Source organism: Paenibacillus sp. LS-5, from assembly GCF_056121505.1.
Genome location: NZ_JBWAVA010000009.1, coordinates 115,344 through 173,014, shown reverse-complemented (window position 1 = coordinate 173,014; position 57,671 = coordinate 115,344). Strand labels below are relative to the sequence as shown.

Below are 57,671 nucleotides of genomic sequence, written 5' to 3'. Positions count from 1 at the left end.
GCGGGAAGTGATCGTAGCCCCAGCCTCCGGTCGGGAGCGATTCCAGTTCGAGATGGCTGTTGACATGGACGAGATCACGGCGGCCCCGCTGCTGATGACCGTTGTTGTGATAGACCGGAAGACCAGGCTTCACATCGTCGATAGTCTCCCGTACGCGGCGCGCATAGTTCAGATAAGTCGCTTCGCCCAAGGCAATTATAGATGTTTCGTCGCGAGGGTCTTGGCCGGCTGCCCGCAGCGCGGCCACACAATACTGGCAGCGGCATTTGCGGGCGCCGACGATATCGAGAAAGATCCCGTCTGCATCGTACCGGGAGACGACTTCATGGATTTGCGCCAGTAAAATGTCCAGGTAAGGCGTATTAAGGCAAAACTCGTGGTAACCCGGAGTCATAAAGTCCTTTACCCAGCGTGTCCGGTCCTCTGCATCACGGATCAGCCACTCGGGATGGCGGCGCGCCAGCTTCTCATCAAGACCAGCTGACAAATATACCGGTGTCCGGACCCCGATCTCATGAGCCGCCGTGATCATTTCCCCCAGCAGGTCAAAGGAGAGATGCGGATGCATTTCATTGGCTTCACTGGGATGGTAGGCCCAGCCGTGATGGCATTTGGAGAACACAGTGATTGAATCTACATGCCCGGTACGCAGCATGGCTTGAAACTGGGCTTTGGAAAATTCCTGTCCTATGCCGGGAATGGCTTCGGAAGTATGGAAGTCGAGGTGAACCTGACGAAAACGCATCGATAAACAGCCCCTTATATGGTTGGATGTAAAGCGGATTCCCAGTCAATGTACCTCTTTTCCGCCGAAGCAGCCAGTGATAATATAGACTTTGAATAGCACAAAATCGACTTTGACAGGAGAGATATACGGTGCTGTGCCTTGAATTTTCCATCCCGCCGCTGCCGCAGTTCGTCACGGTAGGACATGCCGTATGGTCGCCGGGAGACCGGCATTTCGCCCGCACCTTCGCAGTGTATGATCTGCTGCTGGTGAAGCGGGGAACGCTCTATATGACAGAACAGGATAAGGAATACGAGGTTGGCCCGGGCAAGCTGTTGGTGCTGGAGGCGGGGCTGCCGCATGCCGGGCATAGGGCCTGTGCAGAGGATACGGAGATTTACTGGGTGCACTTTATCCATGCGTGTAAGCCGGCTTATATCCGCCAGGGGGATATTCCCTGGCCATCGCTGCTGGCTAAAGGAACGGTAGAGGATGAGGAGCCTTCTGCACAGCAGCGTTTATACATGCCGAAATTCGCCGCAGTCGATGTAGAGGTACTGGAACCGATTTTGCATGAGATGAACGAGATTCACAGCCGGCTGAACGCAGAAAATGCACTCCGGCTTCACTTGCTGCTCGCCGGGCTGATGGCTCTGCTTCAGGCGGAATGCGCGCGGACTGCTCTGCCGGAGCCTACGGAACGGCTGGCCCGGGCAGCAGCAAGCTATCTGGACGTTCACTGGAGGCATCCGTTTAATCTTGCAGGACTCGAGGAGGAGCTGCATTTTCAGGCAGATTATATTACGAGGTGCATGAAACAGCATATCGGCACAACACCGCTGCAGTACGTGCTGCACCTGCGCCTGGAGGAAGCCAAAAAACTGCTCAGCGGTACGGTGCTAGGCATTTCCGAAATTGCCGAACGGGTAGGCATTCAAGATCCCAACTACCTGACGCGTCTGTTCCGTGCGAGGTTTGGCGTAACCCCCGGAGCGTACCGGCGGCGGCTGCGTCAGAAGGATGAGGCAGCTGCCGCCGGTACGGAGAGGTTCAGGGATTGAACGGGGATGCTTGTCCGGAATCCCGTATTTTCTCGCGGTATTCGCTTGGCGTGCAGTTAAATACTTTGCGGAACTGGCGGGAGTAATAGCTCTGGTCGTGGAAGCCGCTGTCCATGGCGACCTGGAATATGGTGAGGTCCAGGCTCCGCAGCAGTGTGCATGAATAATCCAGGCGCTTGCGGATGATATAATCCATCGGGGTGGTCTGATAGTTGCGGGTGAAGACCCTCAGAAACTGGCGTGTTGACATGTAGGCCATATCTGCCATGGATTGTAGGGTGATCGGCTGCAGAAAATGCTCTTCGATATAGGTAACCGTCTCACCGATCCGCAGCGCTTTGTTATCCTCCCGTCCGCTGCTGTTCTGATAATACCGTGACAGCATGCCAACGAGTGCGGTGAAATAGGTACGGATCATTAGCCTGTACCCTTCCTGCTGTTGTTCATGCTCTCCCAGAATACAGTCCAGCAGCCGGGTAGCCTCCCGGATCTGCCCGGCGTCAAGGGTTAGCATGCCTTTGAAGTGCATCTCCTTCCGGTAGAAAGGCTCGATATAGAACAGCGCCTGAAAGCCCGGCATCAGCCTGAGCTCGGACTGCTGCAGCAGCTGCTCGGGCTGGAACATCACGTTAACATACTCGATGCCGTCGACATTCTTGTAACCGTGGGAAACATTGCTGTGGATTAAAAAAACCTGGCCGGCGCTAACCGGATACTCCCTCCCCTCGATAATATGTACCGCATTTCCTGACAAAATGACGACGAGCTCGGAGAAGTCATGGCTATGGACGTAGTATTCATGGGTCAGCGGACACTTCTGGATTCTAAAGGTGAAGCCGGGTTCAAGTCCGATGTCCCGCGCAAACAGTTTGGTTGTCATGGCCATATTATGCTAAAGATGGTCGATATCGTCAAGGCGAAAAAAGGCAGGCGGGGCTACCATTAGGTTGCAGGTACACCGCCCGATTTCAGCCGGGCAAGGGACCAGCGCGATCGACAGGAGGGAGAAGTATGCTGCATTTATTTACTGATAACATAACAAAAAATTCCATCAGGCCGCTCATTCTGTTTCTCGGGGACAGCATTACAGCTGACGGCCTATATATCCGTTTGGCTGGGGAATGGCTGCAGAAGCACCGTCCGGATCTGGCAGTGGAACTGGCTGCACGCGGTGTTCCCAGCGAGACGTCCTCGGGTCTCAGCGAAGCGGCCCATCTGTTCCCGCGGCCCTGTGTGCATGAACGCCTGGCAAAAGAACTCGCGGAAGCAGCTCCCGGTGTGGTCGTAGCATGCTACGGTATGAATGACGGGATCTACCATCCCTTCTCGGGCGAACGGTTCGCCGCCTATAGGACAGGAATGCTGCGGCTGAGTGCGCAGATCCGCGAAGCCGGGGCCAAGGTCGTACTGATGACCCCGCCGCCGTTCGACGCCGCATCAATGAACGGCCAGCTTCTGCCTGCGGAGGCGTCCGGTTTCAGCTATCTGGCGCCTTACAGGGATTATGACCGTGTACTTGAGCGTTATGCGGACTGGCTGTTATCGGGGAGCTGCCCCGCCGACGGCATCATCGATCTGCGCACACCGCTGCTGGAGCATATCCGGCAGGAACGCTCGCTTAACGCCTCGTATACCTACGGTGACGGTATCCATCCGGATGCATCAGGTCACAGGGTGATGGCGCGGACACTACTGCGGGAGCTGTTCCACGCAGAGCCGGGTACATGGCCAGATGAGGAAGACTCCCGGAGGACGTTTCAGGATAACGAGGATTGACAAGCAAAATCGCGCAGGATTATATTAAGGTCACCCTAAGAGCAGGGAGAGAGGACCCATGAATGTATTGCAGACGATCCGCTCGCGCAAATATTTACAGCGGATTTTGCTCAGCTTTATGCTTGTTGTCGCCATACTGGCCATTACTTCGTTTGTATTGAACACCAGTGCCCGCGGCAAGGTACTTAGCCTGCAAAATGAAGCTGACCGCAAGCTGCTGACCCAAATGAATTACAACATTGAGAACATGAATGGCATTGTGAAGGATCTGGCAGTTTCCCTGTACAATGACGAAGAACTGATTGCGCTGAAGTCCGGTGCGGATTACAGGGATAGCATTCTTAAGATCGAACGCCTCAATCATACGGTGGCATCTTCCCCGTATCTGCACGCTGCAGTCTTTTATAACGGTGCGCAGCACCGGTTCTTCTCATCGCTGAACCATGACATTGATAACAGCCTCTTCTACAATGCCTTAGAGGATTACATGGCCTCCCGGGCCGATTTGCCGAAGCTGCAGCTGATTCCCCTGGATCTTGACGGCAAGGACGAAGGGATCGATGTATTTGCCTTTTTCATGTATGACGGAGATTCGCTGGGTTCAATCAATGACAATGTGCTGATTTTAACGGTGAAGCCGGGATGGATGCTGGATAATATGAAAGCGCTTAATCATGCGGCTGAGCGGGAAAAGGATGTCCTTTTCGTCACCGACAGCGAGGGTGAAGTGCTTATTTCGACTGACGGGCAGCTTCCGGCCGGACTTAATATTAAGCAGGATTTGCTGCCGCGGATCTCCTCCTCGGACACGCCGCTGAATTCTTTTAACTACACGTACGGAGATAGGAAGTATAAGGTCACTTATCTGAGTAAAGCCCTGAATAACTGGCAGATTGTCAGTATGCAGGATTATGATATCGTGCTGGGCAGCGTCCGGCAGATGAAGTGGACCGAACTGGCAGTAACGCTGTCTGTAGTTCTGCTCGCTGTAATGATGTCCGTGTTCTTTTCGCTGCGGCTCTATAAGCCGGTAGGTCAGCTGCTGACGCTTGTACCGCAGGATGAGCGCGGTGCTCCGCAGGTGAAGGATGAGCTGTCGCTGATTACAGCCAACGTGACCGAGATGCTCGGCAAGCTAAAGGGGCTGGAACAGGAACGGGCATCGCAGTCCAATATTGCTAAGGTCTATCAGCTGCGGAGCCTGATCGGGCTCAGCGGCAGCGTAGACGAGCGAGCATTTCTGCAGATCAGGGAGCAGTACGGGATTGATATCGCCTATCCGTCGCCACTCCGCCTCGCGCTGGTGCAGATCGATGATCTGCAGGGACTTGCCGCCGGACCGGGGCTACAGATGGAATCGCTGCTATACTTTGCCATTGGCAATATCGGTCAGGAGCTGCTGCGCCTTGACGGTTCCTGTGAAGCGGCGGATATGAAAAGCGGGCATCTTGTCTTTATCGCCGGCAGTGAAACGGGGGCACTGGAAAAGCTGGGAGAGCGCTTCAGGGAGCTTCAACAAACCATTCTTGGCTATTACCGCATTACCTTTACGGTTACGCTGAGCGATATATTCACGGACTACCGCTGCATTTCACAGCATTATAATCTGGCGGTGCGCCATTTGGGCTACCGGATGATTTTCGGCAAGGGAACCATACTTGAACCTGATCTTCTAAGGGAGAATGAGCGGAATGAATCGCTGCGCATCCCGCAGGAGCTGGAACGCCAGCTGACAGAAGGACTCAAAGGCGGGGATCTGGCGGAGACAGAGCAGGCGATCCGCAGCTGGAGAGAACTGATCGGAGGGTTCAGCTTCGAAAATATGTACTCTGCGGTGCTTCATCTGGCGGTTACACTAAGCAATACGCTTGGCGAAATGAACAATCACAACGTTAATCCGGTGTCGGTCAACCTGCAGGCTATTAACCGGCGTATTCTTGAAAAAGAGACACTGGATGAGATTGAGGCTGTACTGCTGGAGGTTGTGCACGAGGTTGCGGAGCAGCGCCGGAGCGGGCGCGAGGATAAGAACCGGCTGCTGGCCGAAACGGTGAAGGAGATTATCGACAAGCATTATGCTGACCCAGACCTTAATGTGCAGCGGATCGCCGACATGCTGAAGATGAGCTCCGTTTATTTGGGCCAGGTGTTCAAGACGCAGGAAGGAACGACTGTAGTCGATCAGATCAACGCAGCACGCCTGGCCTATGCCAGAGAGTATCTGGAGCAGAAGGACTTAACCGTGACGGAGATTATGGAAAAGGTTGGGTTTGGCAATGAGAGCTATTTCTACCGCCTGTTCAAACGCCGTTACGGGACGACGCCCAAGGAGTACCGCCTGAAATCAGCTATAGACCGCAGCAAATAAAACAGTTCTTAATCCATATCTAGTCCGGGCCCGCAGATGAATGCTTTTCATTATGCGGGCCTTTTGCCGTTCTGCTGCAGTGTTCAGCCATACCGGAACAGGAATCCGGGAACAATACAGCCCATCTGTACAGCAATCCTGCAATTGTACAGTACCGCCAAAGCCATATTCCACGCTATGGTTAGTCGTGCAAAGCCTGGAACACAGGCAGCCGCTAAGGAAGGAAAGGAAGGGGCTTTGGCTATGTTGAAGAATGTATCACTTTCGCAGCAAGGGGCACATGCGGGTGCGCCGCCGGGAAAACGCAGTAAGACGTGGATCGGAAGAGAGCTTCACCATTTCAAGAACAACCGGGAGCTGTTCCTGCTCTCGCTGCCGGGAATACTGTACAAATTAATTTTTGCCTATATTCCAATGATTGGCCTGATTATCGCCTTTAAAAATTACCGCTACGATCTGGGCATATTCGGCAGCAAGTGGGTCGGGCTTGATAACTTCCGTTATTTGTTCACCACGGATACGGCGTGGAGAATTACCCGCAATACGGTACTTTATAACACCGCTTACATTCTGATAGGTACCTCAGCAGCGCTGCTGCTGGCTATTCTGATGAACGAAATCAAGGCCAAGTGGAGCAAGTTCTACCAGACGGCCTTGTTCCTGCCCCATTTTTTATCGTGGGTGCTGGTGGGTTATGTGGCGTATGCCTTTTTGAACCATTCCGACGGCTTTATCAACCGCACCCTGGAGTCCTTCGGTCTCGAGCCGGTGAGCTGGTACCAGAATGCCGCACCGTGGCCGGTGATCCTCATCCTGGTTCAATTATGGAAAGTGATCGGGTTCAACACGCTGATTTATTTTGCCGGCATTATCGGCATCAACAGCGAATATTACGAGGCGGCGCGGATTGACGGTGCGACTAAGCGGCAGATGGCGTTCAAAATTACGATTCCGCTGATGGCACCAATCATCATTATTATGCTGATCCTGTCCATCGGCAACATGTTCCGCGGCGACTTCGGGCTGCATTACTTTATACCGAACAACTCAGGCTTTCTCTACGGCTCAACAGATATTATTGATACCTATGTCTACCGTGCGCTGCGTGAAGTCGGCAATGTAAGCATGTCAGCGGCCACAGGCTTTTACCAGTCGGTTGTCGGTCTGGTGCTGGTGCTGTCGGCTAACGCGATTGTGCGCAAAATCAATCCCGATAACTCTTTATGGTAAGGAGGTGCCATGGCAGTGGCCAAAAAATTTGAATTTTCCAAGCTGTTCATTAACCTACTGTTTACGGTGCTCTCACTTGTAGTCATCCTGCCGTTTCTGCTTGTCATAGCGGTATCGCTGACGGATGAAAAGGCGCTGACCCAAAACGGCTATCAGTTTATCCCCAAGTCGTTCAGTCTGGATGCCTACCGCTATCTGCTGGATGCTCCTGACATTCTGTTCCGGGCTTACGGGGTGACCCTTACGGTGACCATAGTTGGATCGCTGGCCGGCCTGCTGCTGACTGCGATGACCGCCTACGTCATTTCGAGACAGGATTACAGGTATAACCGGGTAACCACATTTTATGTATTTTTCACGATGCTGTTCAGCGGGGGGCTTGTTCCCTCCTATATCCTTATTACGCAATATCTGCATCTGAAAGACAGCCTGTGGGCGCTTATTCTGCCGATCCTGCTGTCACCGTTCAACATCATGGTCATGAAAGGGTTCATGTCCAAAATCCCGCATGAGATCATTGAATCCGCCAAAATCGACGGGGCGCGGGAATTCCGTATTTTCTTCCGGATTATCCTGCCCTTATCCACACCGGCGCTTGCTACTCTGGGTCTCCTGATATCCTTTACGTATTGGAATGAATGGTTCAATGCGATGCTCTACATCGATGATCCGAGCAAAGTGCCGCTGCAGCTGCTGCTGGTGCGGACGCTCAACAGCATCGAATTTCTCACCACGAATTCGGAATTTACAGGACAGCTTGGTATCGATCTGGCGAGTTTCCCCAACAGTTCGGCGCGGATGGCCATTGCCGTGCTGGCGGGCGGACCGATGGTGGTTATCTTCCCGTTCTTTCAACGGTTTTTTGTCAAAGGGCTTACGGTTGGCTCCCTAAAGGGTTAACATACAATCATGTACAAAGTACAGGAGGTCACTCAAATGAAAAAAAGACTGTTTGGGGTTTTGGCGTTTGTATTGCTCGCGGCGTCGGTTCTGGCCGGCTGCGGTGGCAACAACAACGGCAACGGTAACGGGTCAAGCGGCACGGAAGGCAGCGCTACAGCAGGTGCGCAAAGTGCAACACCCGATTCGGGAGGCGCCGGGGAGCTGAAGCCGGTTGAACTGACCTGGTATTATCCGCTGTCGCAGCTTCAGGCCGATCAGGCCAAGGTCCAGGATGAAGTTAACAAGATTGTGAAGGAAAAGATCAACGCTACAGTCAAGCTGATGCCTGTTGCGATCGGGGACTATGTGCAGAAGATGAACACCGTGCTCGCTGCGGGTGAGAAGTTCGACATTCTCTGGACCGGTTACATGCTGAAGCCGGAGGAGCTGGTACGCAAAGGAGCCATTCAGCCGATGGATGCTCTCCTGGATGAATACGCGCCGGAGCTCAAGGCAGATGTGCCGCAGGTGATGTGGGACGGTCTTTCCGTAGACGGTGAAATATACGGTATTCCGAACCAGCAGATCAACGGCTCCCGTTACGGATTTATCATCCAGAAGCGGTTTGCCGACAAGTACAATCTTGATACCGCTTCCATCAAAAAGATTGCCGATATTGAACCTTTCCTGGCCCAAATCAAACAGAATGAGCCGGACATTATTCCGTTTGGCGTATTCGGCACTTCTTTTATCAATCCTCAGTCGCATGACGACAAGTACTGGGTAGTTCCGGGCCTGGATGACCATTTCTACATCAAAACAGATGATCCGACTTATACGCTGTACCGTTATCCGGAAGAAGAGCTGGACAATTTCCGGCTGGCCAGCAAATGGTACAAAGAAGGCTACATTTACAAAGACGCAGCTACTGAAAAGATGAACGATTATTTGGCGAAAGGCCAGATTGCCGTAGATTTCAACGTTACACTGAAGCCAGGGGTAGAAGCGGAAGTGAAAGCGAAAAACGGCGGAAATGACGTTATCACGGTTCCGCTCAGCGACTGGTTCTCGAACGGCTACTCGGCGACGACCAACCAGTCGATCAGCCGTACCGCCCCTAATCCGGAACGGGCCATGATGCTGCTGAATCTGGTGAATACCGACAAGGAGCTGTACAATCTGCTCTGCAATGGTATTGCCGGTGTTCACTATGAGAAGACGACAGGTGATTACATCAAGGCGCTGCCGGACTCCCGGTATCTGCCGAATATGGACTGGGTATTTGGCAGCGTATTTAATTCTTATCTGAAGGAAGGCCAGCCGGAGAACGTCTGGGAGGAAACCAAAAAGATCAATTCCGATTCCGAAGTCAATCCTGTCGGTGCCTTCAAGTTTAATTCCGAGCCGGTCAATACGGAGATCGCCAACCTGAATGCCGTGTGGGGTGAATACAAGCGCGGACTGGTTACCGGAACACTGGATTTTGAAGAAACCTGGCCTGTACTTTACGGCAAGCTGAAGGAAGCGGGCGAAGAGAAATATGTAGCGGAAGTGACCAAACAATTCGAACAATTCCTTAAGGATAAAGGCTTGAAGAAGTAATAGATAGATAAACCTGCACCGCTGGAGGAACTCGGAAGAACCTGCTGCTCAAAGGCGGCTGCGCTAAGACATAATACCGGCGTGGCCGTCCATATTCCCACATGGAAAGGAAGAGGAGCTTTGGTGAAAAAAAGGTTGCTTGCAGCGCTTATGGCCAGTCTGCTGTTCATGATGACTCCCTGTCCACCCTTCACATCTTCTGCATCATCTGCATCTGCGGAGGAGAAGACCACTGGGAAAACATTTTACGTAGCTAAAAATGGAAGCGATTCCAATAGTGGGACAAAGAGTGCCCCGTTTCTGACACTTGAGAAGGCACGTGATACCATCCGTTCTTTAAAAGCAAAGAAAGGGTTGCCGAATGGCGGTGTCACTGTATATTTACGCGAAGGAAGGTATGAACGGACAGCCAGCTTCGAATTACGGCAGCAGGATTCAGGGGAAGCGGGCAAGTTGATCACTTACACCGCTTATCCGGGTGAGTCTGTGACGTTGTCAGGTGCGGAGCAGCTTGCCAAGTCTGCGTTCGTTCCGGTTACTGACCCGGCTGTGCTCAGCCGTATTATCAGTACCGAGGCAAGGACAAAAGTACTGACGGCCGACCTGGCAGCACTCGGGATCACCGATTACGGCCAGCTCAGCCGCCATGGATATTATCTGGCCAATGACCTGAGCGAAGTCCCGCCGATGGAATTGTATGTGGCCGGGCAGGGCATGACACTGGCCCGCTGGCCCAACGAAAGCACAGTCCAGATGGATGAAATTCTCGATCCGGGCCCGACGAGGAAGGATCCGAACGGGGAAGTGCATACGCGCGGAGGCACCTTCACGTATACGTATGACCGGCCGCAGTACTGGACACAGGCGGACGACATCTGGCTGGACGGCATTTTTGGCTACAGCTGGGAATGGTCGTACAACAAAATTGCGTCGATCGATACAACCGCCAAAAGCATCACGCTCCGTTACGGGGAGATGAGCGGCCTCTTCAAAAACTGGTATCCGGATTTTCATTTTGCGCAAAATCTGCTCGAGGAAATTGATATGCCCGGTGAATATTACATTGACCGCCAGGCCGGCAAGCTGTATTTCCTGCCGAATGCCGAATTTGCCGCAGCGGACCCGGATATTGAAGTGACGATGCTGAAGACGCCGATGATCAACGCGCTGGATGCATCATACATCGATTTCTCTGAGCTGGTGCTTGAGAACGGCCGCGATTCGGCAGCTGTGTTCATGGGCGGAAGTCACATGCGGATCCTGAACAGCGAAATCCGCAACTTCACCAACAGCGGTGTGCTGGTCAATACGCAGAGCAGGTTTTACTACAATATTTTCGACGGAGCGCCGGGTACGGACCACGCCATTATCAGCACCCACATTCATCATATCGGCGGCACTGCCGTCACGCTGGCGGGGGGCAACAAAACGACGCTGCAGCCGGGGAATAATTCCGTGGAAAATTCGCATATCCATGATTTTGCCTACTATCACAAAGCCTATAACCCCGGGGTTCTGCTGTCAGGTGTCGGTAACCGGATGTCGCATAATGAGCTGCATGATGCGCCCCATCCCGGCGTGCTGATCTTCGGTAACGACCATGTCGTGGAGTATAACGAAATTTACGATGTATGTACAACCTTCTCCGACCTTGGTGCCATATACATGAATGCGGGTGAGCAGCCCCAGGAGCGGGGCACGGTCATCAGGCGTAACTACTTTCACAATATCGGCGAAACCAAAGCCGGGGTGGAAGGGGTATATCCCGACAATTTCACAATGGGACTTACCATAGATGAAAACATCTTTTACAAAATGGGCAATTCGGCCATTAAAAACAACGGCGGCGCGCATATTCTGACCCGCAACAATATTTTTATCGACAGCAAGGTTCCCTATGACTATGCGGATATGTTTCTCGGCGACGAGCCGGATGATCAGGTGCCGCTGAATTACATGCCGAAGTGGCAGGCGCTGTTTGCGGCTAACAACAATTTCACAGGAACACCTTATATGACCAAATACCCTGAGCTGGCGAATTTCTTCACGGAGAACCGTTATTATCCCGACACCAATACGTTTCAGGGGAATGTTGTCTATAATCCGTCGCTTCCGCGCAGCGTAACAACCAATGTATATGGGGCATACGACAAATTCGGGCTGGTTCAGTATGCAGATAACTGGGTGACCACGGAGGATCCCGGCTTCACCAATCTGGCGGGTGGCGACCTGTCGCTCCGGCCGGATGCGGAAGTATTCGATGCCATACCCGGGTTTCCTGACATTCCATTCGCGGAAATCGGCCTAACCGGTAAAGCAGGCACGACGGCAGGACCAGCCAGCTACCCTACTCAAGGGGTGGTTGCTTATGACAGTGAAATTACGGTGGACCGCTGGAAAACGGTAAAACTGCAGACGGCAGTGCTTCCGTGGAACGCAGATAATCCCGCCCTGACCTTCACGTCAGCTGATCCCGCCATCGCGGTTGTGGATGGAGCAGGTATAGTCACCGGCCAAGCGGTCGGCAGCACGGTCATCACCGTGGCATCGGGGGAAAATCCGCTACTGACTGCTTCGGTTAATGTCACGGTAGAAGCGGGCGACGGCGTGATGGATTTCACGGATTTCGAATCTGGAGCAAACGGCTGGGTCCAGGACGGGAACCGTAGCATTGTGAAGCTAGACGGCAACCGCTGGTATAAGGTGCTGAATGGAGCCTCGGCGCTCAGTCCTAAAAGCTTCTCTGATTACGAGCTGAGCTTTCGGCTGAAGACCCCTGAGACGATGGGGGACAATGTGACCTTGTATATTTTTGACCGCCAGGCCGGCAGCGGCTCCAGCCGGATTGGCTATAAGACGCGGGCAGACGGGACCTCGGCCTGGCTGCTCTACAATTCAGCATGGACCGTGCTGAAGGAAGTGAAGCTTCCTCATCACGACCTGCAGCCGAATACGGAATATGCAGTCAAAATGCTCGTTAAGGGCGGTGATATCAGCGTCTATCTGGACGGAGCGTTTCGCCTGAAGGGCAATGATCCGGGACATAATGCGGAAGGTAAAGTCGGATTTTACGTGAGCAATGTCAGCCATATGCTGTTCGATGATATCCAGTTCAAAGCACTGACTACCGAACTTGCCGGGATCATCCCGGCAGAGAGCAGCGTGCGTCTCGCCGCCGGGGAACAGCGGCAATTACAGCTGGCCTTTGATCCGTCGGATACATCGGAGACGGGCGTTACCTGGCAGTCGGCCAATCCGGCGGTGGCCACAGTGGACAGTACGGGTGTAGTTAACGCCGTATACGAAGGGCAGACCGTCATTTCGGCGGTGTCAACGGTAAATCCGTTAATTAAAGCTGATATTGCAATAACGGTCTCCAATATCATGCATGAGACGGATTTTGAGAACGGGGGGAACGGCTGGCCGGTAGACCCGAACCGCAGCATCGCGGCTGATTCGGACGGGAACCGCCGCTACAAGCTTCTGAACGGGGCGACTGCTTTACTCGACCGCAGCTTTACGTCTTATCAGCTGGATTTCGTGCTAAAGACACCGTCTGTGATGCCTGATAATGGCATCCTGTACATCTTCGACCGTCAGGACAGCACCGGCTCCACCCGGATCGGTTACCGCACCCGGGCAGACGGAACTTCGGCCTGGATCCTGTATAACACAGCCTGGCAGAAGCTTACCGAGACTGTCCTCCCGGGACATGACCTGCAGCCGGACACGGAGTATGCGGTAAAGGTAACGGCCAAGAATGGCGAGATCTCCGTATTTGTGGACGGTTCACCAAGGCTGTCCGGCAGCGATCCGGGCCACCGGCCTTCCGGTAAAGTAGGCTTCTACACCAGCGGCTTCGCCTACATGCTGTTCGATGACATCACCTTCTCGATTCTGCCTTAAATCTTCGTGAGCGCTCTTCCTGCGGGGAGGGCGCTTTTGCGCCTACAGGCGGGTGGGGAACGCCCTGAAAGAAGTGCAGAAATAGGCTGGATACGAGTGATAAGCGCATGTCGTTATCATGCTAAACAAGGTCGCCATCGTCAAGGCAGGGGTAGAGTGTATGCGGTAACATGATAGTGAATCAAACGATAAGGAGGTGTGGCATGAAGCGCTGTTTATACAGAGCGGAGGGGCTGGAAGGCGGGGAAGCGGCTGCTTTTTTCCGCAGCCGGGAGATCTCACTTCCGCTTACCGAAGCCATGGGCCGGCTGCATGTAGACCATATGAGCCTGTTTGCCTGCAGCAGCCAGCTGTTTCTTTATTATGAATGTGCGGAATCACCGGTTCCGCCGGAAACTTTACTGCCGGGAGCATCGGAGCAGCTTGCAGTTTGGCCCGGAGGGGCTAAAGGGCGCCGCTGGGTGCCGCTGACGGATATTTTTCATTATCAGCATCCTGTTTCTGCGCAGCACTGGGAGCGCCGCAGTCCTGAAGGCAAACCTTACGGACGGCTTGCGATCCTGAAGCCGGAAGCGGCTGCCAGCTACGTTTACTACCACTATCAATACCAGGAGGAACGGCCCGGGGACGGCGATAAATACGGCATCATCGGTCTGCATGAAAATGTGTTGTTTTTTTATGCGGAGCAGCCGGCTACCCGGGAGCCTGCCCCTTATGAAGGAAAACTGAAGACATCCCTTCGTCCGGACAACTGGGCTGAAGTGATGGAGCCGCATTTTATCAAATGGGAGGGAGCACCTGCGGGCCAGGAGCTGTGGCGCAAGCTTACGCTGGTACTTGAGGTAAGCTCCTTCGCCGGAAAGCTGGGAATAAGAGATGCGTAATCTGTTATGTCTTAACGGGGAATGGGATTTCATGCCCCTGTACGATCAGCCAGAGTGCCGCAGGCTGCCCGAAAGAATTAGGTATGAAGCCCGCAAGGTACAGGTCCCCTCCAGCTGGAGGAGGATCTATCCGCTGCCTGACGGCAAAAGCTTCGGCAAAATCCCGGAGTATGGGTATGCTCCATTTGACATTTACGGTTATCCGCAGGAGTGGGATGCCGCTGAAGCGGGTGTACTGCACCGGAGCTTTCGCGTCCCGGAGCGTATGGCCGGACAGCGGATTGTGCTGCGGCTGGACGGTATTATGCAGAAGGCCGTCATTTATGTGGACCGCCAGGAGGTTGGCATCTGGGAGGACGGGTATCTGCCGCTGAGACTCGACATTACGTCCATCGTAAAGCAGGGGCAGGAGCATCAGCTGCATGTGGTTTGCAGCGGATTTGATACCGTGACGCTTCCCGGCGGCATGTCCAAAATCACCGGGCTGATGGGCTCCTGGTATGGAAGAATCAGCCGGGGGATCTGGCAGGACGTGTATCTGGAGGGCTACCCCCTGCTGGCGCTGGAGGATGTAACGATCCGGACTTCCGTAAGGGAAGGGCGTATCGAGGTACAAGCGGTTGCTGCCGGGACAGACACAGCAGCGGTCCGCGGCCCGCTCACGGTAAAGCTGAGCATATGGGAGAAAGGCGTGCTAGAGCAGTCTGCGGACGGGCCAGGGGCGGATCGCTACAGTTTAGAAGCTGAATCCAGTCCGGTACTGTCTGCGGAGTGCACGGCAGAATACGTCGATGCCCACGCAGCGGAGAAGCTTAGGCTGTGTGAGAACGAACGCGGCGGGGAAGTATACAGTGCTTCATTCCATCTGGACTGGAACAGCGCCAGGCTGTGGAGCCCGGATGAACCGTTTCTGTACAGTGCGGTACTGGAGCTGCTGGAAGACGGGAAGGTTATCGACCGGCGGGATGTAGTTTTCGGCTTCCGCGAATTCTGGTGCGAGGGCCCGCAGTTCAGATTGAACGGCATACCGGTCAATCTGCGCGGTGACTCCTGGCATTTTCAGGGCGGACTGCAGATGACGGAGGCCTACATCCGCAACTGGTACCGCATCTGCCGCTCGGTTGGTATCAACAGTATCCGGCTGCATGCCGAGCCGTATCCTGCCGATTATCTGCGCATCGCTGATGAAGAGGGAATGCTCCTAATCGATGAAACGGCGATTTACGGCTCCGGCAAATCGATGCTGGCCGACCATCCCGCTTATGTGGAGAACTGTCATCAGCATGTGCGGCGGCTGGTACAGCGAGACAAAAACCATCCGTCTGTCATTCTCTGGAGTTTGCAGAACGAAATGCGCTGGGTGGACGGACGGGACGGCTTCAAAGGGCATATGCCCGGCCTGATGGCCGAGATCCGCGGGCTTGATCCTACCCGCGCTATTATTGCCGAAGGGGACAACCGTCTGCTGCCGAAGGAACATACCGAAGTGGAGAGCCGCCATTATAATATCGACGGCACGATCAGCCAGTGGGACCGGACCGTTCCGCTGACTTTCGGGGAACACGGCGGCTGGTGGTATATTTGCCCGCAGAACAGCAGTATGTACACCGGCCTTCAGGCTTACCGCGGTACGGATGAAAGCACAGCAGGCCTGGCGCTGAAGGAGCGGCTGTTTGTGGAGTACGCCAGGCGGGAGGGGGTGTCCGGCATTTCCACCTTTAATTTCGCCCATTATTTCATGCAGGCGATGCCGGAGCGGGACATTGTCCTGCCGCCTTCGGACACGGACACCTTCGGAGTGAAGCCGGGGATCATTCCGTCTTATTCGCTGTCGATCAACAACGGAATGTTGCCGGAGGAGTATCCGCTGTACTCCCCTAATCCAGCCTTTGCCATCATGGCAGAGGCGTTCAAGCCGGAAACAATTATCGCTGCCGAATACAACAGCTGCTTCTATGACGATAAGCCGGTTGCCCGCAGCTTCGACGTATACAACGACACGTTGTCTGCACAGGAAGTCAGGGCGGAATTCGTTATCCGGCAGGGCGGGAAGACCGTGCATGAGCAAAGCTTCGACTTCGTTCAACATCCTGCTGAACATAAGATCCTTGAACTGGAATGGATGCCGGCCTCCGGTGCCGACGGCGGGCAGGCGGTGCTGACAGCGCTGTTGTTCCACAGCGGGCGGCAGGTGCATGAGCTGCGTTTGGAATACAGGGTGGTACCGGCAAGTCTGCTGAACCAGCCAGTGAATGTACAGCGGCGGTCGGCCTATTGGGGAACGGACCGCGATTTCAAACCTATCAGCCGGCTTGTTCCAGGCTGTGAAAGGATAGACCGTTCCCGGCTGGCTGAGCTGGCAGCCGATGTTCTGCTTATTGTCGGCAGCCGGGCGGAGGATGGTGACGGCACACTGGAGGCGCTGCTAAAGGCATTTGCCTCTCGGGGCGGTAGGCTGCTGCTGCTGGAGCAGAACCAGCTGTCGCTGGGCAAGCTGCCGCTCTCGCGGCGGCCCTTCCTCCGTGCTCATGCCGGCAGCTACCGGCACCCGGTACTGGAGGGACTTGGCGACAGGGATCTGATGTTCTGGCATGAGAAGCTGCATGAAGAGGGGCCGGAGCCGATCATCCACGCAGCTTTCGAGAAGCCGGCGGCAGGTGATTTCACCCTGCTGCTGGAGTGCAGTTCCGGCGATTTTGGAGACGGCGGCGATTTGTGGTCTCCGCTGCTGGAGTACCGCAGCGGAGAGGGCATGTTCCTGGCCAATCAGCTGGAGCTGATGGCCAATCTGGAACATGTTCCGCAGGCCTGCCTGCTGCTTCGGAACATGCTGGCCTACGCCGGCGGCGCAGGGAACGCCGGGGCTAAGGCCCTGCCCGCGGCAGCGCTGGTGCGCCGCGGCGGGCAGGCCGCAGCTTTCCTTGCGAAGCTGCGGCTACGGTACACGGCGCTGGATCCAGCAGCGCCGGATTGGACTGGCGCGCCAGACATTGCCGCGCGCACCGGGCTGCAGGACTTCGGCCTGATCGTGGCCGAAGCCTGCATGCTTGAGACGCCGGGAGCAGCTGAAGCGCTCCGGCGTCATGCCGAAGCCGGCGGGCAGGTGCTGCTCCTGCCGGCGGAGGAACGCCAGCAGGCGGCGCTTGCCCGCCTGCTGGACCGTCCCGTGCGCGTGGTGCCGCACGAGACGTATCACTTGGCGGCGGACTACGCCCACGCCGCCGTGCAGGGATTCAGCCCTGTCGACCTGTTCGGGTTCGACAAGGTGTTTCTGTCGCCGCGGGAGGTCAAGAACCGCTTGCTTGCAGCGGACAGCCTGGAGATTCAAGGCGCCGGTGTGCTCTGTATGAGTATCGAAGGCACGGCCTGGAAGGACTATTTCGTCCATGGCTACACGGCAGAATACAGCCGTCTGGCACTGGTGGAGCTGAACCGCAGAAACGCCCGCCCATCTGGAATCTTCCTGGCCGAAGCTAAGACCGGTGCAGGTTCTGTGTTCTGCTCCCAGCTGTTAACAGAACCGGGGAGTGAGAAGGCGCTTCGCCTGTATACCCGTTTGCTGGCCAATCTGGGTGCGTCATTTGATGACGGTCTATTGGACAGCGTGAAGGGGGACGGGGAGTGGGCCGTAGAAACGATGATGGCGCTGCCTTGTCCGCCCCATGTCGATTATCGTGAGATGAAGGCTTATTACACTGATCCGGCGTTTTCATTGAATAATCTGGGGGAAGGCCTTTACGGCTGGATGCAGAAGAAAGAGCGGCGTTCCGGCGATGGTACATTGCGCATTGCCGATGCGGGATGTAATCCCTGGTTTCTGAGCTGCTTTGTGCAGGCTCAGGATAAAGAGGGGGCTGCCGGGCAGCTTCACCGGGGACGCCTGCGCATCAGCACAGCGGTACCTTATGAGATTTATCTGAACGGTGCTCTCGTGACAGAGCCGGAGCGGGAGCTTACACTGCAGACCGGTCTCAACCGGCTGATTGCGATCGTACACGGAACGGGCGGAGACCTGACTTTCGGCCTGACCTTCTTGAATGAAGACGGCACCTATATGAAAGGCCTCGAATACCGTCTTACCCTGGATGAGGTCGAGCCGAAATAAGCATTATCATCACAAAGGAGCTGAAGCCCAGTGAAAGCCGAGCCTATCAAATATACGGATCCGAAAGATTACTATACCTTCAGGGACGGGGAGAAGGAGGTGGAATTTAACCGGCATGATATGCCGACACCATGGATGAACTACCTGTCGAACGGTACCTTCCATACGATGATGTCGCATGCGGGCGGCGGGGTAGCTTTTTACAAATCGCCCCAGATCTGGCGGATTACACGCTACCGGTTCTTCCACCTGCCGATGGACCGCTCAGGCCCTTATATCTATGTGCAGAATGCGGAAACAGGCCGTTACTGGTGCCCGACCAGCGAACCCGCTTTAGATAAACCGGAGCTGTGGAAGAGTGCCCACGGCATGGGCTATACACGTTTCGAGGCAAGTCAGGGCGGTATATCGGCACAAACAGTGTATTTTGTCGGGCCTTATGAGAATTCGCTGATCTGGAATCTGACCTTGACCAATCAGGGCAGTGCACCACAAGAGCTGAAGGTCTACGCTTACGCCGAGTTTGGCATGATGGAATTTATGCGTGAGCTTCAGTGGCAGTGCTATAACAAACATCAGGTTTCGGTGCAATATCATGAAGCGGAGGGACTGGTGTACCGGTACGGGGTCGAAAATCAGCCAAAGCCAGAAGAGACGCCGCTCGTCTATCTGGCTGCGGATACGCCGCTTGCCGGATATGACGGCGACCGCGAGGAATTTATCGGCAGCTACTGCAGTGAATCCAATCCGTCGGCGATTGAGAACGGCGGCTGCACCGGATCGGAGCTGATGGGCGGCGACCCGTGCGGTGCGCTGCAGTTCAACCTTACGCTGCAGCCGGGCGAGAGCCGCACGATCAATATATTTCTTGGCACTGCAGCGGATGAGGAGGAGGTCTCGAGGGTAATAGCCCGCTCCCGGGAGGCTGGATTCGTAGAATCCTCTTTCCTGGCTCTTAAAGAGAATTGGTCAAGCTACCTTGGCGCATGGGAGAGCCGGCTACCGGACAAAGATGCGGAGCGGATGATCAACATCTGGAATCCGTACCAGGCGCACCGCAACTTTCTGTTTTCGCGCAACATTTCTTTTTACGCCACCGGCACGTTCCGCGGTGTCGGCTACCGGGACACCGCGCAGGATATTTTGGCGGTGGTGCCCTTCGACACGGAGCTTGCCTTTGACAAGCTGAGGCTTTTACTCGGACAGCAGTACAAGGACGGGCATGTGAATCATTACTTCTTCCCGAACGAGGGATGGGACCCGGTAATGAGCATCCATTCCGACGACCATTTGTGGACCGCGCTGGCGGCATGGGATTTGCTGGCGGAAACCGGAGATGCGGCTTTTCTGAAGACCAAGGTACCTTACTATGACGGCGGCGAGGGAACAGTGTACGAGCATTTAAAGGCTGCGGTTGATTTCACCGCGTCCCGGCTCGGTTCCCGCGGCTTCCCGCTGATGCTGCGCTCGGACTGGAACGACCAGCTGTTCCGTGTATGCAGGGAAGGGCGGGGCGAAAGTATCTGGACGTCGATGCAGCTTGGAACGGTACTGCTGCGGATGGTTGATCTTGCCGCAGCTAGCGGTCATCCGGAGGATAACGCCCGGTATGAAGCCATGTATGAGAGTCAGCGCAAGCTGGTCAACAGCATCGGCTGGGATGGACGCTGGTTCCGGCGGGCCATCATGGACGACGGACGGTTCCTCGGCAGTGACGAACACGACGAGGCCAAAATCTGGCTCAACGCCCAGACCTGGGCGACGATATCAGGTATGGCGGACCCCGAGAAGGGGCTGCAGGCCATGGACAGCGTGTATGAAATGTTGGATACAGAACTCGGCATCAAAAAAATCCATCCGTCCATCACCAGCTTTCCCGATCCTGCCGACCCTTTGACCAATTACAACAAGGGCACGGGGGAGAACGGGGCGGTATTCTGCCACGCCAACACCTGGGCGATTATCGCTGAATGTATGCTTGGCCGGGGAGACCTGGCCTATAAATATTACCGCCAGCTGCTGCCGAATGTGGCTATGGATAAGGCGGGTTTATGGCGATACAAAGCAGAGCCTTACGTCTATTCCTCCAACCTGTTCGGGCCGGAGTCTGATAAATTCGGTCTCGCCAATGTCTCCTGGTTAACCGGTACGGCTGCCTGGATGTATGTTGCTGTTACCCAATATATCCTGGGTGTGAAGCCGGTGCTCGAAGGCTTGTCCATCGACCCCTGTATTCCCGCCGATTGGGAAGGGTTTACGGTGAAACGGCGCTTCCGGGGCTGTGTCTATGACATTACCGTTACGAATGCCAGCAGGGTCTGCAAGGGTGTCCGAGGAATTACTGTCGACGGTGAACCGGTAGAGGGCAACGTTCTACCTCCTTATCCCGGACGCTCATCCGTCAAGGTTGAGGTCATTTTATAAGAAGTGTTTTTTTAGCCAAAACCCTTCCAGAGTCAGCCAGTGGACTACTTTGTCAGCTGAGTGCACAGCAAATCGCCCTTTCGTAAAATGGCTGCTCAACACTTCCATTTTATAAAAGGGCGTTTTTTTGCGGTTATTGTAATTAGATTGGCTTCAGCGGATGCTCTTTCTGTATTTTTCCGGTGAAATTCCTTTGTTTTTTTTGAACATCTGACTGAAATAGGACGGAGAAAAACTGCCCACCTCTGTCGCGATCTCCTGAACGGATTTAGCGGTATTGGCAAGCAGTATACAAGCTTCACTTACACGCCGCTGCATCAAATATTCGGACAGCGTGATGCCAGCAAATTGCTTGAATACATGCGAAATATGATACGGTGACAGATGCATCTTATTAGCCAGTGCTTCGAGGCTGAAGGGCTCTTTGTAATGTTCATCCAACCATTCAGTGATCTGCTCTACATGTGAACCTCCACGCGAATGCAGCGGGTTGACTTCGGCCATGACATCAGACATTTGTTTTTGCAGCAGCCGGATCAGCTGAAGCACCAGAAACCCGATAGTCTCTTCTTTGTCTGCAGCAGAGTTATTTATAGAATGATCTATTTCCTCCAGCAACTCAGGAATCAGGGTGTCCTGCATATCATAGAAAACCGGCTTCTGGAGGCTGCCCTTCCACATCCTGCGGAAAAACTTCTCCAGGAAAGGAAAAGCCGAAAGATAATGCTCCACAAAATTGGGGTCAAAGGTCAGATTTGTCCGGATATAAGAACGGCCCTGTGCCGGAGGAACTATCACACGGTGCAGCTGATAGGGCTGAAACCAGACCAGCATATGATCCCGGATGGGGTAGGTCTGATTCTCTGCCATAATTTCGCCGCGACCATTGTAAATGTACAGCAGTTCAATACCCCTGTGTGCGTGAAACCAGTGGGCTTCCTCATTTTCATATTTATAATTGAACATAAGTAGTCCAGGTTCAAGCCTTTGGGGTGAATGATCGTTCCTGTTCATGAAACGCTCCCTTATTATCCGTTATTATTTCCAGTATAGATCATTCCTTTCCTATCGGCCATCGCGTTCATACCAATATCCCGGAACACCTTGCTGCAGACGCAGCAGCGCTTCCAGAAAGAAATAGTCACCCCAGATCATGAAATCATCAGGAGAAGAGTTTCCTCTGACAGAATAGGAGCCATGCCGGAGAAAACCTTCCTCCGCCAAACTGCCTGCGGTAAAATAGCGGTCCAGTAGGGTATCCATAGACTTGCCCGCCGCTTCGGCAAGCATTTTCCGGTCCGGATCCTCCTCAGGCAAGTGCTCCAGCAGCTCAAGGATGCCGCATACAAAGATGGCCGACGCCGAACTGTCACGGGGAGTGGGGTGCTCTTGCGGAACATCGAAATCCCAATACGCAACACCATCACCGGAAAGCTGCTCTAAAAAATAGCGGGCCAGTCTTTTGGAGGTTTCCAGAAAACGCGGTTCATTGAGATAACGGTAAGCTAAGGCGAAGCCGTAAACACCCCAGGCCTGTCCCCGCGTCCAGGTGGAGCCGTCTTGAAAGCCTTGTCCGGTCCCTCCGCGAATGGCATTTCCCGTCAGCTGGTCAAAATAAAAAGTATGGTAGGAGGAATCATCTCCCCTGACCAGGAACCGGCGGCTTTTCTCGGCCTGGATGCTGGCACAGTCGGCATAGCTGCAGTCGCCGGTCTGTTCCGTTGCCCAATACAGCAGCGGAAGATTCATCAGGCAGTCAATAATAATCCGGCCCCCGTCATTCACATCGCCTTCCGGTCCCCAGGCTTGAAACAGCTGCGGAACAGAGCGCCAGCGCTTCATCAGAATATCGGCTGCCTGCAGCGCAAGCAGACGGGAGTCTTCATCCTTATCAACAATCCAGCGGGCCTTGGCAGAGAGCGAGTAGAGAAAGCCGATATCATGATGATCGAGCGCCTGCTCCACTTCCAGGCGTTTCTTGAAAGAATCAACCGTTCGGATAGCTGCGGCGTGAATCTCCGGATCTCTACTGTATTCATAGCTCAGCCACAAAATTCCGCTCCAGAATCCTTCTGTCCAGCTGGTATGGTCAGTCAAATGATATTTGCCGTCTCCCAGGCTTACAATCGGAAAGGAGCCTCCAAAGCGTTTGATGTTGCGACGGGTGGTGGAGAGCGTGTGTTCAATCGCTTTTTTCCAGTTCATAATAACCTCCATAGTATCGCTTCATTGTTATTAGGTTCATTATAATCCTGGAGTTGTATTGATTTGTTGTGAAAATTGTTAGCTATATTGCGGTTTATAACTGGGTCGTCCGGGTTCTGATACATACAGAATGACTGTCAGCAAAGAAGCCGCGCCCTGACGAGAGCGGGGAGGTTTTTTGTTGTGAATTGTTTTGCAAGGCATCCTATTTATTTAGAATGGTTGATATACTAGAAGAAGCCATTTACGAATAGAAGAAAGGCAGTTGAAAAATGAAATTTAGTAGAACGCAGTCATCTATTGTACTTTCAATACTTATTATCATTTTTATTTTCATTTTCATTGGAACCAAATATTTAAGTGATACCATTTTCAGTTTAACGACAGTTTTTTTAGTTTCTTTCTTAGTTTATTTAGCTACCACATTTTATAAGATTACAGAAGGGAAGCTTATCAAATATACCCTATTCTCAAAGTCATTTGAAATTGAGATTGAATCTATCAAATATATTGAAGCCTGAGGACTTTTATTATCTTCATTTGAAGGATAACTCTAAAATTAAAATAGATAGTCATTATAGAAACAGTAGAAAGAGCATAGGCAGGTACTTATCCAAGAAATTTAGAATTCAATTTAAAGAAACAGAAAAAGTGAAATATTTTCATTGAAATCCTTAGATAACACCATATTCACGCTTCGGAGCATGCGCCCCTCGATCCGGAAGGGAGTTAGAAGAGGGCCTTAAACTGATGATTATGCCGAGTATAAGCTAAGGGAAATGAAAATATAGCTGCCGTGCTGCAGAAGCGATGAGTTTATGCCTTCTTTTACCTTTAAGGTGAAGGGAGGTTTTTTGTTGTTTACTTACCAAAACAGCCCTGTAGTGAGTTCGATCACTATCTAATTTTCATGACATGATAAATTAAAGTTATTAAGGAAATCTAGGAGGATCTGTTATGGGAAGATACGAACCACAAAGGGAATTTCTAAAATCCAATTTTCATGAATTTAAGCATATAAAAACGGACAAGATCAAAGGATTGGCACAACCGCCCATTGTTAAGCCTTATGATTCAGAATCCCTAATTATTGATTTGCCTAAGGTCAGCAAAGACGTTGTGTCTAAACAGAACATTTTTGATGTTATAGATCAAAGAAGAAGTACAAGATTTTATTCGGCGGAAACGTTGAGTTTGGATGAATTATCCTATTTGTTATGGGCTACCCAAGGAATTACAGGTATGAATAAGAACGGACTTACGCTGCGTACGGTACCCTGTAGTGGGGCGACACACACATTTGAAACCTATTTAGTGATTATGCGGGTAGAAGGCATTGAGCAAGGGATCTACAGATACCTTCCTGTAGAGCATAAGCTATTATTTATGTTTGAGTTAGATGAACTTGAACAGAAGGTGGATGCGATTACGTTAGATCAGCCGTTTGTCCCTAACTTTGCCAAAAAAGCTTCTGTACTGTTTGCATGGAGTACCACACCTTATCGCTCTGAATGGAAGTATGATATTTCCGCTCACAAAAAAATTCTCATCGATGTTGGACATGTATGCCAGAACCTGTATTTATCCAGTGAATCGATCGGTGCAGGCGCTTGCGCCATTGGAATCTATGATCAAAAGCTGATTGACGAAATATTACAATTAGACGGTGATGAAGAATTTGTGATCTATCTTGGTACGGTTGGGAAGAAACGGGAATAGCTACTCGCATTTCTGATTACAGTAACAGCTTAATTAATGACTCCAAAAGTATTGGAACCTTTGAGGTTGAACAACCTTGAGGGTTTTTTTATATTTCCAATATTTAGAATGGTTGATACACTGGAGGAGGAAAATCGGAATAGCCATCAGAAGGGATGATCAATGATTGGCAACAGAAATCTTGCCTGTAATTAAAGGAGAATGAAAGTTGAATCGAGATGAGAAGGGAATCACAAAACATCGGTTTCATGCTACGTTGCTTGAGAGTAGGGTATCTGTGAAGAAAATATGGTCATACATTTTCAAATTTATTTTGTTGATGTTACCAAATGATGTAAATGAAATCGGTTCAAAGTTGATCGGATACCATAAGGTCATGTGGTGGTATTTAAACCATATAGCCCTTGGGTCCGCGAGGAGCATTTTCAAAGAAGCATATCCGTTTCACTGAGCAGAATACTCCATACCGCAAAATCCGGCTGTGTGAAATTGTTTAAGAAACTCAAGAAAGGGCGGTAAATATGAAAAAATATATATTAGCGTTATTTGTTTTTATGATCATTAGCGCTTGTAATGGCAGTACAAACTATAAAAAAATGGAGATCATGGGTCCTTCGATGGAACCGACATTTAAAGATGGTCAGATTGTTAAGGTAGACACAGATTATTATAATCAGCATGAAGTAGAACGTAATGAGCTTGTTTGCTTTTATACAGATCAGAAAAATAAAATGTATGTCAAACGAGTTGTAGGCTTACCTAACGAAAAGATAAAAGTGATGAAAGACAAGATACTAATTAATGATGTTCCAATTGATTTACCCGTTAAAATGGTTGATAACTCCAGAGTTGGTGAATACAAGACAGGAGCAGATGATTTTTTTATCATTGGCGATAATTATAACGACAGCTTGGATAGTAGAACTATCGGCACGATTAGAAAAGAACAAATTGTTGGGAAGGTCATAGATTAATTTGACTGTAAATTGAAGGGGGGCGATCCCTCGCATAACAAAGGGGAGTAATCTGACTCTATGAAGAAATTAATTTTAACTTCTATTGGTGTTGCTGCACTTTTAAGTTGCATAGTGGGGTGTAATGAAAATTCACACACTCAGACAATTGAACAGGAAGCAACTCCATCCAATACACCAGCGGCCAGTATATCTCCAAGTACAAACAAAGAAACATTAGAAGTGGAAACTCCACAGCAAAGCAATGAGCAGAGGGAAACTAACATCAATGCATTGATTCCAGAAGGATGGCACATTTTAGAACTTATCAAAGGAGAGTCAGTTATCGCAGAAGGCGATTTAAATAAAGATGGTATCTCAGACACTGCAACAGTAATTGAGAAGGATGTGGTTGATCAAACGGCGTCTCCGAGATCACTATTCATTGCATTTGGCGGTAAAAACAACACATATTCCGTATCCATCATAGCCGATAATGTCATTTTGAATGCTGATGAGGGTGGAGTATGGGGCGACCCTTTTGATAGCCTAATCATTGATCGGGGTTCTGTCCTTGTTAGCGATTACGGGGGAAGCAATTGGAGATGGTACAATAAATATAGATTTAGATATCAAGATAATGACTGGTTTTTAATAGGAGCAACGATGGGAAGTTACAATACAGGGATAACGACAATTGATAAGTCTGACGAAGATGATATCAATCTATTGACCGGAGAATTCATCCAGCGAAGAACTGACGAACAAGGAAATACAAGGGGCCAGTTCAGCAAAGTATTTTGAAAGGACGTAAAGGAAAGTAAATCTCGATCAAAATCGAATCGGAGTTACAGTTTGCCTACACGTCCTAAGTTCTTTTGCAATAATTAAAGTTCCCTCATGGCATTTGAGAACCCTTTTAAATAGGGCTTCATTTCTTTTAATTTATTTTTTAGGTTTTTATCAAGAGTAGCATAGTACTCATCAGGTTGGTAAATGGATTTTTTCTTGACAATTATTCCATCCTTGTATGTTTCTTGTGTATAAAAATCATCCCCATCACTACCTGAATTATGAACTCCAGATCTTAATACAAAGGAAGTTGATCCATTTTCAGTTATCTTTTCATACGTACCTATAGAATAGTTAGAACCGGAAGACTCTGGCTCATATGCAAACGAGTATCCTTCATAATACTTACCAGTCTTCTTGTAAATATGAATATTAGAAGCTTGCTCTCCACTAAAGTTCCCACTTAATAATTTTCTAGCTAGTTCTTTACTGTTAGTACCGAAACCGACTGCCTGTTTCTGGTCAATATAATCAAAATCGTAGTACCCTAAAAAAAATCGTGTTTCATAACCATTTATAAACTGATTATTGTTAAATATACCTTGTTGAACTAGCGATGGGCCATATTCGCCCGATGTAATTTCCTTTAACAGGCCCTTACCATGTTTTTTATCATTTTTCCAAGAACCGTTATAAGTTATTGTTCTCGTTGTATCAGTATCAACAATTTCGTTGAACTTATAGTATCCTTGACCTGACCTTTTTCCATCTATCCAGTCACCCGAATAACTTTTGCCCCCCCAGTCCATGGACCCTTTTCCGTTGGGTTTTCCATTCTTTACTTCGCCATAGTATGTAACGCCTTTCGATAATTCTAAATAAACTTTTGTATTCGTAGCTTCAACCTGGTTAGTGCTCAACATTGGTAATAAGATAACGATACAAATTAAAAACAAAATTCTGTTTTTCATTTTTTTCATCCTTTATATTTTATTGAGTTCGGTTGTTAACAGATTATTAATCTCGTTTAGTCCCTTAGTATTATTGCTTCATGGTTTCCATAACCTTTGTCGTGAAAATTCATTCATCAAAATTCTGGAGGTATCCAACTTTAAGTATTCGATATTATACACGAATCTCCTGTATCTCGCAGTTCCCTCATAGTTACATTCATTCTACGAAAAAGAAGGGAATGTAAGCTACTGTAAGGATTTCCGACTCGCGAGGAGACAAGATGAGCTTGAGAAAAGCTTCAGGAGCTTGAACGAAGTGACCAAGAATCAACGCCAGATCGACTAAAAGTAAATATAAGCCAAGCGATAGCCGTCCAAAAGGCAGGTCGTTCGCAAGCGGTTGTCGAGCTGATCAAGCTTGGGGAGCTGAAGATATAGCTGCCGTGCTACAGAAGCTGCGCGTTTATGCCTTCTTTTACCTTTAGGGGTGAGGGGGGGATAATAAATCCGCTCTATAAATATTCTATTTCAGAGTTACCTCCACGAAATATTGAATCGCTTGAAGGTTTCTTTTAATTCCCAATATTTAGAATGGCTGATATACTGGGGGAGAAAGTGAGATGCAATTCCAATGAAGTATGCTTGACAATTGAACCATTGCCATAAAAAGGAGTCAATACATGAAGACAAGAACAAAACTTCTCTTAATCGTGGTATCGATTTTTTGTTCAATAATATTACCTATACTAATTCTAGGATTATTTCATCTTTTGTTTGCTGAGTTTTATACTAAGGGATTCTTAACTGGACTCGGTCATCTTCTTATATGTGGACTAATGATAATTCTGAATATAGTTACTAGCCAAATAATAATACAAAGCCAATTTGACAAGGGAAAAGAGGACATGACAAGATCTATTTTTATATTTATTATTGTCAGTATCATTTTACAGGTAACACTAAGTATCATGATTGAGAATCCATTTAAAGATCCTACCTTACCTAATATAATCATGTAATCATTAATACAGGGAAGCGAAATTCGGTCAGACAACTTAAACAGATAGATACAATTTGAATTCGTGGACTCCGAAAGGATGAGTGACATGAACAAAGCAATTATTGAGAATATAAGTGAAATGATATTTATCAGTAGAAAACACCTATTTGTTTCGTCTGATGTAGTCATATATCATCCGGGTCATTTTCCCGAACTGAATATGAAGATATTGGAACTCTATAAAAATGAGGGTTTCAAGAGACTATTAATCCCTGATATATACAACAAATTTTTAGAAGCTAACGAGTTTGAATTTCATAAGCTCCAGTTAATTCAATTAGGCTTACCAGAGAGTATTATTTTCCCGATTACAGGTGCTTGTAATGCCCATGATGTCGTAAAAACTGCGATAACCATGATCATGCCTGAAGAAAGAAATATATTACTTGCGGGTAAGGCTTTTTTCTGTAGAAGATTTATTTTGCTTGCAAGTTTATTTGGAGATGATCAAATGAATTTTGATATATTGCCACTCCATGATGATCGAGGAATTAATAAAGATAATTGGAATCAGACGGAAAAGGGAAGAACAAGAGTACGCAACGAAATGAATGTAATCAATGATTTATTAAACCAGGCGAAAGAGAAATTGATAACTATTGATAGCAATTAGCATAACCAACCACATCTGAAAGAAGATGGATTTTATTCATAACCCTCAAAAAGACTATAAGGAGCTAAAGAGAATGAATCCACCTAAGCATATCCTTTCTGCTGCGGCTATTGTTGTCAATGATAAGAATGAATTATTACTGATTAAAGGTCCAAGAAGGGGCTGGGAGATGCCGGGTGGCCAAGTAGAAGAAGGGGAGTCCCTAACTCAAGCTGCAATAAGAGAAACCAAAGAAGAATCGGGAATCGATATAGAAATTATCAAATTCTGCGGGGTTTTTCAAAACATAGAGAATTCAATCTGTAATACCTTATTTTTAGCGAAACCCATAGGTGGAGAATTAACACGTTCGTCAGAAAGTCTGGATTCGGGTTTCTTTCCGATTGAAGAGGCACTAAACAAAGTAGTATGGAAAAATTTCAGACAAAGAATAGAGTGCTGTTTAAGTAATGAACTGCAACCCTTTTGTGTTGAGTTTACTGATAAAGAGAATATTTTAGGTCCCTGAAGGGAGAAGAAAATGTCCCAATTTCCTATATTAGAAACAGAAAGATTAATACTAAGACAACTTAACCAAGACGACGCCAGGGATGTTTTTCGATATTTCTCTTTGGATGAAGTTACGAAATTTTATGATTTGGAGAGTTTTACTACTATTAATCAAGCAGAAGAATTAATTGGACGATGGAATCAAAAATTCGAAGAAAGTCAAGGCTTCCGGTGGGGAATTACTTTGAAGTCGGATCACAGAGTTATTGGAACCTGTGGTTTTCATGGTTGGATGAAAAAACATTATAAAGCTGAAATTGGATATGAACTTACTCCAGAATATTGGCGTAAAGGCATTATGTCCGAGGCGGCTCAAAAGATAATTGAATTCGGATTTCACGAACTTGGATTGAACAGAATCGAAGCATTTGTAGAGCCGGAGAATGTGAATTCAAGGAAGGTGCTTGAGAACATAGGATTCGGTGAAGAAGGGGTATTGAAGGAACATTACTTTTGGAAAAACCGGTTTGTTGATGTTGCGGTATATGCCTTGCTTAAGAAAGACTATAAAGTGCAGTAACTAGTGGACTTAATCAAGAAAGTGGTAAGGAGGAGTAGACTTGTCAGAATCCGAGGAAGTTCTTACTGGCGGCAATATTAATCAGGTTGTGAAAGTAGGGAACACCGTTCGTCGGGGGGCTCCTTCCAATCCGTATGTGTATGAATTGCTGATACATCTTGAAAAGGTAGGCTATCCTTATTCTCCTAGATATATAGGATTAGATGAAAAGAATAGAGAGATTCTATCTTACCTTGAAGGAGTAGTTCCGGGGAATCAATACCCTGATATTGAAGCATATATGTGGTCGGATGAGGTTTTATCTGAACTTGCCAAGCTCTTAAGAAGCTATCATGACGCAACTGTAGGATTTACACCCACTACGAATTCTACAAATGAGTATCCTGAGAGAACTTTGCATGAGGTCGTGTGCCATAATGATGCTGCCCTATATAACGTTGTGTTTAAAGACAGACTTCCTGTGGGGATTATTGATTTTGACATGGCAGGTCCAGGTCCACGGATGTGGGACATTGTGTACACTTTATATACATCTGTTCCACTTGCAGAGTTTGCGCCAAGTCCAAATGACTACCTGGTTGAGAAATATAATAGAGAGAATCATGCATCAGCGAGGAAAAGACGTGTGGAAATATTCTTTAATTCTTATGGACTAGATATTCCAACGGATCTTAAGGATTGGGTGATTGCCCGTATTCAATTCATGTGTACTACATTATCTGAACGTGCCGCAGCTGGAGATCCAGCGTTTGTGAAATTAGTCGAAGAAGGTCATCTTGCTCATTATGAGAAAGAAATTGAGTTTCTTGAAGAACATTTCGATGATTGGATGTAATGAATGATGGTGTCGAGCCAAAGGAGAAAATCATGGAAGTAAATATCCGACCACTAAATTCAAGCGAAGAAATCCCCTTTGAATTATTACTTCTTGCTGATCCGTCGAAGGAAATAGTAAGGGAGTATTTAAGAAGAGGACAATGCTTAGTAGCTCTAATAAACGAAGAAATAACTGGAGTTATGGTATTGATTAGGACCCGGCCTGAAACCATAGAAATTGTAAATATCGCGGTACAGGAAGACTATCGGGGAATGGGGATAGGGAAGCAATTGATTGGTTATTCGATAGAAAAAGCAAGAGAGGAGAAAGCCAAAACCATTGAAATCGGAACCGGAAACTCAAGTGTAAATCAGCTAATGCTGTATCAAAGATGCGGTTTTCGAATAACAGGAGTAGATCGGGATTTCTTTGTAAGGCATTATGAGGAAGAGATTTATGAAAACGGAATACAATGTAGGGATATGATTCGATTAAGTCTTGACATTACAATAGGCTAAGTGGGGTGAGTCACCCAGGGAACTTCCATGTCCCGGTAAAACCAAGGAGGATGAAACGGTTATGGGGGGGAACAAAACATGGAGAAATATATGAAAACCATAAAAGAGTTATCTGCATACTATTACATAGGTTTAGTTATCGGATATTACGTAAAACAAGATGTTATTGATTGGGCAGATCGTGTAATAAACAAAGGGGGATTTCCTTACGAGCTTATTGAAGTTTCTTTGTCCGGTAATAAACCTATAGAAGATACTGCTTCCATATTAAAAAGAATTTATGGGGAAGAGAGAATATTCGATCCACTCTATAAATTAATTGGTGAATTGGTTATGGACCTTGAAGAGAAGCGGATAACAGATGATGACTTTTTTTCATATATACTAAGGCTCTATCTTCAAGGAAATACTTTTATACTGGATGAGGAATTATCATATTTATTAGATCAATTGAGCGATGGATATTACTTAGCGACAGAAGGGATATACGGGAATACAAATTCTATCAGAGATGAAGCAATCCAGCATCTTTCAAAATATAAGGAATACGTGAGGATATTTGAGTGAATACAGAGTCTAAGATGAATACACTTCATTCATTTCTGGAACCTATTTATCAGATATTTCAAAGAGATTATGAATGGTTCCTTAAGATTGAAGAGAGTATAAGGAAAATGACGGATATAAATGAACTTGATCAAAAGACATTTGAAAAAATATGTGAATACTTATTTGCTCAAATCTCAGATTTGGAAACCTATATCACACAAGTAAAACGAACCAAAATAAATAAATACTATTTGGACTATTATCGACAATCTCTTGAATTACTATTTAAATACAAAAACAATATAAATGAATTAGAGAAGACAGAATTACCTAACTTATTATATTTTTATAGTGATTTAAGATTGGGATTTAATGAATATGTAACTATAAAACAGGAGGAAACTTGATGAGGAAAGCTTTAGTTTTGGTCCTGTTTTTTTGTGTATTTACAGCCTGCAGGAGTCAAGAGTCTGCAACTTCCAGACTTAAGTGTAGGCAGTTACTGGCTGTACGATGAAGTATATTCCACTGATTCTGGATTTGAGCTTAACGTTTTATTTGACAGTCCATTAGTGGAATTCACGGTCACAGCGGATAACGTTATGATCGAGATTTCTTCATGAATAGAGAAGCTAAACCAACAACAAGCCTCCATTCGTTATCCAGGATGGAGGCTTGTCTGAATTGCAATCTTATTCTATTGAATCATTCCCTGTAGAAGCACTGTCATGATTTTAGCGGCCTCGGCTCTGGTAGCACCGCCTTTGGGATCAAAGGTGTTATTGCCTTTGCCGGACAGGATTCCTGCCTTCTGCAAGGCAGTTACCGCATCTACGGCCCAGGCACTAACGCTGCTGCTGTCTGCAAAGCTTGCATTGCTGACGTTGTCAGGCAGTGAGTATCCTGCAAGATCGGCATACCGTCCGATCATGACGCTGATTTCCTCGCGGCTGATGGCTGCATTTGGATTGAACTGATGGTTGCCTGCTCCATTCACAATGTTATTCCCGGCAGCCCATGCCACATAAGGCAGGTACCAGTCACCGGCTTTGATGTCGGTAAACGTGGAGGAGGAATACCCTGAGACATTCGCATTGGCGAGTCCCGCGAGCATTTTGGCGAATTCTGCACGGGTAATATTCGTATTAGGTGCGAATGTATTGGCGCTTGTACCGGAAATAATGTGGTGTGCAGCCAGGTAGGTAATATAGCTGCTGCCCCAATGACCGGAAGTGTCGCTAAAGCTGACTTTGTGATAACCCACAGCGTATTTGCTGAGGTGATTGGTTAACAAAGTTACGGTTCCTGCACTCTGGTTATATCCTGACTTGGCGACTGCATTAGGCTTGCCGCTGTGTTCAATGTAATAGGCGGCAATGGCGTTGGCGTCTTCCCCTTGGGCAAGCGTGAACGGTATGCTGATCTTGAGGCTTCCGCTTCCGAAGCTTGTCAGGTTCGAGGTGCCAGACTGAACGGTGAACTCCAGCACTGGCCGTGTGCCCACCAGACTTGCAGCTTCTGAAGAAAGACCTGCAGTACCTGCTGAAGCGATTCCAATGCGGATACTGTCTCCTGAAGCGTTCTTCAGCGACTCCAAGGCTGCTTTGTTAAAAGTCATGCTTGCGAACTGGGTTACTAGTTCCACTTCAGCAGCTTTGCTTCCGAACAGCTTGCTGACGGCGTCCTTGGAGAGCGTCACTCCCAGAGACTTAGCGTTGTCTACCGTTTGTACGTTCAGTTGTACTGAGATTTTGGCGGCGGCAGAAGAGCTGATCTTAGTCAACAGGTCAGTGATTTGGGAATCACTAAGGGTTGCCTCTGCTTTTCCGCTGGAATCTGCAGTTGCCGTTACTAATAGGCTCTGCTTCCCGTTATCTGTTCCCGGACTAGACGCGGGACTTGGAGAAGCCGACGGTACAGGTGAAGGAGCTGGTGTGGCTACGGGTCCAATTCCTCCGGGAGAAGAACTGGAAGCGGTGCTCAAGGATGCTTTTAAAGGACTGCTTGAGTTATCCGTAAGGTCATAAGCTACTACCGAGAAAGAATAGGTTGTGCCTTGCGTTAATCCGGTTACCTTATAGGAGTAGGTAGCACCGGATACGGTACCCAGCAGTGTGCTGTCACGATATACGCTGTAGCTGACCACTCCTTCTTTGTCTACAGCCGCCGGCCAGTTCAAGGTAAGATCCGATGAGGTAATGCTTGAACCGGTCAGTTTGGCATCTGCTGGCCATCTTGGTGCATCTGTATCTACAGCCAGCTGGATGCTGTTGGCATTATAGATCACCTTCATTTTGTACTGGCTGGGAAGCCCCTCTGTCTCCACGGAAGAAAATTCTCCGCTCCGCTGATCCTTACCATGGGTGATGAGTGTAATCACACCGTCAGGTACATAATTGTTCAAAAAGTTCAGACGAAGTGTACCACCGGCCTGTACTTTTCCCTTAATATCGAGCAGATCACTTACGCTGCTCAGGCCCAGTTCAAGTGTGCCGCTGGCAGACTGGCTGAAATTCCCGCCAATGGTCAGCGTTCCAGGAACATTGTGAATCAGGGTTCCTCCGTTGTTAGCCACATCACCGGTTCCGAACGCTGTATTCGAATTCCCCTCAAGCGTACCTTCCTTCAGCAGTGTGCCTCCGGAATAACTATTGTTCCCCTGGAGCTTAAGCGTCCCCGTTCCTTCTTTGGTCAGACTGCCTGTGCCGGAAATGTCATTCCGCCAGCGGTCCAGGGCACTGAAGCCGCCTTGATTGGCGTCCATGGTCACTGTAACATCACTTGCAAAAGCACCATAGCCGTCTGCTGCGGCAAAAAGATTAAGCCGTCCCCATCCTTCCGGATCATCCAGTACAGGATAGCCTGATGGAAGCTCTGTTGTGGCTAATACCCAGCGGCGCTGCGTGTCGTCCAGATACGGCAGGCGTGTTTCGAGCAGGACTTCTGCACCTTTTGGAACGACCGCTGGCTCCGCTTTGGAGTTGATCGGGCTGAATCCATAGGTCAAACGCTCGGTATATTCTTGTTTGTTCTTGGAGTAGTTGCTGAACCTGTCTTCAGCTGTACCGGTTTGTGTCAACAATAGACTATGCGCATCGTTATATGCAGTCTTTTTCAGCAGGCTGTTGTCCGGATCAGACAGGATCGCAGCCGACAGCGCAGTTGCTGTGACACGTCCTCCCATGACATCAAGCGGAGAGTGCATACCGGCAAGGATACGGTTGTTTCCAAGTTCCGAAGCCCGGGTAAGTAGTTCCTGAAACCGCTCCGGTACAGCATAAGCCATCGCTATCGCGCTTAGATAGCCAGCATTGGTATGGCCGCTTGGGAATCCACCATCGGATTGCGGCGTGGTGCTGATTGCAGGCACAAGAGCCGGTACAATGATCGAAGGGCTGCTCCAACGATACGGGCGTTTATAACTGTAATAATTTTTAGCCGGGGTCGTTGAAGAGTAGTTACCGCGTAAGGTCTTTACCAGACTGACAATGCTGCCAAGACTGGAGCTTGTGCTGCCTGCATCGGTTCCTCCATCATCATATTTAACGGTGGTGGCATCGGCCGGGATCTCGTTGATCGTTGTCACCGCTCCCGCATTTGTGCGGTAGACATCGGTTAGTGAACCCAGACCATCAATCACGCTGTAGCTCTGTTTTCTCCGGTCATCGAAGTAAGCCGCACTGGCTTCAGCAGGAGTCCGGCGGGCAGCAAGGTCTATTACTTTTTGAATGTTGGCATCCAGCACGCTGCTGTTAAGTTTGGTACCTGTGTCCCAGGTAGTGCCTGGCGTCCACAATTGACTGAATCCGGACAGGATTCCGATGGTCGGATTGGAGTATACCGCCATGTTAACCGTGGAATTATTCTTGTAATTGTCTACAAAATACCCCCAGGCCGGTGCAGCCGGCGGAGCCACTGTTGCGGGATTGGAGGCCGCGCTCACACTTGCAGCCATTCCGCCCATGGAACTAATAAGCAATGACAGACTCAAAGCCGCTGATACTTGCTTTTTCCTAAATCCCATTATCAAAACGTATCACTCCTCTGTTTTGGTTCGACATCACTGTAGCATCCGGGTGGATCGGGCCTCAATACAACAATTTCCCTATTATATAAAAATCGTATGTTGTCTTTGAAATCAAGCTTCTTTACACAAATAAGGTCCATTTCTGACGCTCTGTGAACATACTTCCAATAAGATTAGGAGTGGTTAAGATGCTTAGACACTTTCGAATGTGGAGACAACAACGATGAGAAAAAACGGGAACTCTGCTTTTGCCAACCTCGCTATTTCCTATGTAACAGTCGTGATGGTCATGGTTCTTTTGCTTTGCTCCATCTTTTATATGTATTTTCCTAAGCACTATAATGAAGAAATCCAGAAAAAGAATCAGATTATCCTGGAGAGTACGGCCAACTATATCGAGTCTTCCGTGCTTCAGCGGGTGCAGCAAATCTATCTGGATCTTTCCCTGGGTGAGCCGGTTAGTATTGATATATTTGCCAAAGCTACTCTGCAGGGCAATCACGGGAGTGTTCTGGATCTGCAGGACCTGCTTAAGAATGAAGTCGCGGATTATGCGGACATTGTATCTGCAGTTCATTTGTTCTATCCCGGGCTGGGTATCATGATCTCGTCGGACGCCGGGCTGAGATATCTTGATCACGAGCGCGAAAGTGCTGCCACAGCATGGAGCTGGGTGGATCGTCTGCAGAAAAGCGGTTCAAGCTTTGTATGGACGGAAGCAAGCAAGACAGCACAAGATATGTATACAAATCTATCGGACGATAAGCTGGTGAGTCCTGTGATTTCATACGCACACAGCTATCCTTTTCACTCCACCGGTGCCGATTGCGACCTGATGATTGCTATCGATATGAAGGAGGAGGCGATCAGCGGAATCATCCGGCATATTATGCCTTCCGATTATAAGAACACTTTTGTGATAGGGCCAAGCGGGACGATCATCTCTGCGGCTGATAAAAAAATACTCGGCCATAGTGCTGGAAGCGGATATATCAACAAAATTCTGTCGTCCACTGCTGTGGCTTCAAGTTTCACAGATAAGATGAACCAGGGGTCCAATGAGGTTTCTTTTCACACCTTCCCATCGAATGACTGGAAAATATACAACATCACGCCTACAGATAACTACTATCAGAAATCAATTCTATTGCAGCGGACGGTGCTTCTGATTTGTCTGCTCGCTATTATTGTGGGCATGATTCTGTCCGGTGTTTTTACCGTAGCTATATATAATCCTCTGAAGCGGTTGAGAGACAAAATGAAAGGCATGTTCGACCATACACCGGAACCCGGGCTGAACGAATACACACTGATTGATACCGCCATCAATAAGCTGACCCGCAAGGTTAGCAGCCTCGAAGAGACCCTGCAGGCCAATAGTCCGGTAATTAAGCATAATATTGTACTTAATCTTCTGAATAACAGTTACAGTGATGAGGAGCTAGTGGAGCAGCTGCAATCCATTCATATTCCCCTGACCTATGCCCACTACTGCTGCATGCTAATAGATCCGGTAAGTCCTGGTTTCAAAACGCTCAATTCCCAAACCATGCAGTATGTTCTCTACCGGATGATTAATCAATTGGAAGCGGCGGATTATGCTGGAAGCCACATCATAGCGGAAGAGCTTCCGGATAAAAAGGTAGCGGTTATTGTATGTACAGATCTAGCGGAGGATGAGCTGCTGGAGCAGATTTCAGGCTTCATTCTTTCGGAGGTGAAACACAGCTTTGACCTGGAGTTTAGAATCTCCCTGGGCTGCTGGGTGCAGCGGTTCATGGATGTGCATAAGAGCTTTGAAGAAGCGAAGATCCTCGCTAAGTATGGATTTCTCCTGCCTGAAGTTTCTATTATCAAAGATGCAAGGCTGCTGGAGAGGGAGAGCAGCAATAACGAAATTCCCCAGGCGGTTCTTCTGAAATTCAAAGAAAAACTTCAGGCAAGGAATATAGAGGATATTACGGAAGCTATTGAACAACTGCTGGATCAGATGAGGGATGGGCTGTATTCTGCGGATTACTGCCGCTATATATTGATGAATACGGTATCTGTGTACTCGGATTATCTGATCAGTGTGAGGTATACCCCATCGGATCATGTGAAGATCAACTTATACAATGAGTACACTTCCATTCATGATATCAACGGTTACCGGAAATGGCTGACGGACTCCATTACAGTGTGTATGGGCCATATGGAGAAGCGCAGCGACAACCGGACGAGTGAGAGCATTGAGGCGGTGAAGAACTATATCAGCACACATCTTTCGGAGGAGCTGTCGCTGGATACGGTGGCCGGCAAGGTTTTTCTAAGCCCCAAATATCTCAGCAAGATTTTCAAGGAAGAAACCGGGACGAACTACATCGAATATGTGACGGAGAAAAGGATGGAGAAAGCGCTGGAACTGATGGCTAACCACAATATGACCATCGAACAAATTGCGAATACTGTTGGATACGGCACGACAGCCTATTTTATCAAAAAATTCAAAGAGAAAAATGGCTATACCCCGAAACATTATATCAGGCAATTAATGGAGCAATCATAGGAGGCCGTTGCCGTGAAAATAAACCGTTGTCAGTTACTCTTGTGTATGGCGGTGCTGATCATAGCTGCTGTCAGCGGATGTGAAGCTCCTAAGAATACCGGGGAAATTGCCCAAGCGGCCTCCTCGCATGACAGTACCTACACTATCTCCTGGACCATGCATCAGAATGAGCCGGTACCCGAGGATGCGCCAATGCTTGAATATATCGAGGACAAATTCAAGGTGGATCTGGATGTCTGGAATCTCGAAAATAATAAATATGAAGCGCTGCTGAACCTCAGGCTCGCACAAGGCCAGATCCCGGACCTGTTTCGGATCAGGCAGCCGCAGGATCTTTTGAAATACGAGTCACAGGGAGCCCTTGCCGAAATTCCAAGGGACATTCTCCTCCACAATGCACCAAATCTTATGAAGATCATCAATCAAAATGCTCCCGGGTACCTTAGCTATGGCGAAATCGGCGGGAAGCTCTATGGAATCCCTGTGGTGAATCCGACGAATATCTATAGAATCCCGGTAGTGTACAGAAAGGACTGGCTGGATAAGCTTGGCCTTGAGGTTCCCGAGACATTGGCGGAGTTTGAGAAAGTGATGTATGCCTTTGCGAACAATGACCCGGACGGCAACGGCAAGAAGGACACCTATGGGCTTTCCAGTGAAGGAATGAATGTTGTTTTTGGGGCGTTCGGACAGATTGTATTTGCCGATCAGCTTTATTTCAATGTCAAGGGTCAGGATCTGGTGATTGGAGCTTTGGAGCCGGAGATGAAGGAAGCCCTGGAGCTTCTGCAAAAGTGGTACAAAGACGGTATTATTGATCCGGAATTCATCACCGGAGAGAATAAAGGCGGCTACAAACACCTATCTCATGCTTTTATCAATGGCAGAATCGGGATGACTTCTATGGGGAACTACTATCACTGGATTCAAGCCGGAGATTACATGGAGCTGGATGGAAAAGGTGAAGAGGTACCCGTGGAGGCTACGTTCAACGCACGGGAATTAGCGGACAATAACAAGGACGCCAGAATCATTTTCGGGCAGCCAGTGATAGGGCCTCAGGGAAAAAGCGGCTCGAAGGCTTATGACATGCTGATGAGCTTCACAGCGATTGGTGCCGATGCCGTCAAAGAGCCTGGAAAGCTCGAGAAGATTCTGCAAATTCTGGATGATGTCAGTGCGAACCCGGATGAGGATGAGTCCATGTCCATGCTGAACGGAGTTCAAGGGGTACACTGGGAATGGTCGGACAAGTCCACTGGTGATTATAGGATCCTTCCCCCATTTGATTCAAGCCCCAATTATACCAACAAGATTGGTGCAGGAATCGGAATGACCGTTCCGCGTAAGCCAATGGGACGCAGAGAGCATTGGGCTTCAACCTTGGGTTTGGAGAAGAATGGAATATATAACGCGATGAAGGTTTCCACACCTTCGCTGATGAAATACAGCCCTGAGCTGATCAAAATAAAAAACAAAGCCTATATTTCCATCATTACGGGGGATCAGCCCATAGATTATTTCGATTCCTTCGTCAAGGAATTTATGGGAACAGGTGGAGAACAAGTGTTGCAAGAGGCAAATGACTGGTATCATAAGCAGCCGGCAAAAGGTTAGGCGAGAATGGACATAAAAAACCGCGTAAGCCGGAATCTCTTCCGGTTACGCGGTTTTATATTTTGAGCCATCATTTATGTCATTGGTGGTTAGTTAGTTGAAGTTAGTGGTATTTCACCGATTTGATCCGTGCCTCTTCATGGTACGAAAGCGGGCGTGGCGATGGTGGCGTATGCAAATGACGTTCTGCCGAATATTCGATTTTCCAGTAGTCTTCTTCTTCCGAGGCCATCCATGGCTGCCACATTCCTGATACCCAATTCTTAAGCTCTTTAAGTCCTGCCAGCATTTCTTCCATCCTCCTTGGGCTATGAAATCTAAGGTTCAAAGCTCCTTTTGGTTACGCTTTCATTATAACACGAAAAAACGAAATTGAAAGATGTGTCCACGTGAAAAAGACAAAAATATGTGAACTATTTGCGTACATAAAGGGTTTTGTATCCCTTCGGGAGATAAGTGTCCTCTCAGTGGAGACAATGCGAATTCTACCTGAATCGTGCGCTAAAAGTGGCTGCAGCAGTTCATCTATCAAAAAAAACGGATAATAGGAACCTCTAATTTTGACTGGTTTTTGCACTAATTATTGGGATATTTTCCATTTGCCAAAGATGCTATATTGATTTTCGTAAGCGCTTGCAAATAAGAATGAGGGAGGAAACAACTTTTTATGGCTAAAAAGAAATCATTCCTGTCACTTGCATTCATCGCTGTTCTATTGCTAGCTATGGTTACACCTGCAGTATCCGCTGCTTCATCGGAAAAGGCGCCTCAGGCCAAAGCAGCAGCCGCAAGTATGCAATCCTATGTAAATGCGATGCAGCCGGGCTGGAACCTGGGGAATACGCTGGATGCAACGGGGGCTGACGAAACTTCTTGGGGCAATCCTGCGGTCACTCAGGAACTTATCAAGAAGATTGCCGCGCAGGGTTACAAGAGCATCCGTATTCCAGTAACCTGGGATACTCATATCGGAGCCGCTCCGGACTATGCGATTGATCCGGCTTATCTGGCCCGGGTTCAGCAGGTCGTTGACTGGGCAATGGGTGAGAAACTGTATGTCATGATCAACCTCCATCATGACTCCTGGCTATGGATCAGCAAGATGGAGCAGCAGCATGATCAGGTGCTGGCCCGCTACAATGCGGTATGGACTCAAATCGCGAATAAGTTCAAGAACCACTCCAGCAAGCTGATGTTTGAGAGTGTCAATGAGCCCCGCTTCACCGATGGGGGCACTACCGATGAGAATAAAGCGCTCCAGATGCTGGACGAGCTGAATGTATCCTTCCACAGTATTGTCAGAAACTCCGGTGGAATGAATGCTACACGTCCGCTCGTGCTCCCTTCTTTGGGAGCGTCTCCAACACAGCCCCGCATGGATTCGCTTTATAACATGATCACTAAGCTGAATGACTCCAACCTGATCGCGACGGTGCATTACTATGGGTTCTGGCCGTTTAGCGTCAACATTGCTGGCTATACCAGATTTGATACAGATACCCAGAACGACATCGATACTACCTTCACTAATGTATACAATACCTTTACTGCCAAAGGGATTCCGGTTATCGTAGGCGAATACGGCCTGCTTGGCTTTGACAAGAACACAGGTGTGATTGAACAAGGCGAGAAATTGAAATTTTTCGAATATCTGGCTTACTATCTGAAGTCCAAACAAATTACGCCGATGCTCTGGGATAATGGCCAGCACTTTGGCCGTACGACCTATCAGTGGTCAGATCCCCAGCTTTACAAGTTGATGAAAGCCAGCTGGAACGGACGTTCGTCTTCTGCTGAAAGCGATCTTATTCATTTGAAAAAAGGCGAAGCTGCCAAGGATGTGACTGTTAAGCTGAACCTGAATGGAAATAAGCTGACCAACATCTTTTACGGAAGTAAGCAACTGGTTAAAGGAACCGATTATACTCTAAGCGGCGACCAGCTGACCTTCAAGGCTGCCCGGCTCGCCAGTCTTACTTCTTCCGGCAAGCTCGGTGTAAATGCAGTATTGACTGCACGCTTCAACAAAGGCGTAGACTGGAACTTTAACGTCATTCTTTATAACACGCCGTTGCTAAGCAATGTTCAAGGGACTACCAGTTCATTTAAAATTCCTACAGCCTTTAATGGGACCACCCTGGCTACGATGGAAGCGGTGTATGCTACAGGCGGTAATGCCGGTCCGCAAAACTGGACACCGTATAAGGAATTTGCTTCTGCATTCACTCCTTCCTACACCACGAATGAAATCAGCCTGATGCCGGACTTCTTTAATGAAGTCAACGACGGCGATGTGATTCTGAAGTTCCATTTTTGGAATGGGGAGATCATAAGCTACAAAATTACGAAGAACGGAACGAGTGTTACCGGGGTAACGATGTAGTAAGTGGAACAGATTGCAGCCTTCTTGCATCCTTCGGGGTGTGAGAAGGCTTTTTTGCTGTATAGCCGGCAGGGCGGTAAATATCCCTGGGAATTGTGGGGGATACTATCAGAATCTTATGGCGAAGGCGTGGTTACCCTTATGAATTTCAACTCGCAGAATGCTCTTACGCTACAGCATATTCTAGAGGAATTTGACCAATGCGCGGATTTGATCCGGCGGTCCTTTCCGGAAATACGAACCGATATTGTTTATTTCCCCACCCTTGTAGATCACAAATTGTTAAAGGATGAAATTCTGGAGCGATTTGCTCATATTCAACTTAATGAGGTTAAGCAGTTATTGCAGCAATCCCAATTTATACGGGTTACTGATTCCAAAACAGTGGTTATAGGCGTACTAGAAGGCAATGTCGCTATTTTTCACAATGAATATGTTTATATCATCCATGCCTATGGCCCGGAAACACGTGGGGTACAGCAATCTGAGACCGAGACGATTATAGCCGGTCCCCACGACGCTTTTGTGGAATCTGCGATCATCAATATCTCGCTAATACGTCAAAGAATTAAGAGCTCGCATCTGAAAGTTATTGAACATTCTGTCGGAGAGATCTCAAAGACCAGTGTGTATATTCTTTACATAAAAGATATTGCTAATATGAAATATGTCGAGGAACTGGAGCAGAGGATTAAGCGGATTCAGACTGATGCCATTAATGATGGCGGGATGCTGACCCAGCATCTGGAGGATAAGCCGAATTCGGTGTTCCCGCAATTTTTGCTTACAGAAAGGCCGGATGTGGCTGTATCCAAACTGGTAGCCGGCCGGATTATTACATTGATTGATAATAGTCCGACTGTGATATCCGCTCCATCCGCTTTTTTTGAATTCTTCTCATCACCTGATGACTATTATCAGCGTTGGGCTCTGGGGACGGCCCTCCGATTGTTAAGATTTCTCGCCTTGCTGATTACCATTACGTTCACAGCAATGTATGTGTCTGTGACAACTTTTCATTACGAAATGATCCCTGAAGCGCTGCTTCGGACACTGGCGGAGTCGAGAAACAGAGTGCCTTTTCCACCAGTTTATGAGGCGCTGCTTATGGAAACCATGATTGAATTGCTGCGTGAAGCGGGAGCCCGTCTTCCTACCAAGATCGGCCAAACCATCGGGATCGTAGGTGGGATTGTCATCGGACAAGCAGCGGTTCAGGCGGGCCTGACCAGTAATGTCCTGATTATTGCAGTGGCTTCTTCCGCCATCGCCTCCTTTGTGATTCCCAGCTATATGATGAGCGCCTCCATCCGGCTGGTCCGCTTTGGGATTATTATAATGACCGGTATTTGGGGGAATATGGGGTTAGCCATGGGTATTGCTCTGATAGTGATTCATTTATCCAGTCTGACCAGTCTGGGTTCCTCTTATATAGCTCCGGTTGCGCCGATGAATCTGGGGGATTGGAAGGATGTCTTTATCCGTGCACCCTTCTCGTTGTTAAACCGCCGGCCCTCACAGACGAACACGCCTAATCCAATCAGGCAAATTAAAAGAAAGTAGGATTCAGAAATGGGGTTGTACGATGGAGAAGCTTAGCCCTTTTCAAGTGGGTATCCTGGTGTATATGAGCCAAATCGGGATTGTTATCTTTACCCTCCCCCGTCAGCTGGCTGACTATTTCGGCACCAACGGTTGGCTGGTGCTGCTGCCGGGCTTGATGCTGACCTCCTTCAATATCTATCTAATCACTTTGGTTCACAAGTTGGGTGGGGGACGATCAATATTCGAGATTCTGGAACGATCTATTCCCAAGGTCCTGCTTTACCCAGCCTACTTTGGGCTGGCTTCTGTCTGGTTAATATTCGGCTGCATGATCGGTAAAAAATATGTGCTTTTATTTCAAATGATTGCTTTCCCGACGACGAATCCCATGTTATTCAAATTGGCTGTGGACTTCCTTCTTTTTCTAATGCTCATTAAAGGGATTTATACGATATCCAAAGCAGCAACCCTATTCTTTTGGATGACATTCTGGATGTATTTTCTTCTTTTGTGGTTTCTCCCGTCCTTCAGCTGGGTACGCTTTACACCCTTTATTTTGCAGGAGGGACATGACCAGATCAAGGGCGGCTTGGAGATGTATTCAGCGTATCTGGGCTACGAACTTTCAATTCTGCTCTTTCCTTATATGGAAAAAAGTAAAAAGTCGCTGGCTGCCATCTATGCAGGAAATGCCTATTTATCTCTGATCTATATCAGCATTGCCCTGATCTGCTTTGGATTTTTCAGCTTGGGACAGTTGAAAAATCTGCTGTTTCCAGTAATCGATTTGTTGGCCTATATCCAGTTTCCGTTTATCGAGCGTTTAGAGAATTTGCTCTACGGATTCTTTCTTTTTTTGGTTCTGATTACAGTCGTTATGTATTGGTGGGGGGCAATGGAAACTTTGAGAAGAATGATCCCCAGGTTGAAAATTCCGGTGCTGGGTTTTCTAATGATTGTGATTTCCTATAGCATCTCCTTTGTTCCAAAGACACTGGACCAGGTGAATGTCTGGATCACCAATCTGGGATTCGCTACAACTGCGATCGCTTTTAGTCTGCCTATAGTGTTAATTGTACTGCTGATCCTTCAGAAAAGGAGGGTGTCCCATGTATAAGCTGCTGACTGCTTTTGTGCTGATGCTGTTTCTGAGCGGCTGCAAGAGCGATGAAAGAATCCTTGAAAAGCTGGGACTGGTGCAAAGCGCAAGCTATGACCAAGTGAAGAATGATCAACTGAAGGTGACCTACTGTCTTCCCGTTATTGAATCGGAATCCACAGAACGCAGACAACTGCTTACGGCGGTAACGGACAGCCTGAAAGAAGCGAGAATTCTATTATCCAGACAGATTGATCTCCGGCTGGTCAGCGGGCAGGTCAGAAGTGTTCTGTTCGGATTAAGTCTGGCAAAGTCGGGGCTTGCCGATCATATCGATACGCTTCTGCGTGATCCGTCTATTGCGCTTGGAGTTAAAGTGAGTGTAGTGGATGGCGATGCCGGTGAATTACTGTCCAAAACATTTAAGCCCAATAAGGACACAGGCCGATATCTGAATCATTTGCTGGAGAAAGAGAGCTCTTCTAACAGCATACCACCGGTTACATTATATGAGTTCACCCGGGATTATCACGACGACGGAATCGATCCGGTTGCGCCGATCGTGAAAGATGAAGGGGATAAGGCTGTCATTTCCGGGATTGCCTTTTTTCAGGATGACCGCCTCGTCACGGAGATTCCGGCTAGAGACGGGATATTCTTTGCACTTCTCCGGGGGAATATCAAACAAGGCGAGCTGTCGCTGAATTTAGGTGAGAGAAATGGGAGGAAAGTGATGGTTATGTTCAGCTCTATCCTGAACAAACACAAATTAAAGGTGCAGCATAGTGGAGATAATAACTTCAAGGTGACTATCTATGCATCCCTTCAGGGTTCTGTGCTTGAATATACTGGCCATGAGGATCTTACCCAAAGCCAGAAGCGTCATGAGTTAGAAGGGGATATCGCCAATTATATTAAGGACAAGGGACAAGAAATGGTGAAGCAATTGCAGCGGAACAATGTGGACAGCATTGGTATCGGACAATATGTAAGAAATAGCCTTACCTATAAGGAATGGAAAAACCTCGATTGGAGAAAGGTTTATCCCCAGATTGAAGTGGAATGCCGTGTCAAAGTGACTATTAAGGACTATGGAAAATACATGTAAGCGGGTAGGATTTTTGCAGTGGAGAGAATACAGGTAAATTATTTAAATTTATAAATATACAAAATAGGGCAATGGGTGTAAAATTGCTTTACTTGAGTTTTTTTCAGAAAACGGACAGCGTATATATCATCTCGCACTTGTTACAGGTCCTTATGTGAATAAATTCGCATTTGCAGATCCTATATCGCCAGCACGGACCCGAAGAAGAAAGAGAAACTCAGAAACCAATCAACAAAAGAAGATGGAGGTTACCCGAGAAACATGAAGAGAACGAACTGGAAACACCTGATGATGCTGTTAATGCTGGTCGCTGCGGTTAGTATGGTGGCGGCGGGCTGCGGCTCCAATACGAACAATACAGGCACGGCTAATACAGGAAATACTTCTGGAGATGCGGTTGAACTTACACTGGGACTTTTACCTTCGATTGATGCGATTCCGTTCATTATGGCCCACGAACAGGGCTTCGACAAAGAGCACAATGTGAATCTCAAGATTCAGACCTTCAAGAGCGCCAAGGATCGTGATGTGGCTTTTCAGGCCGGTAAAGTGGATGGCATCAGTGCCGATCTGGTAGCGATCTCGATTTATAACGAAGCGGGTCTCGATGTGAAGATTACGAGCACCACCACGGGTGAATTCGATCTGCTGACCGGTAATGACGAGATTCAGGATGTGAAGGATCTTAAGGGGAAGACAGTGATTTTATCCAAAAATACCTCAACTGAGTATACGGTGGCTACTATGCTGAAGCAGGCAGGTTTGACTGAAGCGGATATTACGGTAACCGAAGTGCCGCAAATTCCAACCCGTCTGGAGCTGCTGAAGAATCACAAAGCCGATGCGGCTGTATTGCCGGAGCCTTTTGTCACTATGGGCAAAACAGCGGGTCTTCGCGTGTTAAGTTCGACCAAAACCGCAGGCGTGAATCCGTTTGTGCTGGCCTTTCCGCAAAGCGCGATTGATGCCAAGGGACAAGCTATTCAGGATATGTACGCTGCCTATGACGAAGCAGTGGCCTATATGAAATCACATGACCAATCAGATTATATCGATCTGATTATCAAGGAGGTCGGTTACCCGGATACCTTGAAGGATCAGATTAAAGTTCCGGAATATCAGCCGGCGAACCAGGTGGATGTGAAGGAAGTGGAAGCTGCATTTGCCTGGGCGCGGGAAAAAGGCCTGCTCACCCGAAATATATCGGCTGAAGAAGTGATCTCCGATGTCCAGTTTAAGAAATAGCGGACTCTGCATCAAGGAGCTTCAAGTGGAATATACAAGTGGACAGCCGGCGCTCGGACAAGTGAATTTATCGTTGCCTGAGCATGGGATCTATACGATTATCGGGCCATCTGGAAGCGGCAAATCGACGCTGCTGCGCGCGGTAGCAGGATTACTTCCGGGCTATGAGGGTGAACTGCTGTTCAACGGAAAGTCCGTACATGACAAAGAAACACTAATCGGACTCGTCCCTCAGAATTATGGGCTACTGCCCTGGAAAACCGTTCGCGACAACATTAAGGTAGCTATGCGGATTACACGCCCAGACGGCGGGAGCAAGGGCACCATAGAAGCGGAGATTTCCCATTGGCTGAAGTCGATGGGGATTGCCGAACTCTCAGGACGGTATCCGCTCTCTCTTAGCGGAGGACAGCAGCAGCGGGTAGCTATTGCCAGAGCGTTTGCCATCCAGCCGGCCATTCTGCTGCTTGATGAGCCGTTCTCCGCGCTGGACGCCATTACTCGTGAAACACTGCAGCAGATTTTTCTGGACAATTGGCTGGCGCATCCTGCAACTACGCTGTTTGTTACCCATGATGTGGAGGAAGCGATTCTGCTCGGGCAGAAAGTTATCATAATGCCGTCAGCCAAACACGATATTCCTGAAGTTCTCGACAATACCTCAGTATTTGCCATGAAGCATGAAGAAAAACGGGACAGCAATGAATTCTTTGAGCAGAGCAAACGGATCAGAAAGGTAATGCTGGAGAAATGGTGAAAAAACGGCGTCTTCCACACTTGCTGCGGCTGTTATTTGTCTTTTTGTGCATGAACATACTTTGGTACTTGGCCTATCTGCTGATGAATCACCCGATTCTGCCCAGCCCCGGCGCGGTCTATGAAGCTATGTTCCACCTGGGAGCCAAGGATGTGGCGCTGAATGTCGGGTACAGCCTGCTGCGTATATTCGAAGGGGTGCTCCTGGCGCTGATGATCGGCCTGCTGCTGGGTCTGTTGATGGGCCGCTCCCCCCTATGGAACCGGCTTCTGGACCCGGTAGTATACCTGACTTATCCGATTCCCAAAATTGCACTCCTGCCGGTGGTCATGCTGTTCTTCGGTCTTGGCGAAATCTCCAAAGTGCTGATGATCATGCTGATCCTGCTGTTCCAGGTCATTATCTCCGTACGTGACGGTGTTAAAGCGATTCCCGAAAGCACTTATGATGTCTTGTCCAGCATCGGAGCAAGCACAGGGCAGAAATTCTGGAATGTGACGCTCCCGGGCGCATTGTCAGTCATTCTCTCTACGATCCGGATTTCGCTCGGAACTGCGATTTCCGTCTTATTCTTCACTGAAATTTACGGAACAGAGCACGGCATGGGATTCTTTATCATGGATGCTTGGCTGCGGCTGGATTACCCGGAGATGTACGCAGGGATTATGTTATTCAGCTTGGTCGGCTTTGTGTTGTTCCTGCTGGTGGATGTTCTGGATTACAAGTTTATGAAATGGCGGCGTTAAGGAAGGCGGCTCAGAGATGAGCCGTCTTTTGCTTGGCACAAATAATATTCAGCCTGTCCCCAAAAACAAATAAGTTCTTCACAACTATAGGTTATGCTAAATACATAAGAAGGAGGGAGACAAAATGAAAAAAATCGGGTTAAGTATTATAGCATTGATATTGCTTATGGGAATCGGCACGAGCGTGTATGCGGCTGGCACTGACAACGGACAAAGCTGGATTGAGAACATGCTTCCTTTTGCCAAGCAGATGCATCCAGATCTGACTGACGGCCAAGTCAAAGCGATGGTGAACAATTGCCGGAACGGACAGGGGACCCATACAGGCGGTATGATGAATAATGCATCCGGACGCGGCGGTATGATGAATTTCTAATGTAATGAGGATAAAGATGGACCTTCGGCCTGTTAGGGCGGGGTCCGTCTTTGTATAATTATAAGAATATATATGCTTCACGTAATATTGGAGGGACGCTTGTGTATGAATACTTCAACCATTTTGCTTGTGGACGATGAGACGGATATTCTTCAGGTCATCAGGGCTTATCTGGAGAAGAGCGGTTATATCGTATATGAAGCCGGAGACGGCCACGCTGCGCTGCAGCTTTTTGAGCGTGTGAAGCCTGATCTGGTGGTTCTTGATCTTATGCTGCCGGATATATCTGGTGAAGAGATTTGCCGCATCATCCGCAGCACCTCAAGTACTCCCATTCTTATGCTTACCGCGAAAAGCAGTGAGGATGATCTGGTGAACGGTCTGCTGACAGGTGCAGATGACTACATGACGAAGCCCTTCAGTCCACGTGAGCTGCTGGCCCGGATAACCAGCCTGCTCAGGAGAGCACATCCCCACCAGAATCAGGAGCAGGGGAGTGCCGCAAACTTTGGCGGGGGCAGTCTCTCCATTGATGCTGAACGGCACGAGGTCAGAGTCGAGGGTGCGCTGGTTGCCTTGACTCCTCTTGAATTCAAGGTGCTGGAGTGCCTGACAAGGAGCCCCAAACGGGCATTCAGCCGTTATGAGCTGGTTAATCTTGTCCAGGGTGATGACTTCGACGGTTTTGAGCGGACTATTGATGTGCATATCAAGAATCTGCGGCAAAAAATCGGTGATGACCCCAGGCATCCCCGTTATATCGGGACAGTATTCGGCGTTGGCTATAAATTTTTGGTGAACCGGGATGAATAGAGGGGGACTGCGGACCAGACTGCTGCTGTCACATTTGGGGGTTGCCTTGTGTTCTCTGCTTGTTATTATGTTTCTGGTCAATCTGGTCATGAGCTTCTCCTTCGGAAGGTATGTCGAGAGCCGTCAGCGTACGGAGGCGGGTTTCCTCCTTGCCGATCTGGAGCAGGCCTATGACTCCTCGAATTCCTGGAGTATGGAGACGTTGATGTCATTGTCGCATCAGGCCATGCAGCGGGATTATTTGATACGTCTCTATAATGCTGCCGGAGAACTCGTCTGGGATACGGGGAATATGGGGATGTCGGCGGTTGCTTCGGATGAGGCTGCCAGCCGTTATGCAGTGCTGAAGAATGGAATAAATATAGGCACACTCGAAATTCAGGGGAATGGCGGAGCGGAAGAGACGCAGAACCGGGATTTTTTGCGGATGTTCAATCGTCTGTCATGGGGAGCAATGCTGCTGGTGCTGAGTGGAGCCTATCTGTACAGCAGATACATGGCGAAGGACCTCAGCCGGCCGCTCGTACGGATCAAGGGGATTGCGGTGAAGATGCGGGAAGGGAATTTGACGGAGAGGGTTATCCTGCCTGCCAGTAGACGGACGGAAATTGATGAGGTGGGTCAGGCACTTAATTATCTGGCAGATACGCTGCAGCAGCAAGAAAAGCTCAGGAAGAATCTCACGGCGGATGTGGCCCATGAATTACGCACACCCCTGACCACTGTCCAGAGCTATATTGAGGCTTTTGAGGATGGAGTGTGGGAAGCCACGCCCGAGAGGCTTCAGATCTGTCATGGACAAATTCAGCGGCTGGTACAGCTTATTAACGATTTGGAAAAGCTGAATGCTGCAGAGAACCCGATGCTTCAGCTACGGCATGAGCGCTTGTGTCTGAATGAGGTGCTCCGGGATTCGATTCATTCCGTTGCCGGCAGACCGGAGCTGGATAACGTAGTCTTGACGCTGAAGGAGGAGGAAGAGCACTTTGTCAGTGGTGACTATGAGCGGCTGGTGCAGGTATTCGTCAATTTGTTGAATAACGCGCTGAAGTTTACCAAAGAAGGGCAAGTGGACATCAGCTTGGTGGAGAAGCCCTCGGAGGTTATAGTAATGATTGCCGATACCGGACCAGGAATCGCTGCGGACGAGCTGCCGAATATTTTCGAGCGGTTTTACCGGGGAGAGAAATCACGGAACCGTAGAACCGGTGGGGCAGGTATTGGGCTTGCGATTGTAAAAGCAATTGTCGAAGCCCATGGAGGGTATGTAACAGTCTCAAGTACTTTGGGTTCAGGCTCAGAGTTCTATGTCCATCTGCCAAAATAAATATCCGATGAAGGTCATTCGTGGGAATACAATGCAGGCTTCCACTGTCGAAAAGACAGTTGGGGGCTTTTTTCTGCATCCGCTGTAATTTCCTGTCGCAAATAAAATATGGAAAAAATATGCACACTTCTTTATACTTAGATGGAATAATGGAAGCATATTGAGGAGGATGAATTTTTTGGATAGAATTACAGGCAGAAGAAACAGCACACCCTTCATTCATCAAACAGCTAAAACCGTACTGATCACCACAGTTGCCCTTGCCCTGTTATCGTCCGGCGGACTGGCCGCAGCGGATTCAATTCATACCACCATTTCAGGAGCTGTGGTTACGGCAGCTCAAGGACAAGCCACCGCCCCGGACTCTTCCAAAGCCAAGATCACTCAGGAACAGGCAGTGGCGAAACTGAAAGAGCTGTTTCCAGTGCTGAAGGAGGCGAATGTATCGAATGTCCGTTTTGGAGGGGACGGGTCCTACCCGGCCAGCGGCAATCAAATGATGTGGAATATTTCGTGGAATATGGAGTCCGGCAATACAAGTTTTGGTTTTTCCAGCCAAGTCGATGCGATCACAGGTGATTTGGTTAATACGTACCTGCCGTTTCCTTTTACGCAAGATGATGCTTATTATCCGCCCAAATTAACGCGTGCCGAGGCTCTGGTTCAAGCGCAGAAGTTTATTGCCAAAGCAGCACCTTCCCTGGGAGCAGGTGATATTCAGCCCGTTGATAATGAGGCTATGAATGCTGCAGGGAGCAGCCTGTTCGGAGCGGTTCAATATAACTTCTCCTTCAAGCTTCTGAAAAATAGTCTGCCTACCGCTTCGGATGCTCTATGGATCACTGTAGATGGTAATGGAAATATCATTCAATTTAACAGACCGTTCCCCGGATTGAATTATCCTTCGGCCAAGCCCGCCGTTTCTCTGGAATCCGCCCAGAAGAAGTATACGGACAGCTTTGCCTTGGGTCTCTACTATATTCCGGTCTACAAGGATGGTGCTGTAGAACGCTGGATACTGGGCTGGCGTCCGCAGGAACAGTCGCTGTATTCAATAGATGCCCAGACCGGTAAAAGGATTGACATCGAAGGCACGGAAGTCTCCGCTTTGCCGTTCACCTACGAGGCTGTCCCTCAGACAAAGGACCGGTTCCAGGCCGTGAGTACAGGCAAAGAGCTTACCGCAGCGGAAGCTGCCAAGCTTGTTCAGCAGAGAATTCCGATTCCCGTAGGACGCAAGCTTGAGGACCAAATGCAGGGTAACGTCTATCCGAATACGAAGCAGAAGGTCTGGAGACTCTCCTGGCGTGAGAACCGCAGCGCACCAATGTCTGGATTTCCGGCTACCACTTACGCTGAGGTGGATGCGGCAACCGGCCAGATCTACCAATTTCAGCTGGACCAATTTACCGGCAGCACGGAAGTGAAGCCGCAGCCTGCGCCTGCCGGGGGGAAGAAGCTGACTCAGGCGGAAGCCAAGCAGCAGGCGATAACACTTGTCAACCGTTTGTACGATCAGGCCAGCGGCGTACTCAAGCTGGAGGAGCATGGCGGGACGTGGAGTGTGCTTCCGGATGGCAAAGGCTTCCGGTTTATATTTGTCCGTTATTATAAGGGCATCCCGCTAAGTGATTCAGGCATTTCGCTGGTTATGGATAAGTACGGCAGACTCCAAAGCTATTCCGCAATGAGCCGTAGTGATCTCGGAACGATAAAGGAGTCCGCCCCAGCCATATCTCAAAGCGAGGCACTGAAAAGCTATAAAGACCGGTACGTAGTAAAGCTTCAATATAGCCGTATTGGTGGAATGTACAGCAACAATGTGTTCGTAGAACCACGGGTGAAGCTTGTCTATAGTCCACTGCCGGTTAACGAACAAGATCAGACGGCAGTCCTGGATGCCACGACGGGTAAATGGGTGCAGGTTAACACCTATTACAACCAGAATGTAGTTCCGTCTACTCCGGTGGACCTCAAGGGCCATCCTGCGGAAAAAGCATTAACCGAATTGGTGAAGTATGGTGTCCTTATCCCGGATGAAGACAATAAAATAAACCCGGATCAGGAAATCACCGTGGGAGATTGGTTTAACATCATCGCCAAAGCCTCAACTCCATACTATTCAGGATATTCGAATGGAACAGAACCGAAGGCCGTTGCCGGTGTAAGCCCGGACAATGAGTATTATCAGGCTGTAAGCTTCGCCGTTAATTACGGCTGGATCAGCAAGGACACAGTGCTGCAGCCGGGCGATAAGCTGAGCCGCGAACAGCTCGCCGTGCTGCTGGCCTCCTTTTTGAAATACAATAAGCTCGCTGCGTTCCTGGAAAATGACATCGCTGTGAGCAGCTTCAGCGACAGTGCCTCGATCAAGGACAAAGGTGCGGTGGCGCTGGCTGTGAAGCTCGGTCTACTTGAGGGAGACAACGGCAAATTCAATCCGCGGCAAAATGTAACCAAAGCCGGCATTGCAAATGTCGTGATGAAGCTTGTAGAATTGCAGGGCAGAGTGGACCAGAACATCGGCAAGAATATTCGCCAGTACTGATTCTTCTAATAGATATACAGCAAAAGCCTGTTCCCGCTTGATGGCGGAGACAGGCTTTTGTGTTTTTGGGTATGACGGCCGGTGTTTATTTACCGAGTTGCTTATCTACTTCACGAACCGGATTCTCGCCTTCATTCTCTTCAATGGTGTGACTGCTCATGAACCAGCCGGTGGCTGCAATGATTACAAGCACTACATAGAAGGTAGCCTTCCACCAGGTGCTGTGGGCGAAGTCTTCAGACAGCACACCCAGTGAGGGATGGGCCAGAGTGATGACAGCCAGTTTGATACCCACCCAGCCGACAATAAAGAATGCGGCAACTTCAAGACCGGGACGGGAGTGGAGCAGCTTGACGAAGAAGGAGGCTGCAAACCGCATAATGACCAGTCCGATGAATCCACCGGCAAAAATGACAAGGAATTGTCCTCCGTCGAGTCCCCCGATATTGCGGATTCCGCTTGGCGGAAGTGCGACGGCAAGGGCAACAGCCGCCAGGATAGAGTCAACGGCAAAGGCGATATCTGCTACTTCGACTTTAAAAACGGTGAACCAGAAGCTGGACTTCTTCTTTTCTGCAGCTTTCTCACTGCCGCTTTCGGCAGCCTCTTCGGTAACCGGCTTCTTGAACAGCACTTTTCGGAAGATATGGTTACCTGCGATGAACAGCAAGTAGATGGCTCCAATAGCTTGTACCTGCCAAATGTCCACCAGATAAGAGATAACGAAGAGCGATCCAAACCGGAACACAAACGCCCCGGCTAACCCATAGAACAAAGCCTTTTTGCGTTCCTCATCAGGAAGATGTTTAACCATGATTGCCAGTACCAGTGCGTTATCTGCGGCGAGCAACCCTTCCAGTGCTACGAGAACAAGCAATACCCATCCGTATTCTAATAATAATCCCCAATCCATTGCTGCTTCCTCCTCATTTGGATATGAATACCACTAATAAATTCCTGTGATACCATTATCTTTGCCAAAAGTATATAAAAAAGACCTTTACCAAGCAGATCAGCCTTTGGAATAAAGGACTAACCTGATTGGTAAAGGTCTCGCTAACAATAGTTCATTGCCGATAAAACCGGAGAACATCCTCACGTTCTCGTATTGACGATTTTATCTAACAGCTACTCCCCTTTACGGGATATATTAAATTTTATTATTTGTGTGTTTGACTTAAAAGTATCATATACGACTTGAGAGTCATTGTCAATGCTCGTGAGAATAAATATCAATAGAAAACGATTGTAATGGAAACGGAAACATGATACTTACAAGTTAGATAACCTTACATACGATATGGCGAAACTGCAAACATAAGGAAAATAAGGGCTTTTTAAGCCTAAACTAGATTGACGATGTATAGGAATGAAAATATGATGAGACTAATTAAAGCAGCCAAGCGATTTTGTGTTAGATAACATAACACATAATCATTTAACTCAGCCGGCCAAACTCTCTACTACTACTTAAGCAGATGCTTACGAAGCAAGTTTTACTCGAAGACAAATCAGTGAAGTCAATGCTCGTAAAACTTTTAGGAGGTGGGAAATGATGCTGCCGTCGTCGTGCATATCAAAGGAAGCAGAGGAGGAGATTAGCCGCCACCCTTGCTACAGCGAGGAAGCCCACCGGTTTTACGCCAGGATGCATATTCCGGTAGCTCCCGCCTGTAACATCCAGTGCAATTATTGCAACCGCAAGTTTGACTGCGTGAATGAGAGCAGGCCTGGAGTGGTCAGTGAGGTGCTTACCCCGGAACAGGCAGAACGCAAAGTAAAGGGAGTAGCGGCTCAGCTCATGCAGCTTTCGGTTGTCGGCATCGCCGGGCCGGGTGATCCGCTGGCGAATCCTGAGCAGACGTTCGATACCTTTGCCCGGGTCAAGGAGTATGTGCCTGATGTCTCCCTTTGCCTCAGCACCAACGGATTGACGCTGTACCGGCATATCGATGAGATTATGGAGCTTGGCATCCGCCATGTCACCATCACCATTAATGCCATTGACCCTGATGTCGCACAAGAGATTTATCCTTGGGTATTCGACGAAGGCGTGCGTTACGAAGGAAGGGAGGCAGCGGAGCTGCTGATCAGCCGTCAGCTGATGGGTCTTGAACTGCTGGCTCAGCTGGGGATTCTCGTCAAAGTTAATTCCATTATGATTCCCGGGGTCAACGATCATCATTTGCCCGCAGTGTCCCAAAGAGTAAAAGAGCTCGGGGCTACACTGCACAACGTTACACCGCTTATTATCGCACCGGGCAGCCAGTACGAATTGGATGGCCGCACGGCGCCCCGTCCGAAGGAGCTGCACAACCTGCAGGAGCTTCTTGGCCGTGATGGCATGAAGGTGATGCGCCACTGCCGGCAATGCCGTGCGGACGCGATCGGGCTGCTGGGCCAGGACCGCAATCAGGATTTCCCCCTTGAAGGGATGGAAGCTGATCCGGTGATCAACCAGGAGGCCAGAGCGTTGTTCCAAGGAGAGCTTGATGCGAAGATCCGCGAGCGGGTTCAGGCCAAACAGGCCAGACGCCTGCAGCAGAATGCTCCGAAAATCAGGGTCGCAGTTGCTACCAGAGGCGGTGACAAGGTCAATCAGCATTTTGGCCATGCGACGGAGTTCCTGGTCTACGATACCGACGGAGCAAATGTACAACTGCTCGGTGTCCGTAAGATACAAGCGTACTGCCAAGGCACAGCAGACTGCAATGGCGATAAAGCCGCCACGCTGCAAGAAATCATATCCATTCTAAGTGATTGCCGCATACTTCTCTGCTCCGGCATCGGTGATGGCCCGCGTGCCAAGCTGAACCAAATCGGAGTCTTGCCGCTCGTCCGCAAAGGTGGAATACAGGAAGCGATTCTCGAAAGTGTGAAGTACAGCTCTTATTTTGAAAATATAAACATTTCGAAGGGATGATGAATGATGAGACAAATAGCTTTTTACGGTAAAGGCGGTATCGGTAAATCCACAACTTCCCAAAACACTTTGGCCCAATTGGCAACCAAATTCAAACAAAGAATTATGATTGTAGGCTGTGACCCTAAGGCAGACTCCACCCGCCTGATTCTGAACACCAAAGCACAGAACTCCGTACTGGAGCTGGCGGCTGAACTGGGTTCGGTAGAGGATCTGGAGCTTGAAGATGTGCTTCAGACCGGCTTTGGCGACATCATCAACGTAGAGTGCGGCGGACCTGAACCGGGTGTAGGCTGCGCAGGACGCGGTATTATTACTGCCATCAACTTTCTGGAGCAGGAAGGCGCGTATCAGGATCTGGACTTCGTATCCTATGACGTTCTGGGCGACGTGGTA

Annotated in this window: 44 protein-coding genes (2 of these 44 cut by a window edge); 36 read left to right on the top strand and 8 right to left on the bottom strand. The window is 48.8% G+C overall.

Annotated features, from left to right (window positions below; genetic code table 11):
• On the bottom strand, window positions 1-745 hold the start of the coding sequence (locus tag AC0MA3_RS15395) for a beta-galactosidase trimerization domain-containing protein (RefSeq protein ID WP_474656817.1). The gene continues 1,241 nt to the left of window position 1, outside the view; only the first 745 of its 1,986 coding nucleotides appear in the window; the start codon lies at window positions 743-745; the stop codon falls past the left edge of the window.
• A 131-nt stretch (window positions 746-876) separates the two neighbouring features.
• Here AC0MA3_RS15395 and AC0MA3_RS15390 point away from each other — a divergent pair, with 131 nt between their 5' ends.
• Window positions 877-1,788, top strand: coding sequence for an AraC family transcriptional regulator (locus tag AC0MA3_RS15390; protein WP_474656816.1), 912 nt, complete (start codon window positions 877-879; stop codon window positions 1,786-1,788).
• On the opposite strand, the gene AC0MA3_RS15385 is transcribed toward AC0MA3_RS15390, so the two are convergent.
• On the bottom strand, window positions 1,778-2,668 hold the full coding sequence (locus AC0MA3_RS15385) for a helix-turn-helix domain-containing protein (protein ID WP_474656815.1): 891 nt from the start codon (window positions 2,666-2,668) through the stop codon (window positions 1,778-1,780). The genes AC0MA3_RS15390 and AC0MA3_RS15385 overlap by 11 nt on opposite strands.
• A 131-nt stretch (window positions 2,669-2,799) precedes the next feature.
• Between AC0MA3_RS15385 and AC0MA3_RS15380 the strand changes: the two genes are divergently transcribed.
• From AC0MA3_RS15380 to AC0MA3_RS15340, 9 genes are all read left to right on the top strand, one after another.
• On the top strand, window positions 2,800-3,564 hold the full coding sequence (locus tag AC0MA3_RS15380) for an SGNH/GDSL hydrolase family protein (protein ID WP_474656814.1): 765 nt from the start codon (window positions 2,800-2,802) through the stop codon (window positions 3,562-3,564).
• A gap of 58 nt (window positions 3,565-3,622) precedes the next feature.
• Complete coding sequence (locus AC0MA3_RS15375) at window positions 3,623-5,932, top strand: helix-turn-helix domain-containing protein (protein ID WP_474656813.1); 2,310 nt, start codon at window positions 3,623-3,625, stop codon at window positions 5,930-5,932.
• A gap of 243 nt (window positions 5,933-6,175) precedes the next feature.
• Complete coding sequence (locus AC0MA3_RS15370) at window positions 6,176-7,162, top strand: ABC transporter permease (protein ID WP_236332992.1); 987 nt, start codon at window positions 6,176-6,178, stop codon at window positions 7,160-7,162.
• A 15-nt stretch (window positions 7,163-7,177) separates the two neighbouring features.
• Complete coding sequence (locus AC0MA3_RS15365; protein WP_474656812.1) at window positions 7,178-8,062, top strand: carbohydrate ABC transporter permease; 885 nt, start codon at window positions 7,178-7,180, stop codon at window positions 8,060-8,062.
• A gap of 36 nt (window positions 8,063-8,098) precedes the next feature.
• The gene (locus AC0MA3_RS15360) at window positions 8,099-9,646 is read left to right on the top strand and encodes an ABC transporter substrate-binding protein (protein ID WP_474656811.1); all 1,548 of its coding nucleotides are present in this window, start codon (window positions 8,099-8,101) and stop codon (window positions 9,644-9,646) included.
• Between the two features lie 123 nt (window positions 9,647-9,769).
• Window positions 9,770-13,552 carry an Ig-like domain-containing protein gene (locus tag AC0MA3_RS15355; RefSeq protein WP_474656810.1) on the top strand — a complete coding sequence of 1,261 codons (3,783 nt, stop codon included), beginning with the start codon at window positions 9,770-9,772 and terminating at the stop codon, window positions 13,550-13,552.
• 203 nt (window positions 13,553-13,755) lie between these two features.
• On the top strand, window positions 13,756-14,436 hold the full coding sequence (locus tag AC0MA3_RS15350; RefSeq protein ID WP_474656809.1) for a hypothetical protein: 681 nt from the start codon (window positions 13,756-13,758) through the stop codon (window positions 14,434-14,436).
• Window positions 14,429-18,541 (top strand): glycoside hydrolase family 2 protein, encoded by a 4,113-nt coding sequence (locus AC0MA3_RS15345; protein ID WP_474656808.1) that lies wholly within the window; start codon window positions 14,429-14,431, stop codon window positions 18,539-18,541. The genes AC0MA3_RS15350 and AC0MA3_RS15345 overlap by 8 nt, the downstream gene beginning before the upstream one ends.
• Before the next feature lie 30 nt (window positions 18,542-18,571).
• Window positions 18,572-20,965: a GH36-type glycosyl hydrolase domain-containing protein gene (locus tag AC0MA3_RS15340; protein WP_474656807.1), complete on the top strand. Its 2,394-nt coding sequence runs from the start codon at window positions 18,572-18,574 to the stop codon at window positions 20,963-20,965.
• 153 nt (window positions 20,966-21,118) lie between these two features.
• On the opposite strand, the gene AC0MA3_RS15335 is transcribed toward AC0MA3_RS15340, so the two are convergent.
• Both AC0MA3_RS15335 and AC0MA3_RS15330 read right to left on the bottom strand, forming a co-directional pair.
• A complete protein-coding gene (locus tag AC0MA3_RS15335) occupies window positions 21,119-21,979 on the bottom strand; it encodes a helix-turn-helix domain-containing protein (RefSeq protein ID WP_474656806.1) in 861 nt (286 codons plus the stop codon).
• A gap of 51 nt (window positions 21,980-22,030) precedes the next feature.
• Window positions 22,031-23,170, bottom strand: a complete 1,140-nt coding sequence (locus tag AC0MA3_RS15330; RefSeq protein ID WP_474656805.1) for a glycoside hydrolase family 88 protein — start codon at window positions 23,168-23,170, stop codon at window positions 22,031-22,033.
• A 957-nt stretch (window positions 23,171-24,127) separates the two neighbouring features.
• On the opposite strand from AC0MA3_RS15330, the gene AC0MA3_RS15325 reads away from it, so the two are divergent.
• The 3 genes from AC0MA3_RS15325 (at window position 24,128) to AC0MA3_RS15315 (ending at window position 26,646) form a co-directional block, all read left to right on the top strand.
• Entirely contained in the window at window positions 24,128-24,889 is a 762-nt protein-coding gene (locus AC0MA3_RS15325; protein ID WP_474656804.1) for a SagB/ThcOx family dehydrogenase, read from the top strand.
• A 521-nt stretch (window positions 24,890-25,410) separates the two neighbouring features.
• The gene (gene lepB, locus AC0MA3_RS15320) at window positions 25,411-25,863 is read left to right on the top strand and encodes a signal peptidase I (RefSeq protein WP_474656803.1); all 453 of its coding nucleotides are present in this window, start codon (window positions 25,411-25,413) and stop codon (window positions 25,861-25,863) included.
• 60 nt (window positions 25,864-25,923) lie between these two features.
• A complete protein-coding gene (locus tag AC0MA3_RS15315; protein WP_474656802.1) occupies window positions 25,924-26,646 on the top strand; it encodes a hypothetical protein in 723 nt (240 codons plus the stop codon).
• A gap of 83 nt (window positions 26,647-26,729) precedes the next feature.
• On the opposite strand, the gene AC0MA3_RS15310 is transcribed toward AC0MA3_RS15315, so the two are convergent.
• Window positions 26,730-27,605 carry a hypothetical protein gene (locus AC0MA3_RS15310; RefSeq protein ID WP_474656801.1) on the bottom strand — a complete coding sequence of 292 codons (876 nt, stop codon included), beginning with the start codon at window positions 27,603-27,605 and terminating at the stop codon, window positions 26,730-26,732.
• 1,088 nt (window positions 27,606-28,693) lie between these two features.
• Here AC0MA3_RS15310 and AC0MA3_RS15305 point away from each other — a divergent pair.
• The 8 genes from AC0MA3_RS15305 to AC0MA3_RS15270 all read left to right on the top strand — a co-directional run bounded on the left by AC0MA3_RS15305 (window position 28,694) and on the right by AC0MA3_RS15270 (window position 32,836).
• Entirely contained in the window at window positions 28,694-29,260 is a 567-nt protein-coding gene (locus AC0MA3_RS15305; protein WP_474656800.1) for a hypothetical protein, read from the top strand.
• Between the two features lie 73 nt (window positions 29,261-29,333).
• A complete protein-coding gene (locus tag AC0MA3_RS15300) occupies window positions 29,334-29,768 on the top strand; it encodes an NUDIX hydrolase (protein WP_474656799.1) in 435 nt (144 codons plus the stop codon).
• A 12-nt stretch (window positions 29,769-29,780) separates the two neighbouring features.
• Window positions 29,781-30,329 (top strand): GNAT family N-acetyltransferase, encoded by a 549-nt coding sequence (locus tag AC0MA3_RS15295; RefSeq protein ID WP_474656798.1) that lies wholly within the window; start codon window positions 29,781-29,783, stop codon window positions 30,327-30,329.
• Window positions 30,330-30,369: 40 nt separating this feature from the next.
• Window positions 30,370-31,164: an aminoglycoside phosphotransferase family protein gene (locus AC0MA3_RS15290; protein WP_474656797.1), complete on the top strand. Its 795-nt coding sequence runs from the start codon at window positions 30,370-30,372 to the stop codon at window positions 31,162-31,164.
• 32 nt (window positions 31,165-31,196) lie between these two features.
• On the top strand, window positions 31,197-31,664 hold the full coding sequence (locus AC0MA3_RS15285) for a GNAT family N-acetyltransferase (protein ID WP_474656796.1): 468 nt from the start codon (window positions 31,197-31,199) through the stop codon (window positions 31,662-31,664).
• A gap of 78 nt (window positions 31,665-31,742) precedes the next feature.
• Complete coding sequence (locus AC0MA3_RS15280) at window positions 31,743-32,231, top strand: hypothetical protein (protein WP_474656795.1); 489 nt, start codon at window positions 31,743-31,745, stop codon at window positions 32,229-32,231.
• Window positions 32,228-32,620, top strand: a complete 393-nt coding sequence (locus AC0MA3_RS15275) for a hypothetical protein (protein WP_474656794.1) — start codon at window positions 32,228-32,230, stop codon at window positions 32,618-32,620. Before AC0MA3_RS15280 ends, AC0MA3_RS15275 begins: the two co-directional genes overlap by 4 nt.
• A gap of 33 nt (window positions 32,621-32,653) precedes the next feature.
• Complete coding sequence (locus AC0MA3_RS15270) at window positions 32,654-32,836, top strand: DUF4085 family protein (protein ID WP_474656793.1); 183 nt, start codon at window positions 32,654-32,656, stop codon at window positions 32,834-32,836.
• Between the two features lie 74 nt (window positions 32,837-32,910).
• Here AC0MA3_RS15270 and AC0MA3_RS15265 read toward each other — a convergent pair whose 3' ends face one another.
• The gene (locus tag AC0MA3_RS15265; protein ID WP_474656792.1) at window positions 32,911-36,237 is read right to left on the bottom strand and encodes an S-layer homology domain-containing protein; all 3,327 of its coding nucleotides are present in this window, start codon (window positions 36,235-36,237) and stop codon (window positions 32,911-32,913) included.
• Window positions 36,238-36,463: 226 nt separating this feature from the next.
• Between AC0MA3_RS15265 and AC0MA3_RS15260 the strand changes: the two genes are divergently transcribed.
• On the top strand, window positions 36,464-38,788 hold the full coding sequence (locus AC0MA3_RS15260; RefSeq protein WP_474656791.1) for a helix-turn-helix domain-containing protein: 2,325 nt from the start codon (window positions 36,464-36,466) through the stop codon (window positions 38,786-38,788).
• Window positions 38,789-38,800: 12 nt separating this feature from the next.
• The gene (locus AC0MA3_RS15255) at window positions 38,801-40,405 is read left to right on the top strand and encodes an extracellular solute-binding protein (RefSeq protein ID WP_474656790.1); all 1,605 of its coding nucleotides are present in this window, start codon (window positions 38,801-38,803) and stop codon (window positions 40,403-40,405) included.
• Window positions 40,406-40,508: 103 nt separating this feature from the next.
• Here AC0MA3_RS15255 and AC0MA3_RS15250 read toward each other — a convergent pair whose 3' ends face one another.
• A complete protein-coding gene (locus AC0MA3_RS15250; protein ID WP_379159540.1) occupies window positions 40,509-40,694 on the bottom strand; it encodes a hypothetical protein in 186 nt (61 codons plus the stop codon).
• A 378-nt stretch (window positions 40,695-41,072) separates the two neighbouring features.
• Between AC0MA3_RS15250 and AC0MA3_RS15245 the strand changes: the two genes are divergently transcribed.
• The 11 genes from AC0MA3_RS15245 to AC0MA3_RS15195 all read left to right on the top strand — a co-directional run bounded on the left by AC0MA3_RS15245 (window position 41,073) and on the right by AC0MA3_RS15195 (window position 54,352).
• Window positions 41,073-42,788, top strand: a complete 1,716-nt coding sequence (locus tag AC0MA3_RS15245; protein WP_474656789.1) for a cellulase family glycosylhydrolase — start codon at window positions 41,073-41,075, stop codon at window positions 42,786-42,788.
• A gap of 54 nt (window positions 42,789-42,842) precedes the next feature.
• Window positions 42,843-44,351: a spore germination protein gene (locus tag AC0MA3_RS15240; RefSeq protein WP_474656788.1), complete on the top strand. Its 1,509-nt coding sequence runs from the start codon at window positions 42,843-42,845 to the stop codon at window positions 44,349-44,351.
• A 22-nt stretch (window positions 44,352-44,373) separates the two neighbouring features.
• Window positions 44,374-45,450 carry a GerAB/ArcD/ProY family transporter gene (locus AC0MA3_RS15235; protein ID WP_474656787.1) on the top strand — a complete coding sequence of 359 codons (1,077 nt, stop codon included), beginning with the start codon at window positions 44,374-44,376 and terminating at the stop codon, window positions 45,448-45,450.
• Window positions 45,443-46,540, top strand: coding sequence for a Ger(x)C family spore germination protein (locus AC0MA3_RS15230; RefSeq protein WP_474656786.1), 1,098 nt, complete (start codon window positions 45,443-45,445; stop codon window positions 46,538-46,540). The genes AC0MA3_RS15235 and AC0MA3_RS15230 overlap by 8 nt, the downstream gene beginning before the upstream one ends.
• Window positions 46,541-46,801: 261 nt before the next feature.
• Window positions 46,802-47,785: an ABC transporter substrate-binding protein gene (locus AC0MA3_RS15225; RefSeq protein WP_474656785.1), complete on the top strand. Its 984-nt coding sequence runs from the start codon at window positions 46,802-46,804 to the stop codon at window positions 47,783-47,785.
• A complete protein-coding gene (locus AC0MA3_RS15220; protein ID WP_474656784.1) occupies window positions 47,766-48,542 on the top strand; it encodes an ABC transporter ATP-binding protein in 777 nt (258 codons plus the stop codon). The genes AC0MA3_RS15225 and AC0MA3_RS15220 overlap by 20 nt, the downstream gene beginning before the upstream one ends.
• Entirely contained in the window at window positions 48,536-49,288 is a 753-nt protein-coding gene (locus AC0MA3_RS15215) for an ABC transporter permease (protein ID WP_474656783.1), read from the top strand. The genes AC0MA3_RS15220 and AC0MA3_RS15215 overlap by 7 nt, the downstream gene beginning before the upstream one ends.
• A gap of 124 nt (window positions 49,289-49,412) precedes the next feature.
• A complete protein-coding gene (locus AC0MA3_RS15210; RefSeq protein ID WP_474656782.1) occupies window positions 49,413-49,664 on the top strand; it encodes an FAD/FMN-containing dehydrogenase in 252 nt (83 codons plus the stop codon).
• A gap of 105 nt (window positions 49,665-49,769) precedes the next feature.
• A complete protein-coding gene (locus AC0MA3_RS15205; RefSeq protein ID WP_474656781.1) occupies window positions 49,770-50,477 on the top strand; it encodes a response regulator transcription factor in 708 nt (235 codons plus the stop codon).
• Window positions 50,470-51,804: a sensor histidine kinase gene (locus tag AC0MA3_RS15200; RefSeq protein ID WP_474656780.1), complete on the top strand. Its 1,335-nt coding sequence runs from the start codon at window positions 50,470-50,472 to the stop codon at window positions 51,802-51,804. Before AC0MA3_RS15205 ends, AC0MA3_RS15200 begins: the two co-directional genes overlap by 8 nt.
• Before the next feature lie 178 nt (window positions 51,805-51,982).
• The gene (locus AC0MA3_RS15195) at window positions 51,983-54,352 is read left to right on the top strand and encodes an S-layer homology domain-containing protein (protein ID WP_474656779.1); all 2,370 of its coding nucleotides are present in this window, start codon (window positions 51,983-51,985) and stop codon (window positions 54,350-54,352) included.
• Window positions 54,353-54,437: 85 nt separating this feature from the next.
• Here AC0MA3_RS15195 and AC0MA3_RS15190 read toward each other — a convergent pair whose 3' ends face one another.
• Window positions 54,438-55,265 (bottom strand): TerC family protein, encoded by an 828-nt coding sequence (locus tag AC0MA3_RS15190; protein WP_474656778.1) that lies wholly within the window; start codon window positions 55,263-55,265, stop codon window positions 54,438-54,440.
• Window positions 55,266-55,904: 639 nt separating this feature from the next.
• Between AC0MA3_RS15190 and nifB the strand changes: the two genes are divergently transcribed.
• On the top strand, window positions 55,905-57,275 hold the full coding sequence (nifB, locus tag AC0MA3_RS15185; protein WP_474656777.1) for a nitrogenase cofactor biosynthesis protein NifB: 1,371 nt from the start codon (window positions 55,905-55,907) through the stop codon (window positions 57,273-57,275).
• Between the two features lie 3 nt (window positions 57,276-57,278).
• Window positions 57,279-57,671: the 5' portion of a nitrogenase iron protein gene (gene nifH / locus AC0MA3_RS15180; protein ID WP_474656776.1), read on the top strand. 477 nt of this gene lie beyond the right edge of the window; the window shows 393 of its 870 coding nt (coding positions 1-393); it begins with the start codon at window positions 57,279-57,281; the stop codon falls past the right edge of the window.

Excerpts from the sequence above, each read along its gene's own strand:
- AC0MA3_RS15265 (WP_474656792.1), bottom strand. The coding sequence starts at position 36,237 with ATGGGATTTAGGAAAAAGCAAGTATCAGCGGCTTTGAGTCTGTCATTG.
- AC0MA3_RS15380 (WP_474656814.1), top strand. The coding sequence starts at position 2,800 with ATGCTGCATTTATTTACTGATAACATAACAAAAAATTCCATCAGGCCG.
- AC0MA3_RS15335 (WP_474656806.1), bottom strand. The coding sequence starts at position 21,979 with ATGAACAGGAACGATCATTCACCCCAAAGGCTTGAACCTGGACTACTT.
- AC0MA3_RS15250 (WP_379159540.1), bottom strand. The coding sequence starts at position 40,694 with ATGCTGGCAGGACTTAAAGAGCTTAAGAATTGGGTATCAGGAATGTGG.
- AC0MA3_RS15200 (WP_474656780.1), top strand. The coding sequence starts at position 50,470 with ATGAATAGAGGGGGACTGCGGACCAGACTGCTGCTGTCACATTTGGGG.
- AC0MA3_RS15350 (WP_474656809.1), top strand. The coding sequence starts at position 13,756 with ATGAAGCGCTGTTTATACAGAGCGGAGGGGCTGGAAGGCGGGGAAGCG.
- AC0MA3_RS15210 (WP_474656782.1), top strand. The coding sequence starts at position 49,413 with ATGAAAAAAATCGGGTTAAGTATTATAGCATTGATATTGCTTATGGGA.
- AC0MA3_RS15325 (WP_474656804.1), top strand. The coding sequence starts at position 24,128 with ATGGGAAGATACGAACCACAAAGGGAATTTCTAAAATCCAATTTTCAT.
- AC0MA3_RS15360 (WP_474656811.1), top strand. The coding sequence starts at position 8,099 with ATGAAAAAAAGACTGTTTGGGGTTTTGGCGTTTGTATTGCTCGCGGCG.
- AC0MA3_RS15190 (WP_474656778.1), bottom strand. The coding sequence starts at position 55,265 with ATGGATTGGGGATTATTATTAGAATACGGATGGGTATTGCTTGTTCTC.
- AC0MA3_RS15220 (WP_474656784.1), top strand. The coding sequence starts at position 47,766 with ATGTCCAGTTTAAGAAATAGCGGACTCTGCATCAAGGAGCTTCAAGTG.
- AC0MA3_RS15295 (WP_474656798.1), top strand. The coding sequence starts at position 29,781 with ATGTCCCAATTTCCTATATTAGAAACAGAAAGATTAATACTAAGACAA.
- AC0MA3_RS15385 (WP_474656815.1), bottom strand. The coding sequence starts at position 2,668 with ATGACAACCAAACTGTTTGCGCGGGACATCGGACTTGAACCCGGCTTC.
- AC0MA3_RS15375 (WP_474656813.1), top strand. The coding sequence starts at position 3,623 with ATGAATGTATTGCAGACGATCCGCTCGCGCAAATATTTACAGCGGATT.
- AC0MA3_RS15300 (WP_474656799.1), top strand. The coding sequence starts at position 29,334 with ATGAATCCACCTAAGCATATCCTTTCTGCTGCGGCTATTGTTGTCAAT.
- AC0MA3_RS15315 (WP_474656802.1), top strand. The coding sequence starts at position 25,924 with ATGAAGAAATTAATTTTAACTTCTATTGGTGTTGCTGCACTTTTAAGT.
- AC0MA3_RS15330 (WP_474656805.1), bottom strand. The coding sequence starts at position 23,170 with ATGAACTGGAAAAAAGCGATTGAACACACGCTCTCCACCACCCGTCGC.
- AC0MA3_RS15215 (WP_474656783.1), top strand. The coding sequence starts at position 48,536 with ATGGTGAAAAAACGGCGTCTTCCACACTTGCTGCGGCTGTTATTTGTC.
- AC0MA3_RS15235 (WP_474656787.1), top strand. The coding sequence starts at position 44,374 with ATGGAGAAGCTTAGCCCTTTTCAAGTGGGTATCCTGGTGTATATGAGC.
- AC0MA3_RS15280 (WP_474656795.1), top strand. The coding sequence starts at position 31,743 with ATGGAGAAATATATGAAAACCATAAAAGAGTTATCTGCATACTATTAC.
- AC0MA3_RS15245 (WP_474656789.1), top strand. The coding sequence starts at position 41,073 with ATGGCTAAAAAGAAATCATTCCTGTCACTTGCATTCATCGCTGTTCTA.
- AC0MA3_RS15305 (WP_474656800.1), top strand. The coding sequence starts at position 28,694 with ATGAACAAAGCAATTATTGAGAATATAAGTGAAATGATATTTATCAGT.
- AC0MA3_RS15370 (WP_236332992.1), top strand. The coding sequence starts at position 6,176 with ATGTTGAAGAATGTATCACTTTCGCAGCAAGGGGCACATGCGGGTGCG.
- AC0MA3_RS15260 (WP_474656791.1), top strand. The coding sequence starts at position 36,464 with ATGAGAAAAAACGGGAACTCTGCTTTTGCCAACCTCGCTATTTCCTAT.
- AC0MA3_RS15205 (WP_474656781.1), top strand. The coding sequence starts at position 49,770 with ATGAATACTTCAACCATTTTGCTTGTGGACGATGAGACGGATATTCTT.
- AC0MA3_RS15225 (WP_474656785.1), top strand. The coding sequence starts at position 46,802 with ATGAAGAGAACGAACTGGAAACACCTGATGATGCTGTTAATGCTGGTC.
- nifB (WP_474656777.1), top strand. The coding sequence starts at position 55,905 with ATGATGCTGCCGTCGTCGTGCATATCAAAGGAAGCAGAGGAGGAGATT.
- AC0MA3_RS15285 (WP_474656796.1), top strand. The coding sequence starts at position 31,197 with ATGGAAGTAAATATCCGACCACTAAATTCAAGCGAAGAAATCCCCTTT.
- AC0MA3_RS15230 (WP_474656786.1), top strand. The coding sequence starts at position 45,443 with ATGTATAAGCTGCTGACTGCTTTTGTGCTGATGCTGTTTCTGAGCGGC.
- lepB (WP_474656803.1), top strand. The coding sequence starts at position 25,411 with ATGAAAAAATATATATTAGCGTTATTTGTTTTTATGATCATTAGCGCT.
- AC0MA3_RS15310 (WP_474656801.1), bottom strand. The coding sequence starts at position 27,605 with ATGAAAAACAGAATTTTGTTTTTAATTTGTATCGTTATCTTATTACCA.
- AC0MA3_RS15345 (WP_474656808.1), top strand. The coding sequence starts at position 14,429 with ATGCGTAATCTGTTATGTCTTAACGGGGAATGGGATTTCATGCCCCTG.